Annotated in this window: 54 protein-coding genes, 1 tRNA gene and 1 riboswitch (2 of these 56 running past the window's edge); of the genes, 43 read left to right on the forward strand and 12 right to left on the reverse strand. The window is 70.6% G+C overall.

The window, feature by feature from the left end; all coding sequences use genetic code 11:
* The 13 genes from pyrF to LR393_RS03910 form a co-directional block, all read left to right on the forward strand.
* On the forward strand, positions 1-535 hold the 3' portion of the coding sequence (pyrF, locus tag LR393_RS03850) for an orotidine-5'-phosphate decarboxylase (protein WP_231481579.1). Its footprint begins 320 nt before the window's first position; the window shows 535 of its 855 coding nt (coding positions 321-855); the start codon falls outside the window, past its left edge; it ends in the stop codon at positions 533-535.
* Positions 536-1,058: 523 nt separating this feature from the next.
* Entirely contained in the window at positions 1,059-3,962 is a 2,904-nt protein-coding gene (locus LR393_RS03855) for a sensor histidine kinase (RefSeq protein WP_231481580.1), read from the forward strand.
* A gap of 81 nt (positions 3,963-4,043) precedes the next feature.
* Positions 4,044-4,469 (forward strand): roadblock/LC7 domain-containing protein, encoded by a 426-nt coding sequence (locus LR393_RS03860; RefSeq protein ID WP_231481581.1) that lies wholly within the window; start codon positions 4,044-4,046, stop codon positions 4,467-4,469.
* Positions 4,466-4,831: a DUF742 domain-containing protein gene (locus LR393_RS03865; RefSeq protein WP_231481582.1), complete on the forward strand. Its 366-nt coding sequence runs from the start codon at positions 4,466-4,468 to the stop codon at positions 4,829-4,831. Before LR393_RS03860 ends, LR393_RS03865 begins: the two co-directional genes overlap by 4 nt.
* A complete protein-coding gene (locus LR393_RS03870; protein WP_231481583.1) occupies positions 4,812-5,408 on the forward strand; it encodes a GTP-binding protein in 597 nt (198 codons plus the stop codon). Before LR393_RS03865 ends, LR393_RS03870 begins: the two co-directional genes overlap by 20 nt.
* Positions 5,409-6,373: 965 nt before the next feature.
* Complete coding sequence (locus tag LR393_RS03875) at positions 6,374-6,541, forward strand: hypothetical protein (protein WP_231481584.1); 168 nt, start codon at positions 6,374-6,376, stop codon at positions 6,539-6,541.
* Positions 6,542-7,027: 486 nt separating this feature from the next.
* On the forward strand, positions 7,028-7,342 hold the full coding sequence (gene mihF, locus LR393_RS03880) for an integration host factor, actinobacterial type (RefSeq protein WP_231481585.1): 315 nt from the start codon (positions 7,028-7,030) through the stop codon (positions 7,340-7,342).
* A gap of 7 nt (positions 7,343-7,349) precedes the next feature.
* Positions 7,350-7,988: a guanylate kinase gene (gene gmk, locus LR393_RS03885; RefSeq protein ID WP_331282901.1), complete on the forward strand. Its 639-nt coding sequence runs from the start codon at positions 7,350-7,352 to the stop codon at positions 7,986-7,988.
* Positions 7,989-8,056: 68 nt separating this feature from the next.
* Positions 8,057-8,317: a DNA-directed RNA polymerase subunit omega gene (gene rpoZ, locus LR393_RS03890; RefSeq protein ID WP_231481587.1), complete on the forward strand. Its 261-nt coding sequence runs from the start codon at positions 8,057-8,059 to the stop codon at positions 8,315-8,317.
* 13 nt (positions 8,318-8,330) lie between these two features.
* Positions 8,331-9,605 carry a bifunctional phosphopantothenoylcysteine decarboxylase/phosphopantothenate synthase gene (locus LR393_RS03895; protein WP_269326658.1) on the forward strand — a complete coding sequence of 425 codons (1,275 nt, stop codon included), beginning with the start codon at positions 8,331-8,333 and terminating at the stop codon, positions 9,603-9,605.
* A 129-nt stretch (positions 9,606-9,734) separates the two neighbouring features.
* Entirely contained in the window at positions 9,735-10,925 is a 1,191-nt protein-coding gene (gene metK, locus LR393_RS03900) for a methionine adenosyltransferase (protein WP_231481588.1), read from the forward strand.
* Positions 10,926-11,022: 97 nt separating this feature from the next.
* Positions 11,023-13,170: a primosomal protein N' gene (locus LR393_RS03905; RefSeq protein ID WP_231481589.1), complete on the forward strand. Its 2,148-nt coding sequence runs from the start codon at positions 11,023-11,025 to the stop codon at positions 13,168-13,170.
* Positions 13,171-13,246: 76 nt separating this feature from the next.
* Positions 13,247-13,747 carry a hypothetical protein gene (locus LR393_RS03910; protein WP_231481590.1) on the forward strand — a complete coding sequence of 167 codons (501 nt, stop codon included), beginning with the start codon at positions 13,247-13,249 and terminating at the stop codon, positions 13,745-13,747.
* Here LR393_RS03910 and LR393_RS03915 read toward each other — a convergent pair.
* Genes LR393_RS03915 through LR393_RS03930 form a run of 4 tightly spaced genes read right to left on the reverse strand, consistent with a single transcriptional unit; the run spans position 13,744 to position 17,163 of the window.
* Positions 13,744-14,517, reverse strand: coding sequence for an ABC transporter permease (locus LR393_RS03915; RefSeq protein WP_231481591.1), 774 nt, complete (start codon positions 14,515-14,517; stop codon positions 13,744-13,746). The genes LR393_RS03910 and LR393_RS03915 overlap by 4 nt on opposite strands.
* On the reverse strand, positions 14,514-15,281 hold the full coding sequence (locus tag LR393_RS03920; RefSeq protein WP_231481592.1) for an ABC transporter permease: 768 nt from the start codon (positions 15,279-15,281) through the stop codon (positions 14,514-14,516). The genes LR393_RS03915 and LR393_RS03920 overlap by 4 nt, the downstream gene beginning before the upstream one ends.
* A complete protein-coding gene (locus tag LR393_RS03925; protein WP_231481593.1) occupies positions 15,278-16,084 on the reverse strand; it encodes an ABC transporter ATP-binding protein in 807 nt (268 codons plus the stop codon). The genes LR393_RS03920 and LR393_RS03925 overlap by 4 nt, the downstream gene beginning before the upstream one ends.
* On the reverse strand, positions 16,081-17,163 hold the full coding sequence (locus tag LR393_RS03930; protein WP_231481594.1) for an ABC transporter substrate-binding protein: 1,083 nt from the start codon (positions 17,161-17,163) through the stop codon (positions 16,081-16,083). Before LR393_RS03930 ends, LR393_RS03925 begins: the two co-directional genes overlap by 4 nt.
* Before the next feature lie 141 nt (positions 17,164-17,304).
* Between LR393_RS03930 and def the strand changes: the two genes are divergently transcribed.
* From def to LR393_RS03945, 3 genes are all read left to right on the forward strand, one after another.
* The gene (gene def, locus LR393_RS03935; RefSeq protein WP_231481595.1) at positions 17,305-17,850 is read left to right on the forward strand and encodes a peptide deformylase; all 546 of its coding nucleotides are present in this window, start codon (positions 17,305-17,307) and stop codon (positions 17,848-17,850) included.
* 32 nt (positions 17,851-17,882) lie between these two features.
* On the forward strand, positions 17,883-18,881 hold the full coding sequence (fmt, locus tag LR393_RS03940; protein WP_231481596.1) for a methionyl-tRNA formyltransferase: 999 nt from the start codon (positions 17,883-17,885) through the stop codon (positions 18,879-18,881).
* Between the two features lie 145 nt (positions 18,882-19,026).
* Entirely contained in the window at positions 19,027-20,580 is a 1,554-nt protein-coding gene (locus tag LR393_RS03945; RefSeq protein ID WP_231481597.1) for an RsmB/NOP family class I SAM-dependent RNA methyltransferase, read from the forward strand.
* Positions 20,581-20,587: 7 nt separating this feature from the next.
* Here the strand turns inward: LR393_RS03945 and LR393_RS03950 are convergent, their stop codons facing one another.
* On the reverse strand, positions 20,588-20,998 hold the full coding sequence (locus tag LR393_RS03950) for a PPOX class F420-dependent oxidoreductase (protein WP_231481598.1): 411 nt from the start codon (positions 20,996-20,998) through the stop codon (positions 20,588-20,590).
* 95 nt (positions 20,999-21,093) lie between these two features.
* Between LR393_RS03950 and rpe the strand changes: the two genes are divergently transcribed.
* From rpe to LR393_RS36165, 6 genes are all read left to right on the forward strand, one after another.
* A complete protein-coding gene (gene rpe, locus LR393_RS03955; RefSeq protein WP_231481599.1) occupies positions 21,094-21,753 on the forward strand; it encodes a ribulose-phosphate 3-epimerase in 660 nt (219 codons plus the stop codon).
* 71 nt (positions 21,754-21,824) lie between these two features.
* Positions 21,825-21,961: riboswitch (FMN riboswitch) on the forward strand.
* Between the two features lie 139 nt (positions 21,962-22,100).
* Positions 22,101-22,727, forward strand: coding sequence for a riboflavin synthase (locus LR393_RS03960; protein ID WP_231481600.1), 627 nt, complete (start codon positions 22,101-22,103; stop codon positions 22,725-22,727).
* On the forward strand, positions 22,724-24,013 hold the full coding sequence (gene ribA, locus LR393_RS03965) for a GTP cyclohydrolase II (RefSeq protein WP_231481601.1): 1,290 nt from the start codon (positions 22,724-22,726) through the stop codon (positions 24,011-24,013). The genes LR393_RS03960 and ribA overlap by 4 nt, the downstream gene beginning before the upstream one ends.
* Before the next feature lie 46 nt (positions 24,014-24,059).
* Positions 24,060-24,545, forward strand: a complete 486-nt coding sequence (gene ribH, locus LR393_RS03970; protein ID WP_231481602.1) for a 6,7-dimethyl-8-ribityllumazine synthase — start codon at positions 24,060-24,062, stop codon at positions 24,543-24,545.
* Between the two features lie 19 nt (positions 24,546-24,564).
* Positions 24,565-24,828, forward strand: a complete 264-nt coding sequence (locus LR393_RS03975; RefSeq protein WP_231481603.1) for a phosphoribosyl-ATP diphosphatase — start codon at positions 24,565-24,567, stop codon at positions 24,826-24,828.
* The gene (locus LR393_RS36165) at positions 24,825-25,334 is read left to right on the forward strand and encodes a PH domain-containing protein (RefSeq protein ID WP_231481604.1); all 510 of its coding nucleotides are present in this window, start codon (positions 24,825-24,827) and stop codon (positions 25,332-25,334) included. Before LR393_RS03975 ends, LR393_RS36165 begins: the two co-directional genes overlap by 4 nt.
* An 82-nt stretch (positions 25,335-25,416) precedes the next feature.
* On the opposite strand, the gene LR393_RS03985 is transcribed toward LR393_RS36165, so the two are convergent.
* The 4 genes from LR393_RS03985 to LR393_RS04000 are packed head-to-tail and all read right to left on the reverse strand — an operon-like array spanning position 25,417 to position 27,710.
* Positions 25,417-25,701 (reverse strand): SelT/SelW/SelH family protein, encoded by a 285-nt coding sequence (locus LR393_RS03985; RefSeq protein ID WP_231481605.1) that lies wholly within the window; start codon positions 25,699-25,701, stop codon positions 25,417-25,419.
* 13 nt (positions 25,702-25,714) lie between these two features.
* Entirely contained in the window at positions 25,715-26,470 is a 756-nt protein-coding gene (locus LR393_RS03990) for a DsbA family protein (RefSeq protein WP_231481606.1), read from the reverse strand.
* A 29-nt stretch (positions 26,471-26,499) separates the two neighbouring features.
* Positions 26,500-26,985 (reverse strand): DoxX family protein, encoded by a 486-nt coding sequence (locus tag LR393_RS03995; RefSeq protein WP_231481607.1) that lies wholly within the window; start codon positions 26,983-26,985, stop codon positions 26,500-26,502.
* 38 nt (positions 26,986-27,023) lie between these two features.
* Positions 27,024-27,710, reverse strand: coding sequence for a nucleoside/nucleotide kinase family protein (locus tag LR393_RS04000; RefSeq protein WP_231481608.1), 687 nt, complete (start codon positions 27,708-27,710; stop codon positions 27,024-27,026).
* Between the two features lie 24 nt (positions 27,711-27,734).
* On the opposite strand from LR393_RS04000, the gene hisF reads away from it, so the two are divergent.
* A complete protein-coding gene (gene hisF, locus LR393_RS04005) occupies positions 27,735-28,505 on the forward strand; it encodes an imidazole glycerol phosphate synthase subunit HisF (protein ID WP_231481609.1) in 771 nt (256 codons plus the stop codon).
* 16 nt (positions 28,506-28,521) lie between these two features.
* Here hisF and LR393_RS04010 read toward each other — a convergent pair whose 3' ends face one another.
* Complete coding sequence (locus LR393_RS04010) at positions 28,522-29,163, reverse strand: TIGR03085 family metal-binding protein (protein WP_231481610.1); 642 nt, start codon at positions 29,161-29,163, stop codon at positions 28,522-28,524.
* Between the two features lie 201 nt (positions 29,164-29,364).
* Between LR393_RS04010 and LR393_RS04015 the strand changes: the two genes are divergently transcribed.
* Both LR393_RS04015 and LR393_RS04020 read left to right on the forward strand, forming a co-directional pair.
* Positions 29,365-31,284, forward strand: coding sequence for an ABC transporter ATP-binding protein (locus tag LR393_RS04015; RefSeq protein ID WP_231481611.1), 1,920 nt, complete (start codon positions 29,365-29,367; stop codon positions 31,282-31,284).
* Complete coding sequence (locus LR393_RS04020) at positions 31,281-33,134, forward strand: ABC transporter ATP-binding protein (RefSeq protein WP_345718879.1); 1,854 nt, start codon at positions 31,281-31,283, stop codon at positions 33,132-33,134. The genes LR393_RS04015 and LR393_RS04020 overlap by 4 nt, the downstream gene beginning before the upstream one ends.
* Before the next feature lie 63 nt (positions 33,135-33,197).
* Here the strand turns inward: LR393_RS04020 and LR393_RS04025 are convergent, their stop codons facing one another.
* Positions 33,198-34,556 (reverse strand): hypothetical protein, encoded by a 1,359-nt coding sequence (locus tag LR393_RS04025; protein ID WP_231481613.1) that lies wholly within the window; start codon positions 34,554-34,556, stop codon positions 33,198-33,200.
* Between the two features lie 175 nt (positions 34,557-34,731).
* Between LR393_RS04025 and hisI the strand changes: the two genes are divergently transcribed.
* From hisI to pyk, 13 genes are all read left to right on the forward strand, one after another.
* A complete protein-coding gene (hisI, locus tag LR393_RS04030; RefSeq protein ID WP_231481614.1) occupies positions 34,732-35,181 on the forward strand; it encodes a phosphoribosyl-AMP cyclohydrolase in 450 nt (149 codons plus the stop codon).
* Positions 35,178-36,773, forward strand: a complete 1,596-nt coding sequence (locus LR393_RS04035) for an anthranilate synthase component I (RefSeq protein ID WP_231481615.1) — start codon at positions 35,178-35,180, stop codon at positions 36,771-36,773. The genes hisI and LR393_RS04035 overlap by 4 nt, the downstream gene beginning before the upstream one ends.
* A complete protein-coding gene (locus tag LR393_RS04040) occupies positions 36,770-37,603 on the forward strand; it encodes a Trp biosynthesis-associated membrane protein (protein WP_231481616.1) in 834 nt (277 codons plus the stop codon). Before LR393_RS04035 ends, LR393_RS04040 begins: the two co-directional genes overlap by 4 nt.
* A gap of 30 nt (positions 37,604-37,633) precedes the next feature.
* Positions 37,634-37,900: an HGxxPAAW family protein gene (locus LR393_RS04045; protein WP_231481617.1), complete on the forward strand. Its 267-nt coding sequence runs from the start codon at positions 37,634-37,636 to the stop codon at positions 37,898-37,900.
* Between the two features lie 214 nt (positions 37,901-38,114).
* Complete coding sequence (locus LR393_RS34965) at positions 38,115-39,194, forward strand: RDD family protein (protein WP_269326606.1); 1,080 nt, start codon at positions 38,115-38,117, stop codon at positions 39,192-39,194.
* Positions 39,195-39,291: 97 nt separating this feature from the next.
* Positions 39,292-39,852, forward strand: coding sequence for a DUF2752 domain-containing protein (locus LR393_RS04060; RefSeq protein ID WP_231481618.1), 561 nt, complete (start codon positions 39,292-39,294; stop codon positions 39,850-39,852).
* 155 nt (positions 39,853-40,007) lie between these two features.
* Positions 40,008-40,820 (forward strand): indole-3-glycerol phosphate synthase TrpC, encoded by an 813-nt coding sequence (gene trpC / locus LR393_RS04065; protein WP_231481619.1) that lies wholly within the window; start codon positions 40,008-40,010, stop codon positions 40,818-40,820.
* Positions 40,821-40,859: 39 nt separating this feature from the next.
* Entirely contained in the window at positions 40,860-42,143 is a 1,284-nt protein-coding gene (gene trpB / locus LR393_RS04070; RefSeq protein WP_231481620.1) for a tryptophan synthase subunit beta, read from the forward strand.
* Positions 42,140-42,952: a tryptophan synthase subunit alpha gene (gene trpA / locus LR393_RS04075; protein WP_231481621.1), complete on the forward strand. Its 813-nt coding sequence runs from the start codon at positions 42,140-42,142 to the stop codon at positions 42,950-42,952. The genes trpB and trpA overlap by 4 nt, the downstream gene beginning before the upstream one ends.
* A gap of 44 nt (positions 42,953-42,996) precedes the next feature.
* On the forward strand, positions 42,997-44,034 hold the full coding sequence (gene lgt, locus LR393_RS04080) for a prolipoprotein diacylglyceryl transferase (RefSeq protein ID WP_231481622.1): 1,038 nt from the start codon (positions 42,997-42,999) through the stop codon (positions 44,032-44,034).
* A 333-nt stretch (positions 44,035-44,367) separates the two neighbouring features.
* The gene (gene gltB, locus LR393_RS04085) at positions 44,368-48,927 is read left to right on the forward strand and encodes a glutamate synthase large subunit (protein ID WP_231481623.1); all 4,560 of its coding nucleotides are present in this window, start codon (positions 44,368-44,370) and stop codon (positions 48,925-48,927) included.
* On the forward strand, positions 48,920-50,377 hold the full coding sequence (locus LR393_RS04090) for a glutamate synthase subunit beta (RefSeq protein ID WP_231481624.1): 1,458 nt from the start codon (positions 48,920-48,922) through the stop codon (positions 50,375-50,377). Before gltB ends, LR393_RS04090 begins: the two co-directional genes overlap by 8 nt.
* A 183-nt stretch (positions 50,378-50,560) precedes the next feature.
* On the forward strand, positions 50,561-52,012 hold the full coding sequence (pyk, locus tag LR393_RS04095; RefSeq protein ID WP_269326607.1) for a pyruvate kinase: 1,452 nt from the start codon (positions 50,561-50,563) through the stop codon (positions 52,010-52,012).
* Positions 52,013-52,094: 82 nt separating this feature from the next.
* On the opposite strand, the gene LR393_RS04100 is transcribed toward pyk, so the two are convergent.
* Positions 52,095-52,177 (reverse strand) — tRNA-Leu (locus LR393_RS04100).
* Positions 52,178-52,392: 215 nt separating this feature from the next.
* Here LR393_RS04100 and LR393_RS04105 point away from each other — a divergent pair.
* From LR393_RS04105 to LR393_RS04125, 5 genes are all read left to right on the forward strand, one after another.
* Positions 52,393-53,067, forward strand: coding sequence for an ANTAR domain-containing response regulator (locus LR393_RS04105; protein WP_231481626.1), 675 nt, complete (start codon positions 52,393-52,395; stop codon positions 53,065-53,067).
* A 474-nt stretch (positions 53,068-53,541) separates the two neighbouring features.
* Positions 53,542-54,804, forward strand: a complete 1,263-nt coding sequence (locus LR393_RS04110; protein ID WP_231481627.1) for a branched-chain amino acid ABC transporter substrate-binding protein — start codon at positions 53,542-53,544, stop codon at positions 54,802-54,804.
* Between the two features lie 113 nt (positions 54,805-54,917).
* A complete protein-coding gene (locus tag LR393_RS04115; protein WP_231481628.1) occupies positions 54,918-55,967 on the forward strand; it encodes a branched-chain amino acid ABC transporter permease in 1,050 nt (349 codons plus the stop codon).
* A gap of 3 nt (positions 55,968-55,970) precedes the next feature.
* The gene (locus tag LR393_RS04120; RefSeq protein ID WP_231481629.1) at positions 55,971-57,269 is read left to right on the forward strand and encodes a branched-chain amino acid ABC transporter permease; all 1,299 of its coding nucleotides are present in this window, start codon (positions 55,971-55,973) and stop codon (positions 57,267-57,269) included.
* Positions 57,266-57,671, forward strand: the 5' end (the start) of a protein-coding gene (locus tag LR393_RS04125; protein ID WP_231481630.1) for an ABC transporter ATP-binding protein. It continues 431 nt past the right edge of the window; only the first 406 of its 837 coding nucleotides appear in the window; it begins with the start codon at positions 57,266-57,268; its stop codon lies off the right edge, out of view. Before LR393_RS04120 ends, LR393_RS04125 begins: the two co-directional genes overlap by 4 nt.

Here is a 57,671-nt window from a genome sequence, read left to right on the forward strand (position 1 = left end):
GACCATGGCCGCCTACGCCGACGCGTTCGCGGGGCCGGGCTCGCCGCTGGCCGGTGACGCGGTGACGGTCTCGCCGTTCCTCGGATTCGGCTCGCTGCGGCCACTTCTCGACCTGGCCGCGGCCAGCGGCACGGGGGTGTTCGTGCTGGCCCTGACCTCCAACCCGGAGGGCGGGCAGGTGCAGCACGCCCGGCAGCCGGACGGGAAGACCGTGGCGCAGACCGTGATCGACGCGGTGGCCGCGGAGAACGCCGGGGCCTCGCCGACCGGTTCCGTCGGGGTCGTGGTCGGCGCGACGGTCACCGGAGTGGGCCGCGAGCACGACCTCTCGGCGATCAACGGCCCGATCCTGGCCCCCGGTATCGGGGCTCAGGGGGCCACGCCGGACGACCTGCGCGCAGTGTTCGGCGCGGCCCGGGACCAGGTGCTGCCCAACTCCTCGCGCGAGGTGCTGGGCGCGGGGCCGGGTGTGGCGGGGCTGCGGGAGGCCGCCGCCCGGTCGGTGGACGCCGTGGAGAAGGCCCTGCGGGCCTGACCCCCCGCTGACCCTGTACTGATCGACCGGAACGCCCGGTCGCCGGATCTTTCCGGCGGCCGGGCGTTTCTGTGTCCGGTTCGTGGCGGGAGGTCCGGGAACGGGACTTCTCTCAGCGTTTTACTGATGACGGAGAGCAAGAAACGACAGTTGACGGTTAGAAGACTGTCGAGTCCGTATGTATCCGCACACTCTGCGTAAACCGCACTTGACGCCCATAACTCAGCAGTGACAATGTTGCACCCCTCAGGGCCACATCCGTATCAAATCGGATGCGGCACAACGGGTGTGCCCACGGCGCCCGAGATCCCCCCTGTACTTGCTCACCATGCCGGAAACGTTCACACGGACCCGGACTCAGGAGATCGTCACTGCCCGACGGAATGCGAGCCTTCTTTTTGCGCGCTGGGTGATGGCTCCCAGCCTGCGGCAGCTCGTGGCCCGTCCCACCCCCTAGCTCCTGGAGGGTGGAGGGCGTGGCCCGTACCCTCGGTCCCGGGGTTCGGGAAGGAATGCCGTCTCGATGGCTCCGAAGGCCCGCGGTCCTCGAACGCGAATGGGTGGCCGGTCGATCCGGACGCGCATCCTGCTGCTCGGCTGGGTCCCCAGTCTCTCCCTCCTCGTCGTCGGTGTGATCCTCGCCGGCTATCTGGCCCTGTCGGCCCGCGACATCCGCGACGGCAACAGCGTCATGGAGACACAGCTGGGTTCGTCCCGCGCCTTCATCCCCGAGGCCGAGCGGGAGGGCCGCCTGAGCGTCGCCTACCTGGCCGACCCGAAGGCCGGCCGGACCGAGCTCGACGCCCAGCGCGCGCGGACCGACCAGGTGCTCTCCACGCTGAACGCGGACGCGGTCCTGTTGCAGGAGAACGCACCCGACTACCTGGCCCCGGTCTTCGCCGACCTGGGAGTGCTCGGCGGCGGCATGGCGAAGATGCGCCAGAGCGTGGACGATCGCACCCTTCCGGCGGCCGACGCCCAGCAGTACTGGAGCAACTTCGTCGACCTGACGTACCGCTCCATCTCGCTGATGGCCCGGACCACGCCCAACGGTGAGTCCGGCCAGCAGGAGCGCGAGGCGTCCGAGCTGATCCACCTGGTCAACCAGATGTCGCAGGGCAACGCGCTGGCCTATCTGGCCCTGTCGAACCAGGGGCTGACGCCCGATGAGTACCAGACCTTCGTCAAGACCGGTGGGGTCTACCGCGACCGTCTGGAGTTCCTCTCCAAGATGATCACGGATCCCGGGGTCCTGGCCAAGATCACCGCGCTGACCGAGAGCGACAGCTGGCGTCAGCAGGCCCGGGTCGAGCAGGCCGTACTCAACGCCGACGCGCTGACCGTGCGGGAACGCGCGAAACTGCTGGCCGGCACGCCCGTCGCCACCGTCACCGGGGCCCCGAACACCCTGCTGGACAGTGAGCCGACGCCCGCCCAGATCCGGAACGGCAACGTCAAGGCCGATCTGCCGATCCCGTCGTCGGCCTGGGAGACCGCCCACAACGACGTCACCGACCAGCTCGTCGACATCGCGATCAGCCAGCTCGCCTACTCCTCGAGCATGGCGGTCGACCTGGCCGAGAAGCGCTACTCGCAGTCCATCGCCGGTGGTATCGGCCTGGTCATCTTCGCCGCCATCGTGCTGTCGCTGACCGCCCGCGAGTCCAACCGCCTGGCCCGCCGCCTGCGCGGTCTGCGCGACCAGACGCTGGACCTGGCCGACAACCGGCTGCCCGCCCTGGTCGAGGGCCTGCGCACCGGTGAGGTCGACGACGAGACCCGGCAGATGCCCAAGCTGCACTACGGCCGGGACGAGATCGGCGAGGTCGCCAGCGCGTTCAACCACGCGCAGGAGGTCGCCGTCAACGCGGCCGTGCAGGAGGCCGAGACCCGCAACGGTCTGCGCGAGGTGTTCCTCAACATCGCCTACCGCAGCCAGGTCATCGTGCACCGGCAGCTGGGCGTGCTGGAGAAGGCCGAGCGGTTCGAGGAGGACCCGGAGCAGATCGAGCTGCTGTTCGAGCTCGACCATCTGGCCACCCGTGCCCGCCGCAACGCCGAGAACCTGGTCATCCTCGGTGGTGGCCAGCCCGGTCGCCGCTGGCGCAACTCGGTCGAGCTGCTCCAGGTCGTGCGCTCGTCGATCTCCGAGGCCCAGGACTACGCCCGGGTGTCGGTCGGTCGCCTGCCCCGCCTGTCCATCAACGGTGGCGCGGTCGCCGACGTCATCCACCTGCTCGCCGAGCTCGTCGACAACGCCACCTCGTTCTCGCCGCCGATGTCCAAGGTCGAGGTGCGGGGCAACCTGGTCGGGAAGGGCCTGGTGCTCGAGATCGAGGACCAGGGCCTGGGCATCCCGGCCGACAAACTCACCGAGCTGAACGAGATGCTCACCACGGCACCGGACTTCCACGCGCTGACCCTGCGCGAGGAACCCCGCCTGGGCATGTTCGTGGTGGCGCAGCTGGCCGCCGGCCAGAACATCCGCGTCACCCTCACCCCGTCGCCGGCCTACGGCGGTACCAAGGCCGTCGTCCTGATCCCGTCCGACCTGTTCGACGCCTCCGGCGGCGGTGTCACCGGTGGTACCGGCACGCTGGCCCTGGACGGCGCCGACGACAGCGCGGTGGCGCCCGGGGCGCGGTCCCTGCACGAGCGGATGGCCATCACCGGCGAGATGACCGGTGAGATCACGGTCGTCCCGGGCGACGGAGTCCCGGAGCGGCCCGGCCGTTCCTCCGCGCCGGCGCTGTCCGTGGCCCCGGCCGAGCCGCGCAACCCGACCGGTCCGTTGCAGCGCATCGGGCGTGGGCGCGAGCAGGCCGGCCAGAACGGTCAGGGTGGCTCGAACGGTCAGGGCACCCCGGGTGGTCAGATCCGCCCGATGCCCTCGTCCTCCCGCGCGCCGGAGCCGATGCGTCCCGCGCAGCCGGGCTACACGCCGTCCTCACGGATCGACCAGTCCGGTGGGGGGAGCGAGCCGATGGTGAACCCGCAGGCCCGCGCCGACTACCTGGCCTCGCGTTCGGCCGGTCCGTCGACCGGCAGCCTGCCGGTGCGCAGCAGCGGGATGTCGCAGACCCCGATGCCGCAGGGCCAGATGCCGACCCCGATGCCTGCGCCGATGCCGAGCCCGGCCGGTCTGGCCAAGGGGGCGCCCACCCCGCCCGCGGGAGTACGGGGCAGTGCGCCGGGAACCTCGGTGACCCGGGGCGCGACCCGCACCGGCCGTCCCGAACTGCCCCGCCGCGTCCGGCAGGCGAACCTGTCCGACCGGCTGAAGAGTTCCCCGGTGTCCAGCACCGGGGCGATGCCCCAGGGCTCCGAGACCACGGGCCCGTTGGACCCGGAGGCGGCCCGCAACCGGATGGCCGCGTTCCAGCGCGGTACCCAGCGCGGCCGCACGGAACGGCCCGATGGCGCCTGACCGCCACGGCCGGACACCAGCATCACCAATGAGAAGGAAGGCGAGAACACTGTTCCCGCGAACCACTGACTGGAAGGCGAGATGACGCAGAACAGCGCGATGGGTGGCCTGGACTGGCTGGTGGAGGATCTGCTCCGCCGGCTCCCGGGCGCGGACCGGGCGATCGTTCTCTCGTCCGACGGCCTGCTCATCGGCCGGTCCAGCAACCTCAACCGTGATGACGGCGAGCACCTGGCCGCGGTCGCCTCCGGCTTCCAGAGCCTGGCCCGCGGTACCGGTCGCCACTTCGGCGGCGGCGGGGTGCGGCAGACGGTCGTCGAGATGGACAACTATTTCCTGGTCGTCACGGCGGCCGGTCAGGGCGCGTGTCTTGCGCTCCTGGCCGACGTCAACGCGGACATGGGCATGGTCGCCTACGAGATGAACCTGCTGGTCAAGCAGGTCGGCACCTACCTCAGCTCGCAGCCTCGGGAGGATGCGTCGCCCGGGGCGGGACCGAGGCCGTGACCCCGTCGGATCAGCACTGGTTCGACGAGGAGGCCGGGCCGCTGGTCCGGCCGTACGCGCTGACCCGTGGGCGCACCACCAGCAAGCAGCGCGATCTCGCGATGATCACGCTGGTGGTGGCCCTGCAGCGGGTGACCCCCCAGCTGGCCGACAATCTGGAACCCGAAGGGCTCCAGATCGTCACCATGTGCCAGCACCCCAAGTCCATCGCCGAGGTTTCCGCCGACCTGGGCCTGCCGCTCAGCGTCGTGAAAATCCTCATCGGTGACCTCATCGACCGGCAGCTGCTGATGTTCCGGTCGGCCGTCACCCCCGACATCAACGTCCTTCAGGCGGTTATCAATGGCATACGCCGACTCTGACCCGAACCAGCGGCCCGGGGTGCGCGCGACGGCGGTGAAGCTGCTCATCGCGGGCGGCTTCGGGGTCGGGAAGACCACCATGGTCGGCACGATCAGCGAGATCCCGCCGCTGCGTACCGAGGAGCTCATCACCGAGCTCAGCCGCGGTGTCGACGACCTCTCCGGCGTCGAGCAGAAGAAGACCACTACGGTGGCCCTCGACTTCGGCCGCATCACGATCAGCCCCGAACTGGTGCTGTACCTCTTCGGCACGCCCGGCCAGGACCGATTCTGGTTCATGTGGGACGAGCTGGCCGAGGGCGCGATCGGCGCCGTCGTGCTGGCCGACACCCGCCGGCTGGAGAGCTGTTTCCCGGCCGTCGACTTCTTCGAGCGCCGGGGCATCCCCTTCGTCGTCGGCGTGAACTGCTTCGACGGGGACGAGCAGTACCAGCCCGACGAGGTACGCGTCGCCCTCGACCTCGACGACCGCGTGCCGATCGTCCTGGCCGACGTGCGTCAGCGTGCCTCGTGCAAGGAGTTGCTGGTCACCCTGGCCGAGCACGCCATCAGCATGGCCACCGCGGCCCCGGCCTGACCAGCGATTCACGACCCAGCACCGCAGCACGAGAACCGGGCACCTCCGGCGCCACCGGCGTCCGGGGGTGCCCGGACCCATGTCGGGACCCGGATGCGACCGGCGGACCCGGGTAGCCGGACGACGCGGGTGGTCGGTGGTCAGGGGTGGCGGGTGGACGCGGCAACTGGCTCACGGGGGACGGTCAGGTGACGCACGTGGTTGGCGGGTGGACGCGGTGAGCCGGCTTTGATGGGGTGGTCAGGGGACGCACGTGGTTGGTGGGTGGACGCGGTGAGCCGGCTTTCATGGGTGGTCAGGGGACGCGGGTGGTCGGCTGACGCGAGGAAGTGCCCTGAGGCGGGTGGCTGGTGGACGCGGTGAGCCGGCTGACGCGGGGTTACCGGGGTAAGGGCTGCCGGAGTGGGGGTTGCCGACGGACGGGGACGACCGGCGCACGTCGGCTGGTCCGGGAGTGCGGGGAGCTGGTGGACGGGCGGGTGACCGGGGTGCATCGAGAGAGCTCGGCCTGTCGGCAGACCCCGGTTGCCGGGGGAGGGCCGCGTCCGTCGGTGGCCGGCCGGGGGACCGTGGCGGTCGGGTGGCCCATGGCTCGGTGGCGTCCGGGCGGGGCTTCGCCGGTGGACGTCCCCCGCGTGACCGGCACGAGGATCGGATCGGCCCAGGCTGCTGAGGGCCTGTGCTGCCCGCTGCGCCCCGCTGTGACCTCCCGGTGACCTTCCACCCCTCAGGCCGGCCCGGCCGCGCTCCGGGAGCCCTCCCACGGTCTCTGGCACCGATCCGTGCCGCCGTGGGGGCGGGATTCGGCGATGGGGTGAGCCTCGAGCCGGTTCTGGGCGGGCTCCAGAGTGTCCCCAGTGGGCCCCGGGCTGGTTCGGAGCCCGGTTCCGGGTGGGTGGCAGGCCAATTTCGACTCGGTTCGGGGCGGGGTCAGGGTCAACTTGGGTCAGGCTCTGCTCGACTCGGTGCCGACTCAGGCCAACTCTGGGCCGGCTCTGCCCAACTCGGACTCCGGCGCCGACTCGGACTTCGGCGCCAACTCGGACTGGTTCGGCGCCGACTCGGACTGGTTCGGCGCCGACTCGGGGCTGATCCGGGCCGATTCAGGCCGGATCCAGTTGGCTCGGGGCTGACTCGGGTGTGCTCCGGAGAATTCTTTTCAGGGCCGAACCGGCGGTCAATGGATACCGCCGGTGGGGGCCCGACAACGCTCTGGCAGGATCCAGCCGGGCAATCCTGGAGAAAAAACCCGGTCAGGACCGCTGAACAATCGCCGGATGCCGGTTTCACGGCGCGTCCTGGCGGACATGAATACCAGTATGTCTGGATTAGCCGTTAGTGTCGGCTCCCATCGGTGCACCGATCATTCTCGATCGGTGCTCCGTGGCGACCGGAACACGGCTGGAAGCTGGCGGTACGGGCGAACGAAAGGCCCGCGGATCAGGGAAGTGGCGACACGGCCCCCCGCGTTGCCCTCCGGGATACCGACTCGCTAGGTTCGGACCAGATTTCGCGGTCTGCCTGCGCCGATCGGATAGGAATGATCGGCTGGACGGCCGGAATTACTCCGGTACGGCTCAACTACCTACTGAGTTCGACGAACAACTGAGGTGACTCAAGTGGCTCTGCCCCCCCTGACTCCCGAGCAGCGGGCCGCCGCCCTGGTGAAGGCGGCCGAGGCTCGGCGTGCTCGTGCCGAGATCAAGAACAGGCTCAAGTACTCGCAGGGCTCACTCGGGGAAGTGATCAAAGAGGGGCAGGAGAACGAGGTGATCGGCAAGATGAAGGTGTCGGCGCTTCTCGAGGCTCTGCCCGGCGTGGGCAAGGTGCGTGCCCGTCAGATCATGGAAGAGATCGGCATCTCCGAGTCCCGGCGTGTACGTGGTCTCGGCTCCAACCAGATCGCTGCGCTGATCAAGCGCTTCGGGAGCTGAACCACCGGTGACCGGGACGGAGCGGCAGAACCCGTCGGGGGGCGGGGAGGTTCGGCCAGGACGGCTGACAGTACTGGCAGGGCCCACGGCGGTGGGGAAGGGAACGGTCGCGGCCGACATCCGCCGCCGCTATGAGCAGATCTGGCTCTCTGTCTCGGTCACCACCCGGCCCCCGAGGCCGGGAGAGGTTGACGGCGTCCACTACTTCTTCGTGGACGACGCCAAGTTCGACGAGCTGATCGCGACCGATCAGCTCCTGGAGTGGGCGGTGGTGCACGGCCGGCACCGGTACGGCACCCCGCGCGCCGCGGTCGAGCAGGTTCTCTCGCAGGGCCGTCCGGCCCTGCTGGAGATCGATCTGCAGGGCGCCCGGCAGGTCCGCGAGAACATGGCCTCCGCGTTCTTCGTCTTCCTCAAGCCGCCCAGCCTGGACGAACTCGTCCGCCGGCTGGTCGGGCGGGGCACCGAGGACAGCGAGGAGCGCGCGCGTAGGCTGCGCACGGCGGAGGTCGAGATGGCCGCCGAGTCGGAGTTCGACATCAGCATCGTGAACGACGATGTCCTGCGCGCCACGAACGAGCTCGTATCATGGATGGGCCTGACCCCGACCGACAGCCCGGTCACCAGGGTCGACTCGCACCACTGAACTACCCTGGTCGCGACGCGGCCCGTTCGTGTCGAGCTCACACCGCACCATCGAAGCCTGGAGTTTGCGTGTCCGGAACTGTTGCCAGCCCCGAAGGCATCACCAACCCGCCGATCGACGACCTGCTGTCGACGGTGGACTCGAAGTATTCGCTGGTCATCTTCGCCGCCAAGCGCGCGCGTCAGATCAACGCCTACTACTCGCAGCTCGGCGAGGGCCTGCTGGAGTACGTCGGCCCGCTGGTCGAGACGCACGTGCAGGAGAAGCCCCTCTCCGTCGCCATGCGCGAGATCAACGAGGGTCTGCTGACCGCCGAGAAGCACGACTGACCAGGGTCATCCCCTGAAAATCGTTCTCGGCGTAGGTGGCGGCATCGCCGCCTACAAGGCCTGCCTCCTGCTGCGCCTGTTCAAGGAGGCCGGTCACGACGTCCGGGTGGTTCCCACCCAGGCGGCGCTGACCTTTGTCGGGGCTCCGACCTGGGCGGCCCTCTCCGGGCACCCGGTCTCGGCCTCGGTGTGGGACGACGTCTACGAGGTGCCGCACGTCCGGATCGGCCAGCAGGCCGACCTGGTCGTGGTGGCTCCCACCACTGCCGACCTCCTGGCCCGGGCCGCGCACGGTCTGGCCGACGACCTGCTCACGAACGTCCTGCTCACCGCGCGATGTCCGGTGCTGCTCGCACCGGCGATGCACACCGAGATGTGGACGCACCCGGCCACCGTCGCCAACGTCGCCACCCTGCGCGAGCGTGGCGTGACCGTGGTGGAACCCGCCAGTGGCCGGCTCACCGGCGCCGACAGCGGCCCGGGCCGGCTGCCCGAGCCGGAAGACCTGTTCGCCGCCGCCCTGGCCCTGCTGGACAGCCGGGGACCCGGCCGCGAAGGCGCCGCACCCGCACCGGTGCCCACCCGTGTCCTCCCTTCCGGTCCGGCCCTCGATGATCGTGCGCTGGCCGGACGCCACGTGGTGGTCTCCGCCGGCGGCACCCGCGAGCCTCTCGACCCGGTGCGCTTCCTCGGTAACCGCTCGTCCGGCCGCCAGGGCGTCGCCCTGGCGAAGGCCGCCCTCGAACGGGGCGCCCGGGTGACGCTGGTCGCCGGCCCGATCGAGGTGCCTCCCCCCGACGGCGCCGACGTGGTGCGGGTGGAGAGTGCGCTGCAGATGCGCGAGGCGATGACCGTCGCCGCGAAGGACGCCGACGTCGTCGTGATGGCCGCGGCCGTGGCCGACTTCCGCCCGGCGCAGGTGGCCGAGCACAAGATCAAGAAAAGTGCGGATGCAGACGACGCGCCGGTCGTGACTCTCGTCCGAAATCCCGACATCCTCGCCGGGCTCGTGGCCTCGCGCCGGGCCGGTCAGGTGGTGGTCGGATTCGCCGCCGAGACCGGTGACGAAACCGGCAGCGCGCTCCGGCACGCCACCGCCAAGCTCGCCCGGAAGGGCTGTGACCTGCTGGTACTGAACGATGTCGCGGCCGGGAAGGTGTTCGGCAAGGACGACACCGAGGTGACGTTACTGTCCGCGGACGGCACGGTGACTCCCGTGCCGGCGGGCACCAAGGAGACGGTGGCCGGAGCGATCTGGGAAGCCGTCGTCCCTCTGCTCGTCCCGTAGTTCGCCCAGGGCGTGCCGACCACCGGCCTTCCTTGTCGACCAGGATGGTTAGAGTAGTCGGCGCGGCCGAGGTATCGCCGCCCGTAACCGTTCACAACTCTGCTCGTCATCACACCCTTCGGGAGTGCCGTGTCCGATCGCCTGTTCACCTCTGAGTCCGTCACCGAGGGGCACCCCGACAAGATCTGTGACCAGATCAGTGACGCGATCCTCGATGCCCTGCTGGAGCAGGACCCGACCTCCCGCGTGGCGGTCGAGACGATGGTCACCACCGGCCTGGTGCACGTGGCCGGCGAGGTGACCACGAAGTCCTACGTCGACATCCCGTCGATCGTCCGTAAGACGATCCTGGACATCGGGTACGACTCCTCGACCAAGGGCTTCGACGGCAACTCGTGCGGGGTCGAGGTGAGCATCGGGGCGCAGTCCCCGGACATCGCGCAGGGTGTCGACACCGCCTACGAGGCGCGGGTCGAGGCCGGCGCGGACCCGCTGGACCTTCAGGGCGCGGGTGACCAGGGTCTGATGTTCGGGTATGCGAACGACGACACGCCTGAGCTGATGCCGTTGCCGATCTGGCTGGCGCACCGTCTGGCCGAGCGCCTGACCGAGGTGCGCAAGTCGGGTGAGGTGCCTTACCTGCGCCCCGACGGTAAGACCCAGGTCACCATCGCCTATGACGGTGACCGGGCCGTGCGCCTGGACACGGTCGTGGTGTCGAGCCAGCACGCGGCCGACGTCAGCCTGGAGAACCTGCTGCAGCCCGACGTGGTCGATCACGTGATCAAGCCCGTGCTGGACCGCGTCGACATCGACACCTCCGACTACCGGCTGCTGGTCAACCCCACGGGCCGGTTCGAGGTCGGTGGCCCGATGGGCGACGCCGGTCTGACCGGCCGGAAGATCATCGTGGACACCTACGGTGGTTTCGCCCGTCACGGTGGTGGCGCGTTCTCGGGCAAGGACCCGAGCAAGGTCGACCGTTCGGCCGCGTACGCGATGCGCTGGGTGGCCAAGAACGTGGTGGCCGCCGGCCTGGCCAAGCGGTGCGAGGTGCAGGTCGCGTACGCGATCGGCAAGGCGCAGCCGGTGGGTCTGTACGTGGAGACGTTCGGCACCGAGACCGCTCCGGTCGAACGGATCACCAAGGCCATCCGTGAGGTGTTCGACCTGCGCCCGGCCGCGATCATCCGTGACCTGGACCTGCTGAAGCCGAAGTACCACCAGACCGCTGCTTACGGTCATTTCGGCCGCGACCTCCCGGGCCTGACCTGGGAGCAGGCCACCCGCGTCGACGCGCTGCGCGCAGCGATCGGGTAGCCATCCAGTAGTCACCAGGTGGGCAAGACCCCTGAGTTGTCCACAGGCCGGCCGTCACCCGCGAGGGTGGCGGCCGTTCTGCTTTAGGTTGGGACCCATGAGCACGGGATCCGACGCCAGCAGCTCCGGCGACCAGCTGGAACTGCTCCGCGCCGCGACCCGGGGCCGCAAACCCAAGCCCCCCGCGGCCGCCGCGGCGCAGCTGCCCGTCGCCCGGGTCACCGTCGATGTGCCGTTGCCCCACCTCGACCGGGTCTTCGACTACCTGGTGCCCGAGCCGATGTCCGTCGCGGCGCAGCCCGGCGTGCGGGTGCGGGTGCGGTTCGGCGGGCAGGACATCGAGGGCTACCTGCTCGAGCGGGTGGACGAGTCGGGGCACCAGGGGCGGCTGGCACCGCTGCGCAAGGTGGTGTCGCCCGAGCCGGTTCTCACCCCGCCCGTGCTGCGCCTGTGCCGGGCGGTGGCCGAGCGCTACGCGGGCAACCTCACCGACGTGCTGCGTCTGGCCGTGCCGCCCCGTCACGCCCGCGTCGAGCAGGCCGGCCGGCCCGAGGCCCGGGAACCTCTCCCGCCGGAGACGGTCGCCGGCTGGGAGCGGTACCGCGCCGGTCCCGCCCTGCTGGCCCGTATCGCCGCCGGTGACGCTCCCCGTGCGGTGTGGCAGGCCTTGCCCGGCCCGGCCTGGTGCGACGACCTGGCCGCCGCGATCGAGACCGCGCTGCGGGCCGGCCGCGGATCGCTGGTGGTGCTGCCCGACAAGCGCGACGTCGATGCCCTCGACCAGACCCTGACCCGGCGGCTGGGTCCCGGGCGGCACGCCCGCCTGGAGGCCGACCTCGGCCCGACCACCCGGTACCGCAACTTCCTGGCGGTCTCCCGGGGCGACGTGAAGGTGGCGATCGGCACCCGCGCCACCGCCTTCGCACCCGTCCACGACCTGGGCCTGGTCGTGATCTGGGACGACGGCGACGAGATGCACGCCGAACCGCGCTCTCCCTACCCGCACGCCCGGGAGGTGCTGGCCCTGCGCGCCGAGCTGGAGGGCGCGGCCCTGATCGCGGGCTCCTGGTCGCAGTCGGTGGAGTGCGCGGCCTGGCTGCGCACCGGCTGGGCGCGGCCGGTCGCGGCCGACCGCGCCGTGGTGCGCGGCGCCTGGCCGCGGATCCAGGTCGCGGCCACCGCGTTCGGCGGCGGTGACGACCCCAGCGCTCACGGCCGCCTGCCGAGCCCGGCCTGGCGCGCGATCAACGACGGGCTGAAGCGCGGGCCGGTGCTGGTGCAGGTGCCGCGCGCCGGTTACCTGCCCGGCCTCGCCTGCCAGGACTGCCGGCACCCGGCCCGGTGCGAGCACTGCCACGGCCCGCTCGGGTTCCCGTCCGCGTCCCGGGGCGACCAGGCCGGCCTGCCCGAGTGCCGCTGGTGCGGCCGGGTCACGGCGGCGTGGCGCTGCACCACCTGCCAGAGCCGCCGGCTGCGGGCCACCACGGTCGGGGTCGGGCGCACGGCGGAGGAACTCGGCCAGGCGTTCCCGGGCGCCGCGGTGGTGGTGCCGCAGGCCGACGGGCCCACGCCGCACGTCCCGGCCAACGCGCTGGTCGTCTCCACGCCCGGCATCGAGCCGCCGGTCGAGGGCGGGTACGCCGCCGCCGTGCTGCTCGACGCCGGCCGGCTGCTGGAACGTCCCGACCTGCGGGCCAGCGAAGACGCACTGCGCCGCTGGCTCGGTGCGTCGGCACAGGTGCGTCCCTCGCAGGAGGGCGGCGCGGTCGTGATCACCGCCGACCCGCAGGCCCCGGCCGTGCAGGCGCTGGTCCGCATCGACCCGGGCAGCCAGGCCGAGAGGGAGCTCGACGAGCGCACCGAGCTCGGTTTCCCGCCGGCGGTCGTGCTCGCCGACGTGACCGGCACCGCGACCGCGGTGAACTCCCTGGTCCGCACCGCCCAGCTCCCGGAGGGCACCCAGACCCTAGGGCCGACCGAGGTGCTCACCTCGTCCGTCGCCGATGAACCGCGCGCCCAACCGCCGCGCCGGCACATCCCGAGGGCCGCCACCCTGGCCGGCCTCGAGGAGAAACGCGACGAGCCCGAGGAGATCGACGAGACCCAGGTGCGGGTGCTGCTGCGCGCACCGCGGGGAGAACTGGCGAACCTGGCCCGGGCTCTGCACGCGGCCGCGGCGATCCGCAGCTCACGCCGCGAACCCGGGGCCACCCGCATCCAGCTCGACCCGCTGAACCCCGGGTGAACCTGGCCGGTGGCGTGCCCGGATCCCTCGCCATCGTCCCTCCATCACCGTAGTGTCGGACGAAGAGGTGGTGGAGATGGCGGAGACGACGTTCCGGATCGCCTATACGCACAGCATGCGCCGGCTGCTGGGCGTGCTGGCGTGCGGTCCTTCGGTGAGCGGCATCGTCGTGACGGACGACGAGGTGCGCGTGTGGATGGGGTGGGCCTTCCAGGCCACGATCCCGCGTCACGCGATCGCCACCGTGGAGACCGACGACCGCGCCGTGATCAGTGTGGGTGTGCACGGCTGGCGGGGCACCTGGCTGGTGAACGGCAGCACGCAGCACCTGGTCCGGATCCAGCTCGGTATCGGCGTCCACGCCCGCGTGCTGGGCTGGAAGGTTCCCCTCACCACCCTCTTCGTGAGCGTGGAGGACCGGGACGAGTTCATGCGGCTGATCCGCCCGAAAGGACCGGGCGGGGGAGCCCGTAAGGCTGCCCGCGCCCGGCGTATCCGGCTGCCCTCCCCGGCGATCAATCCCGGCCTGAAGCCGGGACTGGCCCGCGACGGCTACGTGATGAACGAGAAGAGCTAGTCCGAGAACCGGGCCAGCACGACCTGCTCGATCAGCCCCAGCACCGTGTACAGCACCACCGACACGGCGGTGAGGACGATGATCGACGCCCACAGGTGGTCGTAGCCGAAGGCACCGATGTCCCGCAGGATCTCGCCGCCCACGCCCTTGCCGGTGGCCAGCCACTCGGCCACCAGAGCACCGATCAGGGCCCCGGGTACGGAGATGCGCATCGCCGCGAACAGCGAGGGCAGGGCACTGGGGAACGCGACCTTGCGCAGGGCCGTGAAGCTGCTCCCGCCGTAGGCCGCGACCAGGTCCTGGGCCAGCGGGTTCACCGAGCGCAGCCCGAACACGATCGTCACCAGCGCCGGGAAGAACACCACGATGCCCGCGATCACGCAGACCCCGGTCAGACCCCGGCCGAACACCAGGGTGACCAGCGGTGTCATCGCGACCAGAGGCACCGAGCGCAGCAGCATTGCCACCGGCAGGAAGGCCTGCTCGACGCTGCGGAACAGCACGAACGTCACGGCCACCAGCACCGCCGCGATCATGCCGCCGGCGAACCCGAGAGCGCCGTCCTTCAGCGTGACCAGCAGCGGATCGATCACGGACGTGCGGTTGGCGGCGGCCTCGGGGGCGGTGAACAGGTACTCCCAGACCGCGGCCGGGTCCTTCCCGATCAGCGGGTTCACATCGAAGGCGCGCAGGAACAGCTCCCACGCGACCACCGCGACCACGGCCGAGACGAGCAGCGGGGCCAGGGCCTTGCCCAGGGCGCGGCTCATGAGGTCCGCCACGGTGTCGCGAACCGGGCCAGCAGCGCGAAGAACGCGTAGCCGAGACCGGCCAGGGCCCCGGTGACCAGGGCCAGGGACCAGGTCCGGGGCACGATGTACTGCTGTTGCGCCACGGTCAGCGCCACCCCCAGGCCGTTGTCGATGCCGCCCAGGTACTCACCGAGGATCGCGCCGAGCATGGCGGCCGGTGCGGCGATCTTGAGCGCGTTGAACACGTGGGGCAGGGCCGCCACCACGCGGACCTTCCGCAGTTGCTGGAACCGGCCGCCGCCGTAGGCCGCAACCAGGTCGAGGCTGGTGCGGTCGGCCGCCTTGAGCCCCAGCAGCGACCCGATCAGCGTGGTGAAGAAGACCGAGAGCGCCGCCAGGAAGATCGAGGGGGCCCGCCCGCCGAAGATCACCAGCACGATCGGCCCGATCGCGGTCAGCGGCATGCAGTAGCTGATCACGGCGAGCTGCGTGGCCACGGTCTCCAGCGGAGGCACCAGCAGGGCGAGCACGGCCACGGTGAGGGCCGCGACGTTGCCCCAGAGAAAGCCGAGCGACGCGCTGCGCAGCGTGATGCCGGCGTTGGTGGCGTAGAAGTCCCATCCGTCGTCCGCCATCTGGGTCACCACCGACCAGGGGGTCGGCACCGACCCCGAGCCGGAGAACACGGTCAGCGCCAGCAGCCACCAGAGGGCCAGGAGCACCACGGTGCCGACCAGGCCACCCGACCAGGCGGGCAGGGAAACCCGGCGGGACGTACTCACTCGGCACCCATCGCGGCGCCGCCCTGGCCGAACAGCAGGTCGGACAGCCGGTCGTGGATCGCGTGGAACTCCGGCGTGCGCATCATCTCGGGCGTCCGGGGGCGGGGCAGATCCACAGGCACCAGCTCGAGGATGCGACCCGGCCGCGGGCTCATCACCGCCACCACGTCGGACAGGAACACCGCCTCGGCCACGCCGTGCGTGACCATCAGCGTGGTGGCCGGCTTCTGCGTCCAGATCCGCAGCAGCTCCAGGTTGAGCCGCTGACGGGTCATGTCGTCCAGTGCCCCGAACGGCTCGTCCAGCAGCAGCACCGACGGCTTCACCACCAGCGCCCGGGCGATCGACACGCGCTGGCGCATACCGCCGGACAGCTGCGCGGGCCGGGCCTTCTCGAACCCGGTGAGGCCGACCAGCTCGATCAGCTCGTCGATGTAGTCCGGATCCGCCTTCAGCCCGGAGATCTCCAGCGGCAGGCGGATGTTCGTGCGCACGCTGCGCCAGGGCAGCAGCGCGGAGTCCTGGAAGGCGATGCCGAGGTGATGACGCCCGCGCAGCTGCTGCGGGGTTTCGCCGTGCACCAGCGCCCGGCCGGTGGTCGGCGTCTCCAGCCCGGCCAGGATGCGCAGGATCGTCGACTTGCCGCAGCCCGAGGGGCCGAGCAGGGTCAGGAACGATCCCTGCTCGGTCTTCAGGTCGGCGTTGTCCAGGGCCGTCACGGTCTTACGGCCCATCCGGAAGGTCTTGCCCAGACCCTCCAGGGTGATGCCGGAGGTGACGTCGGGGGTGGTGCCCTCGCTCATGCGCTCTTCAGCTCGGGGTTCTCGGTGTAGACCTCTTCCAGCAGCGAGAGGTCGAACAGCTGCTCGGCCGTGATCGTGACGCCCGACAGCGCGAGCACCTCGATGTTCGCGTCGATCAGCTCCTGGGTCATGGTGAAGAGCCCGTTGGCCTTGGTGTCGTCGCTGACGATCAGGTCGTTCTGCGCCGTGGCCTCCTTGACCTGCTCCTCCAGCTTCAGGCCCTGGTCCTTGCCGAAGTTGGTGACGGCCAGGTCGGCGGAGTCCTCCGGGCTGGCCACGGCGTCGGTCCAGCCCTGGATCTCCGCCTTGAGGAACGCCTTGACCTTGTCGCGCTCCTTGTCGATCGACTCCTGCAGCACCGTGAACGTCTCCGCGACGAACGGCAGCTTGTGGTCGGCCATCAGGAACGTGGTGACCTCGAAACCGCGCGCGGCCAGCAGGATCGGCTCGTTGGTGATGTAGCTCATGAAGCCGTCGACCTCACCGGTGGTGACCACCGTCGGGTCGAACTGCACCGGCACGATCTCCACGTCGCCCTCGGCGATGCCGTTGGCCTTCAGCAGCGCGGCGAAGATGACCTGGTTGGCGCCGGTCTGCACACCGATCTTCTTGCCCACCAGGTCGGCGGGGGAGGCGATCGGCTTCTTGTCGATCGACAGGATGCAGAAGGGGTTCTTCTGGTAGGTCGTGCCGACGATCTTCAGCGGCGCGCCCTTGAGGATGGCCGGCGCGACCACGGTCGGGGTGGAGAGCCCGACGAAGGCCTTGCCGGTGGCCAGCGCCGACTCCGCGGTGGTGCCCGAGGCGCCGCCCGCGACCAGCTCGACCTTGGTGAAACCGGCCTTCTCGTAGTAGCCCTTCGTGGTCGCCATGTACTCACCGGCGAACTCGATGTTCTTGATCCACGACAGCTGCACGGCGATCTCGCCGAAGCTCGCGCCGCCCCCGTCGCCGGGGGTCGCGGCGGCGTCGCTGTCCGAACCGCAGGCCGCGAGCAGGGGCACGCCGGCCAGCACCAGGGCCCCGGCCTGGAAGAGACGACGGCGGCCGAGCAGGGCGGGTTCGGGACGACGCGACATGGTGCTCCGATCTAGGTACCAACTGTGATCGGCTGAGGCTAGGAGCGGTGCATTGCGGTGTTGTTTCGCCATGTTCCGGTCTTATGTCAGTTCCGGCGGGCTCCGGGCCGGGAATTTGCGCCCGGCCCGTAGACTCGTTCGGTGCCTATCCAGACCATCCGCCTGTTCGGCGACCCCGTGCTGCGCTCCCAGGCCGAGCCGGTCGTCGATTTCGACCGTGAGCTGCGCACCCTGGTCAAAGACCTCCAGGACACGATGATGGACGCGCCGGGCGCCGGCCTGGCCGCGCCGCAGATCGGGGTCGGGCTGCGGGTGTTCACCTACTACGTGGACGGCCGGCTCGGGCACCTCGTCAACCCCGACCTCGACCTGTCCGTCGAGGAGCAGGAGGGTGGCGAGGGCTGCCTGTCCCTGCCCGACCTGGTGTTCGAGACCCGGCGTTCGCTGCGGGTCGTGGCCAAGGGCTTCGACCAGTACGGCGAGCCCGTCGAGATCGAGGGCACCGAGCTCCTGGCCCGCTGCATCCAGCACGAGACCGACCACCTCGACGGCATCCTGTTCATCGACCGCCTCGACCGGGAGACCCGCAAGCTCGCGCTGAAGGCCATCCGCGAGGCCGAATGGGCCGGCGGCGCCCCGCCGCAGGTCAAGGTCAGCCCGCACGCCACCTTCGGGCGCGCCGTCTAGTTCGCCCGCTCCAACGTCAGCGAGACTCCACCGTGCGCATCATCGTCGCGGGCACCCCTGAGGTCGCCCTGCCGCCACTAGAGGCCGTCCACGCCTCGCCCCACGAGATCATCGCCGTGCTCACCCGGCCCGACACCGTGGCGGGGCGGGGCCGCAAGGTCTCCCGCTCGCCGGTGGCGCAGTGGGGTGACGAGCACGGCGTGCCGGTGCTCCAGCCGGCGAAACCCGGTGACCCGGAGTTCCTGGACCAGCTGACAGAGCTGGCCCCGGACTGTGTGGCCGTCATCGCCTACGGCGCCCTGGTGCCGCAGCGCGCGCTCGACGTGCCGCGGCACGGCTGGGTGAACCTGCATTTCTCGGTGCTGCCCGCCTGGCGTGGCGCGGCCCCCGTGCAGCGTGCGCTGATGGCCGGTGACCAGGTCACCGGGGCGTCGGTCTTCCAGCTGGAGAAGGGCCTGGACACCGGGCCCGTCTACGGCGTCATGACCCAGACCGTGCACCCGGGCGACACCGCCGGCGATCTGCTCGGCCGGCTCGCCGAGGGCGGTGCGGGCCTGCTGGTCGCGGTGCTGGACGGCCTGGAGACCGGCGAGATCGAGGCCCATCCGCAACCCGAGGAGGGCGTGTCGCTGGCACCCAAGATCTCGGTCGAGGAGGCCCGCGTCGACTGGGCGCAGCCGGCCGTGGCCGTCGACCGCCGGGTGCGGGGCTGCACGCCCGCGCCGGGGGCCTGGACCACCTTCCGGGGGGCCCGTCTGGGTCTGGGGCCGGTGTCCGTCCTGGTCGCGGACGACGACGCCGAACCGCTCGCCCCGGGTGAACTACGCGTGCTGAAGAAGGCCGTGCACGCCGGTACGGCCACCGGCCCCGTGGTACTGGGCGAGGTGCGCCCGGCGGGCAAGAAGGCGATGGCCGCCGTGGACTGGGCGCGCGGTGCGCGTCCGGCCGCCGACGAGCGTCTCGGGCTTCCCGGGCTGGAGGACGCGCACGAGGACGCCGCGGTCCCCGCGGCTTCCGGTGGTGTTGCGTGAGCGGCTCTGCCCGCTGCGCGTGTGATAACAGGCTTTCGCAGAGCCCTTCAACAGTCAGTGCCCCGGTCACCGATCGGGGTAGCAGGTACGTGCTTGAGGACGTTGTGGCGCCTGTGCGCCTGGCCTCGGCTTTCGAGAGGGCGTCATGAGCAAGCAGACTTCGGCCGGCCGGCCCTCCGGCCCGCCCCGCCGCGTGGGCGGCAAGCCCGGCCGGGCCGGTGGCCGGGACTCATCGCGTGCGGGCAGCCCCGAGAGCAGGCCGACGGGTGGCCGCCCGACCGCCGTCGACCCGGCCCGGGGTGTCGCCTACGAGACCCTGCGGGCCGTCACCGAGCGCGACGCCTACGCCAACCTGATCCTGCCCGGCCTGCTGCGCCGGGCCCGGCTGCGCGGCCGCGACGCCGGCCTGGCCACCGAGCTGGCCTATGGCGCCCTGCGCGGGCGGGGCAGCTACGACGCGATCATCGCGGCCGGTACCGACCGCCCGATCGCCGAGATCGACCCGGCCGTGCTCGACGCCCTGCGCCTGGGTGTCCACCAGCTGCTGCACATGCGGGTCCCGCCGCACGCCGCCGTCTCCACCACGGTCGACCTGGTGCGCTCGGTCGCCGGGCCGGGCGCGTCCCGGTTCGCGAACGCCGTGCTGCGCCGGGTCGGCGAGCGCGACGAGACCGAGTGGATGGAGCGGGTGGCGCCCGACGCGTCGAAGAACCCGGACGGCAACCTGTCGGTGCGGTACTCGCACCCGGAGTGGATCGTGCGCTCCCTGCGCGACGCGCTGCGGGGCAGCGGCCGCCCGGCCGACGAGCTGCCGGCGCTGCTGGCCTCGCACAACGCCCGCCCGTCGGTGGCCGCCGCGGCGCTGCCCGGGCTCTCCGACGTGGCCGAGCTGACCGACGGGGAGCACGCGCAGCCCGGGGTCCTGTCCCCGGTCGCGGCCATCCTGAAGGGTGCGCCCGATGACGTCCCGGCGGTTCGCCAGGGCCGGGCCCGCGTGCAGGACGAGGGCAGCCAGCTGGTCGCCCTGGGTGCGGCCGCCGCGTCGACCGTGGGTCCCGACCGGGGCCGGTGGCTCGACCTGTGTGCCGGGCCGGGCGGTAAGGCCGCGCTGCTCGCGGCGCTGCTGGCCGAGCGGCACGCGGCCGGGCTGGTCGGTGACGACGCCGAGCTGGTGGCGGTGGAGTCGGCCGAACACCGGGCCGGGCTGGTGCAGCAGTCGCTGGCCGCCGTGCAGTGTGCCTACGACGTGCGGGTGCGGGACGGCCGCACCGTCGGGGAGGCCGAGCCCGGCCGTTACGACCGGGTTCTCGTCGACGTGCCGTGCACCGGGCTGGGCGCGCTGCGCCGCCGTCCGGAGGCCCGCTGGCGCCGCACCCCGTCCGACCTCACCTCGCTGGCCCCGCTGCAGCGCGAGCTGCTGGAGTCGGCGCTGGCCGCGGTCCGGCCGGGCGGCGTCGTGGCCTACGCCACCTGTTCGCCGCACCCGGCCGAGACCCGGATGGTGGTCGACGACGTGCTGCGGGGTCGGGACGACGTGGAGCGCCTCGACACCCCGGCCGTGCTGCGTGACCTGATCGGCTCGCGGCGCCTGCCCGGCACCGAGGACCTGTACCTCGGCGACGGCCCGGCCGTGCAGCTGTGGACCCACCTGCACGGCACCGACTCGATGTACCTGTCCCTGCTGCGCCTGAAGGCCTGAGGAAACCTCAGCCGTGGGGCGGCGGCTCGCCGTCCAGACCGAAGCTGATGATGCGGCGCGGGTGGATGCGGATCATCTCGCCACTCGTGCCGCCCTCGGCCGGAAGGCCGCGCAGGGCCTGCGCCGTGCCGCGGATCTCCACCAGCCGCACCCGCCACGGGTCGACAGAGGGGATGTCGTCGATCACGAACGACACCGCCGGGTTCCTCTCGATGTTCCGGAACTTGCGGGAGTCACCGAGGTTCCAGCCGCGGATGTCGATGGTGCCCAGCTCGGCGTTGTGGGTGAATCCCACGGGGCTGTTCTGCGGGGCGTTCTTCGGGTCGACCGTGGCCAGCCGACCGAGCGTCTGCGTGGCGAGGTAGGCGATCACCGGCGGCGTGAGCTCGTCGTGAGCGGTCTCGGGGCGAGTAGTCATGCATCGATCCTCGAAGGTGAACCGCACGTGAGGTCAAGCGTCGGCGGGCCTGCCGCCTGCGACCGGTTCCCGACTCCGCACTAGGCTCTGGAGCCGTGGGCATCCAGATCTCTCCCAGCATCCTGAACTCCGACTTCTCCCGCCTCGACCGTGAGCTCCAGCGCATCGCGAGCGCCGACTGGGCGCACGTCGACGTGATGGACAACCACTTCGTCCCTAACCTCACGCTCGGTCTGCCGGTCGTCGAGTCGATCCTGAAGGTGTCGCCGGTCCCGGTCGACTGCCACCTGATGATCGAGGACCCGGACCGCTGGGCCCCGGCCTTCGCCGAGGCGGGCGCCCAGAGCGTGACGTTCCACGCCGAGGCTGCCGGCGCCCCGATCCGTCTGGCCCGTGAGCTGCGCAAGCAGGGGTCCCGGGCCGGTCTCGCGGTGAAGCCGACCACCGCGATCGAGCCGTACCTCGAGCTGCTGCCCGAGATCGACATGCTGCTGATCATGACGGTCGAGCCCGGTTTCGGCGGTCAGCCGTTCCTGGAGTCGATGCTGCCGAAGATCCGCCGCACCCGGGCGGCCGTGAAGGACTCCGGCCTGGACGTGTGGATCCAGGTCGACGGTGGCGTGTCGGTGTCGACGATCGAGCGCTGCGCCGATGCCGGGGCCGACGTGTTCGTGGCCGGTTCGGCCGTGTACGGCGCCGAGGATGCGGCGGCGAGCATCACCCAGTTGCGTGAACTGGCCGCCGCGGCCTGCTGATCCCACGGACCCGCCGTTTCCGGGAACAAGGTTCGGTGGCAGACTGTTGGGCAGTTCAGCAAGCGATAGCAGTGCGTGCTCCGGGGTCGGTGTAATTCCGAACCGGCGGTGACAGTCCGCGACCCGACCGTGTCCTCGTGACGTGGGCGGTTGACCTGGTGGAATTCCGGGACCGACGGTGAAAGTCCGGATGGGAGGCAGCACGCGGTGTCGTTGGTGTGCCCTCGGTGAGGGTCGCCGCGGTACCGGCGCGACGCGACGGCTTTTCCCGATGACGGGACGAGTCGGCGGCTCTTCCCGTCGTGATCCCCCGGAGCCCGCCCCACGGCGTGGTAGGAGGGTCACTGATGTTCACCGGGATCGTTGAAGAGCTGGGCCAGGTGGTCGAACTGGTGCCGGGGGCGGACTCCGCCCGGGTGACCGTGCGCGGGCCGCTCGTGACCTCCGACGCCGTGCCCGGCGCATCGATCGCGGTCAACGGTGTCTGTCTCACCGTGGTCGAGCTGGCCGGTGACACCTTTACGGCCGACGTGATGGCCGAGACGCTCAACCGCAGCTCCCTGCGTACCGCCGCACCCGGCGTGCCGGTGAACCTCGAGCGCCCGCTGGCGGCGAACGGCCGGTTCGGCGGTCACGTCGTGCAGGGCCACGTCGACGGCACCGGCACCGTCGTCGAGCGCGTGCCCGGCGACAACTGGGAGCTGGTGCGTGTCGAGATCCCGGTCGAGCTGGCCCGTTACGTGGTGGCCAAGGGCTCGATCACGATCGACGGCGTCTCCCTCACGATCGCGGAGCTCGCCGACGGCCCCACGGTCGTCACCGTCTCGCTGATCCCCGAGACTCTTTCCCGCACCACGCTCGGGCACCGCGCCGTCGGAGAGCCGGTGAACCTTGAGGTGGACGTGCTGGCGAAGTACGTGGAGCGGCTGAGCACCGCTCCCACATTCACGGAAGAGACGGTGGCTCCACGATGAGCGGCGACCTGCAGGTGCACGAGAACGAGGTCCGGTACGGCGACATCGCCCTGGACCCGGTGGAGAAGGCTCTGGAGGCACTGCGGGCCGGGCTGCCGGTGCTGGTGGTGGACGACGCCGACCGGGAGAACGAGGGCGACGTCATCCTGGCGGCGGTCAGCGCCTCGCCGGAGTGGGTGGGCTGGACCGTGCGGCACACCTCCGGCGTGCTCTGCGCCCCGATGCTCGACGACCGCGCCGACGCGCTGCGGCTGCCGCACATGGTGGAGCGCAACGAGGAGTCGCTGCGCACGGCCTACACGGTCAGTGTCGACGCCCGGTCGGGAATCTCGACCGGGATCAGCGCGGCCGACCGCTCGGTGACCCTGCGCCTGCTGGCTGACGGCCGCACCGTGCCCGAGGACCTGGTGCGTCCCGGTCACGTGTTCCCGCTGCGGGCCCGCCCGGGGGGTGTGCTGGAGCGTCGCGGCCACACCGAGGCGGCCGTGGATCTGTGCGTGCTGGCCGGTCTGCCGCCGGTCGGGGTACTGGCCGAGGTGGTGGAGGACGCCGGCCCGGTCACCCGCCTGCCCGGCCTGCGGGCCCTGGCCGACGAGTTCGGCCTGCCGCTGATCAGTATCGAAGACCTGGTGGCCTACCGCCGCGAGCACCCGGAAGCCGTTCCGGAGGCCCCGGTCGCAGCGCCGCCGCGAGTGCGCCGCGTGGCCGACAGCCTGCTGCCGACCAGCCACGGCGACTTCCGGGCCGTCGCCTACCGCGACATGCTGACCGGCCACGAGCACGTGGCGCTGGTCGCGGGCGAGCCCGCCGGGACCGGTGCGCTGGTGCGGGTGCACTCCGAATGCCTGACCGGTGACGCGTTCGGATCCAGCCGCTGCGACTGCGGCCCGCAGCTCGACGCGGCCCTGGAGCGCGTCGCCTCGGAGGGTGGCGTGGTGATCTACCTGCGCGGTCACGAGGGCCGGGGCATCGGCCTGCTGGCCAAGCTCACCGCCTACCAGTTGCAGGACTCCGGGCTGGACACGGTCGCCGCGAACACCGCGCAGGGCCTGCCCGCCGACGCCCGGGAGTACGGCGCGGCCGCGGCCGTGCTCGACGACCTGGGTCTGGACGCGATCCGGCTGCTGACCAACAATCCGGCCAAGCTCACCGGGCTGGCCGCGCACGGCATCACCGTGACGACGCGGATCGGCCTCCAGGTCGGCGTGAACCCGCACAACACCGCCTACCTGGCCAGCAAGCGCGACCTGATGGGCCACCAGCTGGACGACCTGAACGCCCGCTGACCGGCAGCAGCACACGACCAACAGGTAACGAACGAAGGAGAACGCGATGAGTGGCGAGGGTGCGCCCACGATCACGGTGGACGGCTCGCAGCTGCGGGTCGGTCTGGTCTGGGCCTCGTGGCACGAGGAGGTCATGAACGGGCTGATCGACGGCGCGCGACGCGGTCTGGCCGACGCCGGCGTGAAAGACGTCGTGGAGGTTCCGGTCCCGGGCAGCTTCGAGCTCCCGGTCGCCGCCTCCCGGCTGGCCGCGTCCGGTGTCGACGCCGTGATCGCGCTCGGCGTGGTCGTGCGGGGCGGCACCCCGCACTTCGACTACGTCTGCCAGGCCGCGACGAACGGCCTGACCGACGTCAGCGTTCGCTCCGGGGTCCCGGTCGGTTTCGGCCTGCTCACCTGCGACGACATGGCCCAGGCCCTGGATCGCGCGGGCCTGCCCGGCTCGCGGGAGGACAAGGGTCACGAGGCCGCCACCGCCGCGATCGCCGCGGCGCTGGTGCTGAAGGACCTGCCCTCGCCGGTCCCGGCCTGACCCCGGATACCCTCAAGCCGTGAAGACGTTCGAGACCCTGTTCGCCGAGTTGACCCACCGTGCGCAGACCCGGCCGGAGGGCTCCGGCACGGTCGCCGCCCTCGACGCCGGTGTGCACAGCATCGGCAAGAAGGTGGTCGAGGAGGCCGCCGAGGTGTGGATGGCCGCCGAGTACGAGTCGAACGAGGCCGCCGCCGAGGAGATCTCGCAGCTGCTCTACCACCTTCAGGTGATGATGATCGCCAAGGGCATCAGCCTCGACGACGTCTACAAGCACCTGTGACGGTCTCGGCCGGTCAGTCGGGCAGGGAGGGCAGGTCGGGCAGGGAGGGCCGGGAGGCGGCGATCGCCGACCTGCACCGGCCCTTCGTCTCCCGCCGGGGCCGCATCGTGGCCTGGGTGATGGGGGTCGGGCAGGCCCTGGCCTTCATCGCCTGCGCGTTGCTGCTGCCCTGGTCGGGTGTCGATCAGGTCGGCATCAACGACCGGATCGGCCTGCTGGTGATCGCCGTGTTCATCGGCTGGGGCATGAGCCGGTTCGGCGGGGTGCGGGCCACCCCCTCGAAAGAGGGCCTGGTGGTGCGCAACCTGCTGATCACCCGCACCCTGACCTGGCGCGAGGTCGAGGGGCTGAATTTCGGCGTCAGCGACCCCTGGGTCACGCTGAACACCGAGGACGGCGACCCGCTCGCGGTGATGGCGATCCAGCGGGCCGACGGTGAGCCGGCCCGGTCCGAGGCCGAGCGCCTGGCAACGCTGATCGAGTATCACCACACCACCGCCCAGTAGCCACACAACAAAAAATGAGGGTCCCCCAGCCCTAGCGGGCCGGGGGTGCCCCCAGCGGGTGCGCACCCGCGTCCCTCATTTTTCAGTGGGGTTTCCTGGCCCGGTCGGCATGCCCCAGAACGAACCCCGGAACCGCCAGATCCCGCACCCGGCGCTTGATCTCGACCACGTCCGCGGCACTGCCGTCGGCCGTGCGGTCCCAGACCAGGGTGTCGCCGACGTGGACCCGGAAAATGCCTCCCGTGCCCGGCACCAGTGCCACCTCGTCCAGTTCCGTGCCGAACGTCTGCAGCAGTTCCTGCGACACCCAGGCCGCTCGCAGCAGCCAGTTGCACTGCGTGCAGTAGGTGACGGAGACCCGGGCCATTACCTGACCGTCATCATTGGGCAGCTGCCAGTGCGGTGTCCACGGCCTTCTTCAGTGAGGCGGCGTCGAGGTTCTCCAGCGCGGTGCCGTTGACCTTCACCGTCGGGGTGCCGGAGATGCCGGCCTTGGACGAGGCCTCGGTGACGCGCTCGGTCCAGCCCTTGTAGGTCTGGTCGTCGACGGCCTTCTTGATGGTCGCCTCGTCGGCCCCGGCCTGCACCGCGTAGGCGACCAGCTGCTCGTCGCTCAGGCCCGCGCTGCCTTCCTCGGGCTGGTTCTCGAAGAGCAGGTTGTGGAACTCCAGGAACGCGTCCGGGCTCGAGTTCACCACTGCCGCCACCGCGTTCAGGGAACGGGTGGAGTAGTTGGTGGTGGAGGCGCGGTCCAGGAAGGCGATGGGCCGGTACTGCACCTGCACGTCACCGTCCTTGGCCATCTGCACCAGCTGCTCGCGGTTGGCGGCCTCGAACTGCGCGCAGTACGGGCACTGGAAGTCCTCGTAGATGACGACCTTGACGGGCGCGGTGTCCTTGCCCTGGACGATCGAGTTGTCCCCGCCCAGGTTGGCCGGGTCGGCGGCGCTGGAGGTCGAGCTGTCGCGGTTGGCCGCCTGCACGACGACGAACACGCCGACGATCGCCAGCACCACCACCAGCACCACGCTGCCGACGACGAGGGTGCGGCGCCTGGCCTCGGCCTTCGCCGCCGCCGCGCGCATCTGCACGGCCTTGGCCTGACGTGCATCCCGGGTCGAGCTGCCGCTCGCCATACCTGTGACTCCGATCGTGAGGTTCTCGTTTAGAGCGTGCCCGTCGCGGGGGAGAGGCCCAGCGTGCGGTCGAGGGAGAAGCGGCCGGCGCCGCGCAGGAACAGCCAGACGCAGCCGGCCATGATCGTGCCGTTCAGCACGAGCTCACGCACGTAGCCGGGCACCGGGTTGCTGGTGAAACCGCTGTTGCCGAAGCAGCCGCACTGGATCTGCAGACCCCGCGCCCAGGCGGCGGACACCCCGATGAAGAAGGCCAGGCTGACCAGCGCGGTGAAGAGCGCCACGTAGTGGGTCAGCACACCGGCGATCAACAGCACGCCGAGGATCAGCTCGACCACCGGTAGCGCCGTGCCCACGGTCGGCACGATCGCCTCGGGCAGCAACTGGTAGTTCCGCACCGAGCGGATGGTGTCGTCGATGTCCTGGATCTTGGCCCAGCCGGTGTACAGGAACACGCCGCCGGCCAGCACTCGGATCAGCGGACCGATCCACTGCTGCCATTCGGTGGTAGTCACGACACCTGGGGAACTCTCGCCACGCATGGACACGGCATTCAGCGTAGTGCGCGACCCTGGACGGATCCTGGAAGCAGGAGCAGGTCTGCCCGCTCGTGAGGGCGGTCCTGCGCGAAATAGGCCAGTTCCTGCGCCGCCCAGCGTTCCCAGTGGGGCCGGTAGCCCTCCCCGTCGCGGGCCATCGCGCGAGCATGTCTGACCTGTTCAGGGGCATCGAGGAAGACGAGGGCCGACACCATCGGCGCGGCGGCCAGGGCTCCGGCGCCCACTCCCTCGACGATGGTCACCTCTTTGGCGGGCACTTCGTCCTGAATCACCCCATAACGGTCGGCGGTCCAGTCCCAGCGGGCGTAGCGGGCGGTCTCGCCCCGGGTCAGCGCGGGCAGCACCTCGGTGGCGAGCCGGCCGGTGGCCGCCCGCAGCCCGTCCCAGCCGGGGTAGAGATCCTCCAGGCGCACCAGGGCAGCCGTCCCCGGCTCTCGCCGATGGAGGACGCGGATCAGCTCGTCGGCCAGCGTGGTCTTCCCGGACCCGCTGGGGCCGTCGATGGCGAGAACCGTGGTGGCCGAGGGGAGCGGGCGGGCGCGGGCCTGCTCGAGAAGGCCGATGAGCAGGTCGACCGTCTCAGGACCAGGCCGGGGATCAGGCCGGGGATCGAGCTGGGGATCGGGCCGGCGATCAGGCTGGGGATCGGGCTGGCGATCGGGCTGGGGGCCGGACGTCACCGGGCGGACACTACGCTGTGACCTGTGCCGGTTGCCGTGCGAGTCATCCCCTGTCTGGACGTCGACGCCGGGCGCGTCGTCAAGGGCGTCAACTTCGAGGGTCTGCGGGACGCCGGTGACCCGGTCGAGCTCGCCGCCCGGTACGACGCCGAGGGCGCCGACGAGCTGACGTTCCTCGACGTCACCGCCTCGTCCTCGGGTCGCGAGACGATGTACGACGTGGTCTCCCGCACCGCCGAGCAGATCTTCATCCCGCTCACGGTCGGGGGCGGCGTGCGCTCGGTCGACGACGTCGACAAGCTGTTGCGCGCGGGCGCCGACAAGGTCGGGGTGAACACGGCCGCGATCCAGCGGCCCGAGCTGATCGCCGAGGTCGCGCACCGGTTCGGGGCGCAGGTGCTGACCCTGTCGGTCGACGCCCGGCGCTGTCCGCCCGGCACGCACACCGCCTCCGGGTTCGAGGTGACCACGCACGGTGGCCGCCGCGGTACCGGCATCGACGCGGTCGACTGGGCCGCGCGCGGCGCCGAGCTGGGGGCCGGGGAGATCCTGCTGAACTCGATGGACGCCGACGGTACCAAGGCCGGCTTCGACCTGGAACTGCTGCGCCTGGTGCGCGAGGAGGTCGGCGTGCCGCTGATCGCCAGTGGCGGAGCCGGCGCCGTCGAGCACTTCCCGCCGGCCGTGGCCGCCGGGGCTGACGCCGTGCTCGCGGCCAGTGTCTTCCACTTCCAGCAGCTCACGATCGGCCAGGTCAAGGACGAGCTGCGGGCGGGCGGGGTACCCGTCCGCTGATCCGTGTCCTGACCAGTCAGGTCCGCATCGGCGTCTCGCGGAACCGCGCGACCGCCTGCGGGTCACCGACGAACTCGACCCGGGCGTGCTCCTTGCGCCCGAACAGGTACATCGCGATCTCGCCGGGCTCACCGACCAGGGTGACCGTGGTGCCCTCGCCCTTGGCCTTCAGGGCCACCGGTTCGCCGCCGGGCACCTGAACGCTCACCGGCATCGCGGCCTTGCGCACCATCAGCTTGCCGAACGGGCTGGTCACGTTCTTCCAGATGGCGGCCTGCCGGTCACCGGGCAGGGCCCGCGGCTCCCAGTCCGGGGCCGCGCGGCGCACGTCCTCGCAGTGCACGAAATGCTCCAGCAGGTTGGCGAGGGAGTCCGCACCGGGCAGGGCCATCGGTGACCTGCGGGGCGGGCCGTTGCGCACGGTCGTCACCAGGTCTTCGTAGGGACGGGCCGCGGTCTCCTGCTCCTGACGGGCCGCCCAGTTCTTGGCCGGTCCGATCGAGCCGGCCAGGCGCACGTGCGGGCGCCCTTCCCGCAGGACGAGGTGCACGGCCAGGTCGGTGGTCGTCCAGCCGGCACAGAGGGTGGGGGCGCCGGGGCCGGCCCCGGCCAGGGCGTCGGCGAGAGCCTGACGTTCTGCTGCGGAATGCGAGGGCATGCGCTCACCTTGACACAGGGGGAAGTTACTGACGAGGTGACGTTGCGCCCGTTCTGGCGGGTGACATCACCGTCCGATTCTGTCGGTGGTGCCGCCTAACGTTCCTGTGCGTGGGGACGCGGGTGGGCGGCCGGGTTCTCTCGTGGTCAGGGCACATCCCTGCCCACGATCGTTGCGTGAGCGTTGACAGGAGGTACCCGCGTGGTGAAGCGGGTCGCACGGGCCGATCGGGAGCCGAGCACGCTGTTGCGTGGTCTGCGCGTGATCGGCATCGGTATCCGGCAGGAGCCGGCCATCTTCTCGGTGGCGGTGGTGATGTCGGCGCTCTACGGCGCGGGCACGGCCGGTGGCGGCTGGGTGCTGGGCCGCCTCACCGACCACGTGCTGACGCCCGCCTTCGAGGCGGGCAGCATCAGCGGGCACGACCTGCTCACCACCGGCCTGGTGCTGGCCGGGGTGGCGGCGCTGACGGCCGTCGGGGTGGTCGGGCGCCGGGTCGCGGCCGGGCTCACCTCGTTCCGCCTGCAGGCGCGGTACCGGCGCCTGCTCACCCGGCAGTACCTGCGCCTGCCGCTGGAGTGGCACCACCGCCACCCGGCCGGGGTGCTGCTGTCCAACGCGAACGCCGACGTCGAGGCCACCTGGCAGGTGTTCGCCCCGCTGCCGATGGCCATCGGTGTCATCGTCATGCTGATCGTCGCGGCCGCCGCCATGCTCGTGGCCGACCCGGTGCTGGGCGCGGTCGGCCTGCTGGTGCTGCCCTGGGTGGTGCTGCTCAACACCGTCTACCAGCGCTACATGTCGCCGGCGGTGACGCGGGCCCAGGCCGAGCGCGGCGAGGTCTCCTCGGTCGCGCACGAGAGCCTCGAGGCCGCGGCCGTGGTGAAGAGCCTGGGCCGGGAGGCCTCCGAGACCGAGCGGTTCGCCGTCTACGCCGACCGGCTGCGGGTGGCGAACGTGCGGGCCGGGCGGCTGCGTGCGGCCTTCGACCCGCTGATGGAGGCCATTCCCACCCTCGGCACCCTGACCGTGCTCGCGGTCGGGGCCTGGCGGGTGCGCTCGGGGGCCATCGCGACCGGTGACGTGGTCCAGGTCGCGTACCTGCTCAGCCTGGTCGCGTTCCCGCTGCGCTCGATGGGCTGGGTGCTGGGCGAGATCCCGCGCACCGTGGTCGGCTGGGAGCGCACCAGCGCCGTGCTGGCCGAGACCGACACGATGCCCTACGGCGACGTCACCCCGGCCCCGGGCGGTGCGGTCGGCGTGGAGCTGTCCGAGGTCGCCTACGCCTACCTGGACAACGACGGCGAGCGCTACGAGGTGCTGCACGACGTCGACCTGAGCGTGCGCCCGGGCAGCACGCTGGCCCTGGTCGGGCCGACCGGCTCGGGCAAGTCCACGCTGGCCACCCTGCTGGTGCGGCTGGTCGACCCGGCCAAGGGCGAGATCCGCCTGGACGGCACCGACGTGCGTGAGCTGCGGGCCGGTGGGGTCGCCGAGCTGGCCGCGCTGGTGCCGCAGGGCACGTTCGTCTTCAACGACACCGTGCGCGACAACGTCACGCTGGGCGATACCCGCTTCGGCGACGACGACGTGTGGCGGGCGCTCGGGGTGGCCCGGGCCGAGGCCTTCGTGCGGCACCTGCCGCACGGTCTCGACACGGTCATCGGGGAGCGGGGCGCCGACCTGTCCGGAGGGCAGCGGCAGCGGCTCGCGCTCGCCCGGGCCCTGGTGCGCCGGCCCCGCCTGCTCGTGCTCGACGACGCCACCTCGGCCATCGACCCGCGGATCGAGGCGGAGATCCTGAGCGGTCTCGACAGCCTGTCCGACGCTCCGTCCTCGCCGGCCGGGCCCTCGGTCACGGTCGTGGTGATCGCCTACCGCCGCGCCACGATCGCCCTGGCCGACGAGGTGGCCTACCTGGAGAACGGCCGCATCGCCGACCGCGGCACGCATGCCGAGCTCCTGGTCCGCAGCGAGGGCTACCGGCGGCTCGTCACGGCCTACGACCACCAGGACGACGAGGAACCGGAACCCGGCCCGGCGACGGGTGACCGGCCGGACGACCCGGCTGAACGCCTCGACGAAGACCTGGACGACCTCACGGGGATGACACGGCGATGAGCGCGATGACAGACACGGACACCGGCACCACCGACGCTGCCACCGACGCGGCCCCGGCCCGCCGGCCCGGCCTGACCGGTAACCGCCTGGGCGCCTGGCAGGTGCTGCGGCGTGGTGCGGAGATCTCCCCGGAACTGGTGCGGGGTGTCTGGCTGACGCTGCTGCTGGCACTGGTTGCGACCTGCGGCCGGATCCTCGTGCCGATCGCCGTGCAGCAGACCATCGACTCCGGCATCTCGGGTGACGACGGCGTGCGGCTGGGCCTGGTGCTGCGGCTGGTGGGGGTGGTCGCCGGGGCCGTCCTGCTGACCGCGGTGGCCTCGTACGTGAGCAACGTGCGGCTCTTCCAGGCCACCGAGGCCGGGCTGGCGACGCTACGGGTGAAGGCGTTCCGGCACATCCACGACCTGTCGGTGCTGACCCAGAACACCGAGCGCCGAGGCGCCCTGGTCGCCCGCGTCACCAGTGACGTCGACACCATCTCGACGTTCGTGCAGTGGGGCGGCCTGCTGCTGGTGCTGTCGGCCGGTCAGCTGCTCATCGCCACGATCGTGATGGCCGTCTACTCCTGGCAGCTCACCCTGCTGGTCTGGGCCTGCTTCCTGCCGCTGTTCATCATCGTCCGGCCGATCCAGCGCCGGGTGTCCGTGGCCTACGGCACCGTGCGCGAGCGGGTCGGCGAGATGCTGGGCTCGATCTCGGAGGCCGTGGTCGGTGCCGACACGATCCGCGCCTACGCGGTGCAGACCCGCACGCAGCGGCGTATCGACACGGCGATCGAGGCCCACCGGCACTCGGCCGTGCGGGCGCAGATGCTGGTGGCGGTCTCGTTCACCGGTGGCGTACTGATGTCCGGCCTGGTGGTCGCGGCGGTCGTGGTGGCCGGTACGGCCCTCGGCGTGGACGGCGGCCTCACCCTGGGCGAGCTGCTGGCCGTGCTGTTCCTGGTGCAGCTGTTCACCACGCCGGTGCAGATGGGTACCGAGGTGCTGAACGAGCTGCAGAACGCCGCGGCCGGCTGGCGCCGCGTGATCGGCGTGCTCGACACCCCGGCCGACATCGTCGACCCGGGCGAGGAGGGCGTGAGCCTGCCGCGCGGCCCGATCGGCGTGGAGTTCGAGCACGTCACCTTCGCCTACCCGGACGGCGATCCGGTGCTGCGCGACGTCAGCCTGAGCATCCCGCCCCGGGCCCGCGTCGCGGTGGTCGGCGAGACCGGCTCGGGCAAGACCACCCTGGCGAAACTGCTCACCCGCCTGATGGACCCGGCCGGCGGGCGCGTGCTCCTGGACGGGGAGGACCTGCGCCGCATCGCCTTCGCCAACCTGCGCTCGCGGGTGGTGATGGTGCCGCAGGAGGGGTTCCTCTTCGACCTGAGCCTGGCCGACAACATCGCCTGGGGCAGCGAGGGTGCCACCCGGGAGCAGGTGGAGGGCGCGCTGCGGGAGCTCGGTCTGCTGGACTGGGCGCAGGGTCTGCCGCGGGGCCTGGACACCCCGGTCGGGCAGCGCGGCGAGTCGCTGTCGGCGGGGGAGCGGCAGCTGCTGGCCCTGGCCCGTGCCTACCTGGCCGATCCCGACCTGCTGGTGCTCGACGAGGCCACGTCCGCCGTCGACCCGGCCACCGAGGTGAAGCTGCAGGCCGCCCTCGACGGCGTCACCCGCGGCCGCACCTCCGTCACCATCGCCCACCGCCTCAGCACGGCCGAGGCCGCCGACCTGGTCGTGGTGGTCGACAAGGGTGAGGTCGCCGACGCCGGTCCCCACGCCGACCTGCTGAAACGCTGCGAGCCCTACCAGCGCATGTACGCGTCCTGGCGCAGCCAGACCTCTCGGCCGGCGAAGGGATGAAGCGGGCCACCGTCACGCGGAGGTGGCGGGTGCGCGGTGCGGTGCCGCCGCGCCCGCCAGGAATCATCCGAATTGATCGGTGCCGTGACCGGTCGTGGACCGGGTGGATGGATCTTCCTCCAGTGGCTCCAGCGCCTCGACCTTCTGCTGCGGTGTCAGCGTGCCCCGGGCGGCGATGCGCCGGATCCGGCGGCTCTGCGTGCGGTACTGCTTGCGCACGCCCTTGCGTAGCCGGGTGGCCAGGACCTCACTGATCTCGCGGGAGGACAGGTCCTCTATCCGGACGATCTCCTTCTCCGTGCGCTGCGAGCCGGGCAGGCCCTCCTGCTCGCCGAGGCCCTGGGCCACCTCGTCCGGGAAGAACGCGTTGCCGGTGCTGGAGCGGGACACGACGCCGAGGATGGCCTGCACGGCGGTGTCCATCGGGACCAGGTCGGGGGCGGGCCGTTCCTCGTCGGCGCCGGGGTAGGCCTCGGTCAGCAGGGCGGGGTCGCCGATCACCGTCATCCCGGCCTTCTCCAGCTCGCCGATGGTCTCCTGGTACCCGGTGGCCAGTTCGACGGCGCGGTCCACGGCCCAGTCCGGGGTGCGCACGGCGGGGCCGTCCCCGGAGGGCATCAGCTCGACCGTGCGCAGGACGGAGCCGTAACGGATCAGGTCGGCGTAGTCCTTCCACGGGAAGTCGCGTTCGCGCAGCTGCACGTTGAGCCGCCGGAACAGCTCGGTCTCGGCCGCGGACATCGACCGGTTCTGCCGTCCACCCGCGCCACCGGTCAGGGTGCCCACGGGCAGACCCAGCAGGCCGTCGAAGGTGCGCATCAGCAGACCGCGGTCGGCCGGGTCCAGGACCACCGCGGTGACGTTCCGCGGACCCACTGCGGCGGCCCACCGCCGCAGCACCGCGCCCTGGTCGTGGCGGCGCCAGAACGAGGGCGTCACGCCACGTTTCGGCGGGGACGAGAGCATCGCCCGGCACCACTTGGGGTAGGGGAGCTGGTGACCGCTCTTCAGGTACTGCTGCCACGCCGAGGGCATGATCCGGGTCAGCGGGCGCAGCGTGAGCACCACGCGCACCCCGTCGCCCCCACTGTGCTCGCGCAGGTCGTCCACGATCCGCTGCGCCGACTCCTCCGACGCCTCGCACAGGTACTCGCTGGACACGAACCGTAGTCCCGGCGCCGCCTCGACCTGCACCAGCAGCCGCTGCCAGTGGCGGTCCTTCACCGGATTGTCACTGGCCTGCCAGCCCGTGCCCTGACCGAGCGCGGCGAGTGCCCCCTTGGCCTGCTCGAACGGGGTGCCGGGCATGCTCAGCCCGTACGTCTCCAGTCCACCCTCGGTGCGGTGCTTGAGATCCTCCAGGGATGCCTGAATGGCGGTCGTCCCCGTTTTCGGGGCACCGATGTGCAGCAAGGTGGGCATCCCGACATCATTCAGTGAACGGATGCCTCCACGCACGTCAACGGGATGTGAAAAGACTGTGCACCGGTGGTTCCGCGACCAAATCGCAACCTCCCGGTCGGTCTTCCGGGCCCGGTCAGGGCACCTCGGGTGGGGCGGCACAGGCTGCCCCGGGAGCGGTGCCAGTATTGGCCGGGTGAGTGCGACCCCTGAGAAACCGGCTGAGAACTCGCCGCTGGACCCCGGCCTCGCCGCCCGCCTGACCCGCAACCCCGACGGCCTGGTCTGCGCCGTCGTGCAGCAGTGGGACACCCGCGAGCTGCTCATGGTCGGCTGGATGGACGACGAGGCCCTGCACCGCACCCTGACCAGCGGCCGGGTGACGTTCTGGAGCCGCAGCCGCCAGGAGTACTGGCGCAAGGGCGACACCTCCGGGCACGTGCAGTGGGTCAAGGCGGTGGCACTGGACTGCGACGGTGACGCGCTGCTCGTCACGGTCGACCAGGTCGGTGCCGCCTGCCACACCGGTGACCGCACCTGCTTCGACGCCGACCGGCTCGAGGTCGTCACCGGACCGGTCCTCACCCCGAACACCTCCCAGAACTCCGCCCCGCATTCTTCCCAGAACGAGGAGTCACCCGCGTGACCGCCACGAGCGAGCGCCCCACCGACGTCCCCACCGATCTGGGTTTCGGTGGCACCTGGCCGGACCTGGACGGGTTCCGGCGCCTGGCCGCCGACCGCCGGGTGATCCCGGTGGTGCGGCGGTTCCTGGCCGACGGCGAGACCCCGATCGGCGTGTACCGCAAGCTGGCCGGCGACCGTTCCGGCACCTTCCTGCTGGAGTCGGCCGAGCACGGCGGTGTCTGGTCGCGCTACAGCATCGTCGGCGCGGCCAGCCGGGCGACGCTGACGTCGAGGGACGGCGTGGCGCACTGGATCGGTGACCCGCCGGCCGGGGTCCCGACCGGCGGCGACCCGCTGGTCGCGCTGCGCGACACGGTCGAGGCGCTGCGGGCCCCGCGCCTGCCCGGGCTGCCGCCGCTGACCGGCGGCATGGTCGGCTACGTGGGCTGGGAGGCCGTGCGCCGCTGGGAGAAGCTGCCCAACGCGCCGAAGGACGAGCTCGAGGTGCCGGAGCTGGCCATGAGCCTGGCCACCGACCTGGCCGTTCTCGATCACACCGACGGCACGCTGATGCTCATCGCCAACGCGGTGAACTACGACGGCACCGACGAGCGGGTGGACGAGGCCCACGCCGACGCCGTCGCGCGCCTGGACCGGATGACCCGCCAGCTCGCCGAGCCCGCCCCCAGCACCGTGGCGGTGCACCAGCCGGCGCCGAAGAAGGTCCAGCCCCGTGAGCGCACCCGCCGCGAGGACTACCTGGACGCCGTGGCGGCGGGCCAGCGCGCCATCGTCGACGGCGAGGTGTTCCAGGTGGTCATCTCGCAGCGCTTCGACCTGGACTGCCCGGCCGACGCGATCGACGTCTACCGGGTGCTGCGCGCGTCCAACCCCAGCCCGTACATGTACCTCTACCGGACCGAGGACTCCGCGGGCCGGGAGCTGGCCGTGGTCGGCTCCAGCCCCGAGGCCCTGGTGAAGGTCACCGGCGGGCGCGCGATCACCCACCCGATCGCCGGTACCCGCCCGCGCGGGGCCACCGCGAGCGAGGACAACGACCTGGCCGTGGAGCTGCTCGCCGACACCAAGGAGCGCGCCGAGCACCTGATGCTCGTCGACCTGGCCCGCAACGACCTGGGCAAGGTCTGCGCCGCGGGCACCGTCGAGGTGGTCGACTTCATGGAGGTCGAGCGCTACAGCCACGTCATGCACCTGGTCTCCACGGTCGAGGGCGAGCTCGCGCCGGGCCGCACCGCGTTCGACGTGCTGCGTGCCACCTTCCCCGCCGGCACGCTCTCCGGGGCCCCGAAACCCCGCGCCATGCAGCTGATCGACGAGCTGGAACCGGTCACCCGCGGCATCTACGGCGGGGTGGTGGGCTACCTCGACGTGGCCGGCGACATGGACTTCGCGATCGCCATCCGCACCGCCCTGCTGCGCGAGGGCGTGGCCCACGTGCAGGCCGGCGCGGGCATCGTGGCCGACTCGGTGGCGCAGAAGGAGGACGAGGAGTGCCGCAACAAGGCGGCCGCCGTCCTGCGCGCCGTCCACGTGGCCGCCACGGTCCGGCCGGTCGGAACCACGATTGAGGACGACGGGACGCCCGCATGAGTTCGGTCCAGCTTCCGGAGGTCCCCGGATCGGTCACCCCGAAGGGCCCGGGCGGGCCCCGGGCCCTGACCGGCCGGCGCACGGTCGTGCTGCTCGGACTGCTCGGTGCCGGTCTGGTGCTGCTGGGGGGATCGCGTCCCTGGGGCACCGTGAACGTCACCGCGCTGGCCACCTTCGGGGACATCGACATCACCGGTGGCCAGGCCGCCCCCGCCGGGACGGCCGTCGCGGTCGCGGTCGCGGCCGCCTCCCTGGTCCTGACCATCGCCGGGCGCCTGGCGCGGTTCGTGATCCCGGTCGGCGTGCTGGTCTGCGGGGTCGCGCTGGCGGTCAGCGGGGTGCGCACGATGGGCGACCCGCAGGGCGCGGCCTCCGCCGCGCTGCGCGACACCCTCAGCCTCGGTGGCGACCTGGCCGAGAGCTTCGACCTGAACGTCAGCCTGAACGGCTGGGGCTGGATCCACGTGGCCGGTGCGGTCGTGATCGCGCTGGCCGGTCTGCTCGGGGTCGTGGGCAGCCGGTCGTGGCCGGTCGGCGGACGCCGGTTCGAGCGTCAGGGCGCGAGGACCACCACGCCGCCGGCCGCCGCCGGTGCCCCGGCCGCCGGTGGCTGGTCCAGCTCGGCGGATGTCTGGGACGCCCAGAACCGCGGCGAGGACCTCACCTCGGACCTCACCTCGGACCTCACCTCGGACGGCACCTCCGACGGCACCTCCGACGGCCAGGGCGACCAGCCGGCCGAAGGTCGCGGCTCGCCCGAACGGGGTGCGCCGCGACTCGGTGGAGGCGAACCGATATCGTCCCTACCGGCCCGAGCTGAAGAGAGCTGACAGAATGTGGGCCGTCTGAAAGGGGACGTCATGGCGGGCACCAAGGAACAACACCCGAAGCCTGCGGAGCAGGACTTCCACGACCCGTACGGCCACGGTCACTCGGTTGCGGCCTGGGTCGCGGTCGTGGTCGTGCTGATCGGTTCGCTGCTGGCGACCATCGCGGTCGGCTTCGGCATCAACGAGTACCTGTGGCTGTTCATCGTCGGCATGGTCATCGCCGTCGTGGTCGGTCCCGTGGCCGGCAAGGTTCTCGGGGCGATGGGGTTCGGCGCACAGCCTCACTCCGGCCACTGAGACGCCGGGCCGGATCGGGCCCGGTGGGCACCTCCGGCCGACCGCTGACGTTGGCCGGGGAGAAGACCTGGCGACAGAGCAGTGACGGGCAGGCGGTCCGGGCCCTCCTCCTCGGAGGAGGGCGGTCACCCGCCGGTGGACGACCCGGGCCGACCCGCCGGTAACCTGCGTGTCGACCGGGGCCAGGTAGGCCCGCACCGACGATGAGGTGACGATGTCCGAGTACGGCTCGAATCCGCCGCGCGACCCGAACAACGGCGAATCCGGCAACCCGGAACAGCAAGGCCAGCCGGGGCAGTACGGCCAGCAGGGCCAGCCGGGGCAGCACGGCCAGCCGGAGCAGCACGGGGGGCAGCCCGCCGGGCAGCAGCCGGGGTACGGCCAGCCGCCGCAGTACGGGCAGAACCAGCCGGGCCCCGAACAGCCGGGCCAGTACCAGCCCGGCCAGAACCAGCCCGGCCAGAACGGTCAGCCCCAGTACGGGCAGAACTCGCCCGGCCCGGGCCAGTACGGTCAGAACCAGTCCGGGCAGAGTGAGCCCGGGCAGTACGGCCAGCCCGCGTACGGGCAGGACCAGTACGGGCAGGACCAGTACGGCCAGTCCCAGCAGCCGGGTCAGCCCGAATACGGTGCGCCCGGGCACCAGCCCCCGTACGGCCAGCAGCCCGGCCAGTACGGCCAGCAGCAGCCGGGTCAGTACGGGCAGCCGGGTCAGTACGGCCAGCAGCCGGGCGCCTACGGCTCCAACCCGTACGGCCAGCCGCCCGTCTACGGGCAGTACGGCAACCCGATGCAGAACAACGCGAGCAACATCCCGGCGAACATCGAGTTCGCCACGATGGGCCGTCGCCTCGCCGCGCAGCTCATCGACGGGCTGCTGCTGTCCGTGGTCTTCGCCATCCTGTTCGTGCTCATGGGCCTCGCACTCTGGTCGGGTGACGACAGCGTGGGCTCTGGTTCGGCCTCGGGCGCCACCAGTGCGGGCGAGACGGTCGTGGTCCTGCTGGCCTACGCCATCGCCTTCCTGATCCCGCTCGTCTACCAGGTGACCATGATCGCCACCCGGGGTGCCACGGTCGGCAAAATGGTGCTCGGCGTGCGGGTCGTGAAGATCGAGGACGGTCAGGTACCCGGCTGGGTCCCGGCCCTCCTGCGCTGGCTGATCCCCTTCGCGGGCAGCCTTTTCTGCGGGATCGGCCAGATCGTCGTGTACCTCTCGCCGTTCTTCGACTCCAGCGGCCGCCGGCAGGGCTGGCACGACATGGCCGCCAAGACCGTCGTGATCCGGGTCTGAGTCGATCCGTGTCGAGCAGTGCTGAACCGCGGCGGGTCGAGCGGTGCCAAGAGACGGTTCCGAGGCGAGCGGTGCCCGTGACCCGACCGTGAACGCCGTGCGACGGCCCGTGAGCGCACCGGAGCGGCCCCTGCGGCCCTCCCGGCCCCTGATGCGCCCGCTGGCCGTCGCCGCCGTTCTGGGCGCCGCCACCGGCTACCTGGCGGCCGTCGACCCGAACCGTCCCGGTCACTACCCCGGCTGCCCGTTCCGCGCGCTGTTCGGCGTGTACTGCCCCGGCTGCGGCGGCCTGCGGGCGGTGCACGACCTGACCCATGGCGATGTTCCGGCCGCCCTGTCCTCGAACCTGCTGGTGACCCTCGCGATCCCGGTCGTCGTCGTGCTCTGGGTGCGCTGGTTCCGGCGTCGTGCCCGGCCGGGCACCGACCGCCGGGTCACCCACCCCACCGGCACCCGTCTCGCCGGCACCCACTTCACCGGCACCGGCCCGACCGCGCCGGGAACCTCGTCCTCAAGCACGAAAACCCTGCTCACAGGTGACGCGAAAGGGCGCTTACGTGCGGGTGTCCGGCCCTGGGGGCCGGTCGCGGTCGTTCTCGGCCTTATCCTCTTCGGGGTGCTGCGGAACATTCCCGGATGGGAGTTCCTCGCTCCGTGACCGGTCCGGCGACGGATCGGTCGCTGAAGGGCCTGGGCGAAACGGTCCATACCAGACGGGACCTGCGGGTCCTGGCGGACGGTAGGGGCCGGAGCACCCTCCGGGAATAGGTACCATCGACGGGTTGACACCGCCGCGTGACGAGGGAGCCTTGTGTGACTGTGCTCGATCAGATCCTCGTCGGGGTTAAAGCTGACCTGGAAGAACGCCAGGCCACCACACCCCTGGAGAAGCTCCAGGAACGGGCCGCGCAACTGCCCTCGGCCAAACCGGCGGAGTCGGTCCTGCGCCACGGCGACACCGTCAAGGTGATCGCCGAGGTGAAACGGTCGAGTCCGAGCAAGGGTTCCCTGGCCGAGATCGGTGACCCGGCCGGCCTGGCCACCGAGTACGAGTCCGGTGGCGCCTCCGTCATCAGCGTGCTCACCGAGAAGCATCGCTTCGGCGGCAGCCTCGAAGACCTGGCCAGCGTGCGCGCCGCGGTCGACGTGCCGGTGCTGCGCAAGGACTTCGTGTTCACCAGCTACCAGGTGTGGGAGGCCCGGGCCACCGGTGCCGACGCGATCCTGCTGATCGTCGCCGCGCTCGAGCAGGAGGCCCTGGTCTCGCTGGTCGAGCGGGTGCACTCGGTCGGCATGACCGCCCTGGTCGAGGTGCACGACGAGGAAGAGGTGCAGCGTGCGGTCGACGCCGGCGCCCGGGTGATGGGCGTCAACGCCCGCAACCTGAAGACCCTCGAGGTGGACCGCAACACGTTCGCCAAGCTCGCGCCGAAGATCCCCAGCGGCATCGTCCGGGTCGCCGAGTCCGGGGTGCGGGGTCCGCACGACGTGCTCGACTACGCCCGCTCCGGCGCCCACGCGGTGCTGGTCGGCGAGAGCCTCGTGGTCGGCAACAACCCCCGGGGTGCCGTCGCCGACCTGGTCGCCGCCGGATCCCACCCCGCCCTGCGGGCCGGGCGCTCCTGACCCCCTGCCCGGTCACCCCTTCGAACAGAACTGAAAGCGATGACGGACTCTCAGCCCACCTCCGCCCGGCTGCGTGACGCCGTCGGCCCGTACTTCGGCCGTTTCGGTGGCCGGTTCGTGCCGGAGGCCCTCGTGGCCGCCCTGGACGAACTCGACGCGGCGTTCGGTGCCGCGGTGGTCGACCCGGCGTTCATCGCCGAGCTCGACCACCTGCACCGCACCTACTCCGGCCGGCCGAGCATCCTCACCGAGGCTCCCCGCTTCGCGAAGCACGCGGGCGGCGCCCGGATCCTGCTGAAGCGGGAAGACCTGAACCACACCGGTTCACACAAGATCAACAATGTGCTCGGGCAGGCCCTGCTGACCAGGCGCATGGGCAAGACCCGGGTGATCGCCGAGACCGGGGCCGGTCAGCACGGCGTGGCCACGGCCACCGCCGCCGCGCTGATGGACCTCGAGTGCGTGATCTACATGGGCGAGGAGGACACCCGGCGACAGGCACTCAACGTCGCCCGGATGCGCCTGCTCGGCGCCGAGGTGGTCCCGGTCACCGCCGGCTCGCGCACCCTGAAGGATGCGATCAACGAGGCGATGCGCGACTGGGTGACGAACGTCGACACCACCCACTACCTGCTCGGCACGGTCGCCGGCCCGCACCCGTTCCCCACCATGGTCCGTGAGTTCCACCGGATCATCGGCGAGGAGGCCCGGGAGCAGGTGCTCGAGCTGACCGGCCGGCTGCCCGACGTGGTCACGGCCTGCGTCGGTGGCGGCTCCAACGCGATCGGCATCTTCCACGCCTTCCTCGACGACCCCGAGGTGGAACTGCTCGGGCTCGAGGCGGGCGGCGACGGGGTCGAGACCGGGCGTCACGCCAGCTCGATCACCGGGGGCGTGGCCGGCGTGCTGCACGGCAACCGGACCTTCATCCTGCAGAACGAGGACGGCCAGACGATCGAGAGTCACTCGATCTCGGCCGGTCTGGACTACCCGGGCGTCGGCCCGGAGCACGCCTGGCTGGCCGAGTCCGGCCGGGCCCGGTACGAACCGGTCACCGACACCCAGGCGATGGAGGCGTTCCAGCTCCTGTGCCGCACCGAGGGCATCATCCCGGCGATCGAGAGCTCCCACGCCCTGGCCGGCGCCCTGCGTGAGGGCAAGCGGCTCGGCGAGGGCGGCATCGTGCTGGTCAACCTCTCCGGCCGGGGCGACAAGGACGTGGACACCGCGGCCCGCTGGTTCGGGCTGGTCTCGGCGCCCGACCTGGTCGCCTCCGAGGCCGAGCGCGTGGTGGCCACCGATGAGCTGAAGGAAGAACTGTGAGCAGCGTTTCGTCGGTCCTCGCCGCCGCGCGGGCCGAGGGCCGGGCGGCCCTGATCGGTTACCTGCCCGTGGGTTTCCCCGACCACGAGACCTCGGTAGCGGCGATGGTGGCCATGGTCGGGGCCGGTGTCGACATCGTCGAGATCGGCGTGCCGTACAGCGACCCGCTGATGGACGGCCCGGTCATCCAGCACGCCGTCGAGGCCTCCCTGGCCGCCGGCGCGCGGCCGAAGGACGCGATCGTCGCCGCCGAGGCAGTGGCCCAGGCCGGCGCTCCCGCGCTGCTGATGTCCTACTGGAACCTCGTCGACCGCTACGGCGTCGCGCGGATGGCCACCGACCTGGCGAACGCCGGGGGAGCGGGCCTGATCACCCCCGACCTGATCCCCGAAGAGGCCGGTGAGTGGATCGAGGCCTCCGACGAGCACGGTCTGGACCGGATCTTCCTGGTCGCGCCCAGCTCCACCGACGGCCGCCTGGCGATGACCGCCGCCGCCTGCCGGGGCTTCGTCTACGTCGCCTCCACCATGGGTGTCACCGGCGTCCGCTCCAGCGTGAACGACGCCGCCGAGGTCCTGGTGCACCGCACGCGCGCCGCCACCGACCTGCCGCTGTGCGTCGGCCTGGGTGTCTCCACCGCCGAACAGGCCACCCAGGTTTCCGGTTTCGCCGACGGAGTGATTGTCGGGTCGGCCTTCGTGCGGGCCCTGGCATCGGCCTCCAGCCCGGCCGAGGGCGTCCGTGCGGTCGCCACCGTGGCCGCCTCGCTGGCCGAGGGCGTGCGCGCCGGCCAGCCCACCCGCAGCTGAACCACACCCCCTAGCTGAATCATCCAAGACATGGAGGCCGTCGGATGAACGCCGCTGTGCTGGCGTCGATCCCGAGCCCGGACCAGGGCGTCTGGCACCTGGGCCCACTGCCGCTGAGGGGCTATGCGCTCTGCATCCTCATCGGTATCGGCCTGGCGATCTGGACCGCCCAGGTGCGCTGGAAGGCGCGCGGGGGAGACCCCACGGTGGTGCTCGACATCGCCACCTGGGCCGTGCCTTTCGGGGTCGTCGGCGGTCGCCTCTACCACGTGATCACCTCGCCGCAGCAGTACTTCGGCGAGAACGGTGACCCGGTCAAGGCCCTGTTCATCTGGGAAGGCGGCCTGGGTATCTGGGGCGCCATCGCGCTGGGCGGTGTCGGCGCGTGGATCGGCTGCCGCCGCAGGGGAATCCGGCTGCCGGTGTTCGCCGACGCGCTGGCCCCCGGGCTGCTGTTCGCCCAGGCCTTCGGCCGCTGGGGCAACTGGTTCAACAACGAGCTCTACGGCAAGCCGCTGACCCAGGACAACCCGTTCGCCCTGAAGATCTACGAGTGGGACACCGGGGCCGGCCGCGCCATCCGCAACGCCGCCGGAGACCCGGTGGTGAAGGGCTACTACGAGCCGACCTTCCTGTACGAGTGCGGCTGGAACATCCTCGCCGCGCTGTTCATCCTCTGGGTGGACCGCCGCTGGAAGCTGGGCCACGGAAGGGTCTTCGCGCTCTACGTGATGACCTACTGCATCGGGCGCGGATACATCGAGACCTTGCGCATCGACGAGGCGAACCACATCCTAGGTCTGAGACTGAACGTGTGGACATCGATCCTTCTGTTCACCGGCAGCCTCGTCTACCTGATCATCTCGTCCCGGCTCCGGCCCGGTCGCGACACCACCCTGTACCGGAACCCGGCTCCCGAGGGCGGGCCCGTCGACGGGGATGCGACCACAAGCACGCCGGACGAGACCGTCACCGTGGGCGCGGACGCCGGTGAGAGCAAGAAGACCGAGGACCGGGCCAGGACCGACGGCAAGGACGCCGGCGACGAGGCCAGGGCCGCGGTACCGGAATCCGGCGCGTAAACCGGATTGTTTGCGTGAGGGAACGGGTCTGCACCGTACGTCTTACGGCGAAACAGCCGTGAAACGAAGCTGATCGTCAGGTGACCGCCCGGCCCGGCATCGCCCCAGGTGAAGGGGGCATGATGGGACGGGAAAATCGGCGAAGTCGCAGGTTTCACAAAGGTTTCGAAATGCCGTACCGACCCGTTACAGTGTCGACAACCCGAGGGCCATAGGCGTCCCCCTGCGCGGATCATCTTTGCGGCTCGCTTGACCCTCATCGCGGTGATCATCGACATGGCACACGGGTCGTTACCCCGCTTCTGAGCCCCAAGCGACCACGAGGTGCAGATCATGGTCTCCCCCTACCGGCGGTACTCCGCCCGGCCCGAACCCGTGGGCCTTTACGACGGTCAGCACGAGCACGACGCCTGTGGCGTCGCCTTCGTCGCGACCATGCGTGGAGAGCCCGGTCACGACATCGTCGAGGCCGCCCTCACGGCGCTTCGTAACCTGGACCACCGCGGCGCCGTCGGCGCCGAGGTCGACACCGGCGACGGCGCCGGCATCACCACCCAGGTACCCGACGCGTTCTTCCGCGAGGTCCTGAAAGAGCAGTTCGGGGTTCAGCTCCCGCCTCAGGGCAGTTATGCCGTGGGTACGGCCTTCCTCCCGCAGGACGACGCGGAGCGGGCCACCGCCACCGCGCAGATCGAGCGGATCGCGGCCGAAGAGGGCCTGGCCGTGCTGAGCTGGCGCGACGTCCCGATCACCCCGGGCCTGGTCGGCGCCACCGCGGCGGCCTGCCAGCCGGTGTTCCGGCAGATCTTCGTGGCCTCCACCCCCGGTCGCGTGGTCGGGATGGCCCTGGAGCGCCGCGCGTTCCGGCTCCGCAAGCGGGCCGAGATCCAGGCCGGCGTCTACTTCCCGTCGCTGTCCTGTCGCACCATCGTCTACAAGGGCATGCTGACCACCGGTCAGCTCGAGCCCTTCTTCCCCGACCTGTCCGACCGGCGGTACGCCTCCGAGCTGGCCATCGTGCACTCGCGGTTCTCCACGAACACCTTCCCGTCGTGGCCGCTGGCGCACCCGTTCCGGATGATGGCGCACAACGGCGAGATCAACACGGTCAAGGGCAACCGCAACTGGATGCGGGCGCGCGAGAGCACGCTCAAGAGCGACGTCATCCCCGGCGACCTCGACCAGCTGTTCCCGATCTGCGACCCCGAGGGCAGCGACACCGCCTCCTTCGACGAGGTGCTGGAACTGATCCATCTGGGTGGCCGTTCGCTGCCCCACGCGGTGCTGATGATGATCCCCGAGGCGTGGGAGAACCATGCCGAGATGGACCCGGCCCGCCGCGCGTTCTACGAGTTCCACTCCATGTTCATGGAGCCGTGGGACGGCCCCGCCAACGTCTGCTTCACCGACGGCACCCTGATCGGCGCCGTCCTCGACCGCAACGGCCTGCGCCCGGGGCGCTACTGGGTCACCGACGACGGCCTGGTCGTTCTCGCGTCCGAGGCCGGCGTGCTCGACCTCGACCCCGCCACCGTGGTCAAGAAGGGCCGCGTCCAGCCCGGCAAGATGTTCCTCGTCGACACCGAGCACGGCCGCATCGTCGACGACGAGGAGATCAAGACCGCCCTCGCCGGTCAGTACCCCTACGACGAGTGGCTGCACGCGGGCCGCATCCGCCTGCAGGACCTGCCCGAGCGCGAGCACATCGTGCACACGCACAAGTCGGTCACCCGCCGCCAGCAGACCTTCGGCTTCACCGAGGAAGAGCTCAAGCTCATCGTCGCGCCGATGGCCAAGACCGGTGCCGAGCCGCTCGGCTCGATGGGTACCGACACCCCCGTGGCCGTGCTCTCGAAGCGCCCGCGGCTGCTGTTCGACTACTTCACCCAGCTGTTCGCCCAGGTCACCAACCCGCCGCTGGACGCGATCCGCGAAGAGCTGGTCACCGCCATGACCACCACGATCGGCCCGGAGCGCAACCTGCTCTCGGCCAGCCCGGCGCACTGCCGCAAGCTGGTGCTGCCGTCGCCGGTGATCGACAACGACGCGCTCGCCAAGATCGTGCACGTCAACGACGACGGTGACCTGCCGGGCTACGCCACCGGCCGGATCCACGGCCTGTACCGGGCCGACGGCGGCGGCGAGGCACTGGCCGAGCGGCTGGCGGAGATCTGCGCCGAGGCCTCGGCCATGGTCGCCGCGGGCGCACGCTTCATCGTGCTGTCCGACCGCGACAGCACCGCCGACCTGGCGCCGATCCCGTCGCTGCTCCTGACCAGCGCCGTTCACCACCACATGATCCGTGAGAAGACCCGCACCCAGGTCGGCCTCGTCGTCGAGGCCGGCGACGTGCGCGAGGTGCACCACGTGGCGCTGCTGATCGGTTTCGGCGCCGCCCTGGTGAACCCGTACCTGGCCATGGAGAGCGCGGAAGACCTGGTCCGCCACGGCGTCATCGACGGCATCACGCCGGAGAAGGCCGTGCAGAACGTGATCAAGGGCCTGGGCAAGGGGGTGCTGAAGGTGATGTCCAAGATGGGTATCTCCACGGTCGCCTCCTACCGCGGCGCCCAGGTGTTCGAGGCGATCGGCCTCTCCCAGGAGCTCGTCGACCAGTACTTCACCGGCGTCACCTCGCAGCTGGGCGGCATCGGGCTCGACGTGGTCGCGCAGGAGAACGCCGCCCGCCACGCCATGGCCTACCCGGCCGACGGCCAGCGCGGCCTGCACAAGCGCCTGCCCACCGGGGGCGAGTACCAGTGGCGCCGCGACGGCGAGGAGCACCTGTTCAACCCGGACACGGTCTTCCGCCTGCAGCACGCCACGCGCAACCGGCGCTTCGACATCTTCAAGGAGTACACCTCCCGCATCGACCAGCAGGCCGAGCGCCTGATGACGCTGCGCGGGCTGTTCACGTTCAAGGACGGGCGCACGCCGGTCCCGCTGGACGAGGTCGAGTCGGCCGCCGAGATCATCAAGCGGTTCTCCACCGGCGCCATGTCCTACGGGTCGATCTCGCAGGAGGCGCACCAGACCCTGGCGATCGCGATGAACCGGATCGGTGGCAAGTCGAACACCGGTGAGGGCGGCGAGGACGTCGAGCGTCTGCTCGACCCCGAGCGCCGCAGCTCGATCAAGCAGGTCGCCTCGGGCCGGTTCGGCGTCACCAGCATGTACCTGACGCACGCCGACGACATCCAGATCAAGATGGCGCAGGGGGCGAAACCCGGTGAGGGCGGCCAGCTCCCGGGTCAGAAGGTGTACCCCTGGGTGGCCCGCACCCGGCACTCCACGCCGGGCGTCGGCCTGATCTCCCCGCCGCCGCACCACGACATCTACTCGATCGAGGATCTCGCCCAGCTGATCCACGACCTGAAGAACTCCAACCCGGAAGCCCGCGTGCACGTGAAGCTCGTGGCCGAGGTCGGGGTCGGGACGGTCGCGGCCGGTGTGAGCAAGGCCCACGCCGACGTGGTACTGATCTCCGGTCACGACGGCGGTACCGGTGCGGCCCCGCTCACCAGCCTCAAGCACGCCGGCGCGCCCTGGGAGCTCGGCCTCGCCGAGACCCAGCAGACGCTGGTGCTGAACGGGCTGCGTGACCGGATCGTGGTGCAGGCCGACGGCCAGATGAAGACCGGGCGTGACGTGATCATCGCCGCGCTGCTCGGGGCCGAGGAGTTCGGTTTCGCCACCGCCCCGCTGGTGGTCTCGGGCTGCATCCTGATGCGGGTCTGCCACCTCGACACCTGCCCGGTCGGCATCGCCACCCAGAACCCGGAGCTGCGCGAGCGGTTCAGCGGCAAGCCGGAGTTCGTCGAGACATTCTTCGAGTACATCGCCGAGGAGGTCCGCGAGCACCTGGCGGCCCTGGGCTACCGCTCGCTGGAAGAGGCGATCGGTGAGGTCGAGACCCTCGACACCACCGCCGCGGTCGAGCACTGGAAGGCGTCCGGCCTGGACATCAGCCCGCTGCTCGCGTCCCCGACGGCGATGTACGGCCCGTCCCGCAAGCGCACCACGGTGCAGGACCACGGCCTGGAGAAGGCCCTCGACCACTCGCTGATCTCGCTGGCGGCCGACGCCCTCGAGCGCAGCGAGCCGGTGAAGTTCGAGGTGCCGGTGCGCAACGTCAACCGCACAGTCGGCACCATGCTCGGCCACGAGGTGACCAAGCGTTTCGGTGAGAAGGGCCTGCCCGACGACACGATCGACATCACCCTGACCGGTTCCGGCGGGCAGTCGTTCGGCGCCTTCCTGCCGCGGGGTGTCACCCTGCGGCTGCTGGGCGACGGCAACGACTACGTCGGCAAGGGCCTGTCCGGCGGCCGGGTGGTCGTACGGCCCGACGCGGCGGCCAGCTACTCGGCCGAGCAGAACATCGTGGCCGGCAACGTCATCGGCTTCGGCGCGACCAGCGGCGAGATGTTCCTGCGCGGCCAGGTCGGCGAGCGCTTCTGCGTGCGTAACTCCGGCGCCACCGTGGTCGCCGAGGGTGTGGGCGACCACGGCTGCGAGTACATGACCGGTGGCGTGGTGGTCGTTCTCGGCCGCACCGGCCGGAACTTCGCGGCCGGCATGTCCGGCGGCGAGGCGTTCGTGCTCGACCTGCGGGCGGGCCGGGTCAACCCGGACATGGTCGACCTGGTGCCGGTCGAGGGTGCCGACTCCGAGCGGCTCCGCCTGCTGGTGAGCAAGCACCGCGACGAGACCGAGTCGGCGGTGGCCTGGCGCCTGCTGCAGGACTGGGACACCGCGCTGACGCGATTCACCAAGGTCCTGCCGCGTGACTTCGCGCGGGTCATGTCCGTTCGTACACAAGCAGAATCAGAAGGACTCGACCTCGACTCCGACGAGGTGTGGTCGCGAATCATGGAGGCTTCCCGTGGCTGACCCGAGGGGGTTCCTCAACACCCGCCAGCGTGAGTTGCCGGTCCGCCGGCCCGTGCCGATCCGGCTGATGGACTGGAAAGAGGTCTACGAGTCCACCGACCAGGGGCAGTTGCAGCGCCAGGCCGGCCGGTGCATGGACTGCGGTATCCCGTTCTGTCACAACGGTTGTCCGCTCGGGAACCTGATTCCCGAGTGGAACGACCTGGTCTGGCGCGACGACTGGCGCGAGGCGATCGAGCGGCTGCACTCCACGAACAACTTCCCGGAGTTCACCGGCAAGCTCTGCCCGGCGCCCTGTGAGTCGTCCTGCGTGCTGGGCATCAACCAGCCCGCGGTGACGATCAAGCAGGTCGAGGTCACCACCATCGCCAGGGCCTTCGACAACGGCTGGGTGCAGCCGATGCCGCCCGAGCGCCTGACCGGGAAGACCGTGGCCGTGATCGGTTCCGGTCCGTCCGGACTGGCCGCCGCCCAGCAGCTCACCCGGGCCGGTCACACCGTGGCCGTGTACGAGCGGGCCGACCGGATCGGTGGGCTCCTGCGCTACGGGATCCCCGAGTTCAAGATGGAGAAGGCCGTCATCGACCGCCGTCTGGCGCAGATGGAGGCCGAGGGCACCCGGTTCCGCCCGGGTGTCAACGTCGGCACCGAGCTGACCGGCCAGCAGCTGCGCGACCGGTACGACGCGGTCGTCCTGGCGGTCGGTTCCACCACGGCGCGCGACCTTCCCACCCCCGGGCGGGAACTCGGAGGTATCCACCAGGCCATGGAGTACCTGCCCCAGGCCAACCGGGTGGCGCTCGGCGAGGAGATCGAGGGCCAGATCCGCGCCGACGGCCTCGACGTCGTCATCATCGGTGGCGGTGACACCGGCGCCGACTGCCTGGGCACCGCCCTGCGGCAGGGCGCGAACTCGGTCACGCAGCTGGAGATCATGCCGCGCCCGACGCAGGAGCGTCCGACCGGTCAGCCGTGGCCGACCTACCCGATGCTCTTCCGTGTCGCCTCGGCGCACGAGGAGGGTGGCGAGCGGGTCTACGCGACCAGCACGCAGGAGTTCCTGAGCGACGAGAACGGTCGCGTGCGGGCGCTCAAGCTGGTCGAGGTGGAGTTCAAGGAGGGCCGGTTCACGCCGGTCGAGGGCTCCGAGCGGGAGATCCCGGCTCAGCTGGTGCTGCTCGCGATGGGCTTCACCGGCCCGGAGAAGCCCGGTCTGGTCGAGCAGCTGGGTGTCGATCTGGACCCGCGGGGCAACATCTCACGTGACAACGACTACATGTCGAGCGTGCCCGGGGTGTTCGTGGCCGGTGACGCCGGCCGGGGTCAGTCGCTCATCGTCTGGGCGATCGCCGAGGGTCGCTCCTGCGCGGCCGGGGTGGACACCTGGCTGTCCGGATCCACCACGCTCCCCACGGCCATCCCACCGACCGCCAGGCCGCTGACGGTCTGACGGCCTGGCTGACGCGTACCCCGGCACCCCTGGTGGGTGGCCGGGGTACGCGTGTTCGTCCCCGGCGGTGCGTCTGCCGCCCGTCTACTGCCGGATGACCAGTGGATGAAGGTCTTTGCGACATCGGCAAGAGGCCGACCGGGGCATGAATCTCCCGCCGGGCTCCCGGCTAAGCTCTGTGACATGCGCCGCGCCAAAATGGTTTGCACTATGGGCCCGTCTACGCAAGGTCGTTTGGCAGAGTTCGTCGATGCCGGGATGGATATCGCCCGGCTCAACCTCAGCCACGGCTCGTATGCGGACCACGAGAAGATGTACTCAGAGATCAGGGCTGCCGCCGAGGCCTCAGGCCGAGCGGTCGGGGTCATGGTCGATCTCCAGGGACCCAAGATCCGCCTCGGCAGGTTCGCCGACGGTCCGGTCACCCTGGTCAACGGGGCCGAGTTCACGATCACCACGGACGACATCCTGGGTGACGTGAACCGGTGCTCCACCACGTACAAAGGCCTCCCCGGCGATGTGAAGGCCGGGGACGTCGTCCTGATCGACGACGGCAAGCTCAGCCTCCGGGTCAAGGAGGTCAAGGACAACGACGTCGTCCTGACGGTCGAGGTCGGTGGTAAGGCCTCGAACAACAAGGGCATCAACCTGCCCGGCACGCTGGTCAGCGTCCCGGCCCTGTCCGAGAAGGACAAGGAAGACCTGCGCTGGGGCCTGAAGCTCCGCGCCGACATGATCGCCCTGTCGTTCGTCCAGCGGGCCGCGGACATCGAGGACGTCCGCGTGATCATGGCGGAGGAAGGCGTCCGCCTCCCGATCATCGCCAAGATCGAGAAGCCGCAGGCGATCGAGAACCTGGACGAGATCGTCCGGGCCTCCGACGCGATCATGGTCGCCCGGGGCGACCTGGGCGTCGAGCTGCCCCTGGAAGACGTGCCGATCGTCCAGAAGCAGGCCGTCTCCCTGGCCCGTCGCCTGGCCAAGCCGGTCATCGTCGCCACCCAGGTGCTCGAGTCGATGATCGACATGCCGCGCCCGACCCGGGCCGAGGTGTCCGACTGCGCCAACGCTGTCCTCGACGGTGCCGACGCGGTGATGCTGTCCGGTGAGACCAGCGTGGGCAACTATGCGCTGGAGGCGGTCCAGACGATGGGCCGCATCATCACCAGCACCGAGGACCACGGCCTGGAGCGGATCCCTCCGCTGGGCACGCAGCCGTCCACCACCGGTGGGGCCGTGACCCTGGCCGCCGCCACGGCCGGTCGCCTGCTGGGTGTGAAGTACCTGGTCACGTTTACCCAGTCGGGTGACAGCGCCCGCCGGATGGCCCGGCTGCGTTCGGCGATCCCGCTGCTGGCCTTCACGCCCGACCCGGCCGTGCGCGCCCAGCTCACCCTGGTCTGGGGCGTGGAGACCTACCTCACCGACGTCGTCGAGCACACCGACGAGATGGTGCTCCAGGTCGACCAGGAACTGATGAAGTCGGGTAAGTGCTCCGAGGGCGACCTGGTCGTCATCGTGGCCGGTGCTCCTCCGGGCATCCCGGGCTCGCTCAACGCGATGCGCGTGCACCGGATCGGTGACGCCGTCAGCGGTGTCGCCCCGGCCTACCGTCGCGCGTCGTCGAAGGCCTGAACCACGGTGGCCTGATCCACGGTCCGACCACGACTGGACATGCATGAGGCCCGCTCCCCACGAGGGGAGCGGGCCTCAGCTGTGCCGAGTGCGGGATTCGAACCCGCACGCCCTTTCGGACGGAGCATTTTGAGTGCTCTGTGTCTGCCATTCCACCAACCCGGCAGGGGGCAGGGCGGGACGAAAGACCGCTCCGTTCCGCCGCGAGGGTGAGTTTAACGGAAGCCGGGCCGGGCGATGGGCCGGGCCGCCCGCGGCCCGAACGGCTGACGTGACGGCTGACGTGACGGCTGACGTGACGGCTGACGTGACACTGACCATGCCCGACAGCTGCCGACCTGCTTGCTCCTGACGCCCTGTGGATAGCTACCCTGAGCTTTATGACTGCTGGCGACTCATCCACTGAAACCACCCCGGACGGGTCCGGCCTGCTGGTGCCCGAGCCCAGCGCGGCCGACGTCCCCGCGCCGGCTGCTTCCAAGGAACGTACGGTTCTCGTCGCCGAGGACGAGGCCCTGATCCGGCTGGACATCGTCGAGATGCTCCGCGAGAACGGCTTCAACGTCGTGGCCGAGGCCGGCAACGGCGAGGAGGCCGTGCAGCTCGCCACGGAGCACAAGCCCGATCTGGTCGTGATGGACATCAAGATGCCCGTCCTCGATGGCATCTCCGCGGCCGAGCGCATCGTCAGCGCCCGGATCGCGCCGGTGGTGCTGCTGACGGCCTTCTCCCAGCGCGAGCTGGTCGAGCGGGCCCGGGACGCGGGCGCCATGGCCTACGTGGTCAAGCCCTTCACGGCCGCCGACCTGGTGCCCGCCCTGGAGATCGCGGCGAGCCGTCACGGCGAGCTGGCGGCGCTCGAGGCCGAGGTCGCCGACCTGGCCGAGCGTTTCGAGACCCGCAAGCTCGTCGACCGGGCCAAGGGCCTGCTCCAGACCAAGTACGGCCTGAGCGAGCCCGAGGCGTTCCGCTGGATCCAGAAGACCTCGATGGACAAGCGGCTCACCATGAAGGACGTGGCCTCTGCGGTCATCGCGTCCGGCACCGACGGCTGAGGTCGGCCGACGGCAGGCGGGACACGCCCGGGCGTGCAGATCGCCCCGGTGACAATCCGTTTCCACCAGGTTCAAATCACGCGAGCGCCGACCACTCGGCGCAGAATTGGTCCCCGGGATCTTCCGATCCCGGGGACGTTCTGCTTTGCCCGCCCGTTAGGACACTTGAATTGATGGGATGAATAGGCTGTCCCCTGGGTGGTTGCCCGAACGGACTTTCAACCCGTCCTAAAAACCTTTGTTTCGGGCAGCTCAAAGAATTGCTCAAGCCGGAAACTCCCCGGAAACATGGGGACCCCCCTAAAGGTGTTCTGACCGAACACCATCCGCCAAAAGTGTCAAAGCGCCGGGAATCGTTGCCGAGCCTTGACCTTTGGCAAGAACAACCACCCTTCCGGCGTCACATCGCAGTGGTAATTTCCCCACCCATCAGCGTCAGAGCGATCGGCTCAGGCCGTGGGGAAGAGGTAGGACATGGGGAAACCGGTTCGCGCATTGGCCATCGTCGCGGTTGCCACGCTGGGCATTGCTGCATGTGGTGGCGGCTCGTCCGACGGGGCTGAGTCAGGTGGAGGCAAGACCCTGACCATCGCGACCGACCTCCCGCTGCAGGGAGCTTCGGCGGACGCCTCGACCGACACCAACAACATGATCGAGCTGTACCTGGAGTCGATCGGCAACAAGGTCGGCGACTACACCATCAAGCTCGAGAAGTACGACAACTCCACGGCCACGGCCGGCCAGTGGGACGCCGCCACCTGTACGGCGAACGCCCAGAAGCACGTGGCCTCGGACACCGAGGTCGCGGTCATGGGTGAGTTCAACTCCGGCTGCTCGAAGCTCGAGGCCCCGGTGCTGAACCAGGACCCGAACGGCCCGATGCTGCAGGTCTCGCACGCGGCCACCAACCCCGGCCTGACGAAGACCTGGGACCCGGGCGAGCCGGAGCTCTACGCGCCGAGCGGCAAGAAGAGCTTCGCCCGCGTGGTCACCACCGACGACTACCAGGGCACCGCGGCGGCCGACTTCGCCAAGGAAGACCTCAAGGTCACCAGCTGCTACATCCTGAACGACAACCAGACCTACGGTCAGGGCATCGCGAAGGCCTTCCAGACGCAGGCCGAGAAGAACGGCATCAAGATCCTCGGTAACGAGGCGTACGACGAGAAGGCCCCGAACTACACGGCCCTGTTCCAGAAGATCAAGGGCATGAACCCCGACTGCATCTACGTCGGCGGCATCTACGACCTCAACGGTGGTCAGCTGCTGAAGGACAAGGTCTCGGTCCTCGGGGACAACGAGAAGGTCAAGTTCATGGTGCCGGACGGCTGGACCGGTTACCCGGCCCTGGACAAGCAGCCGCAGGCCGTCGGCCTCTACGCGACCTTCGCGGGCCTGGCCACCGAGCAGCTCCAGAAGCAGGGTGGCGCGGCCGCCGACCTGCTGAAGAAGTACGAGGCCAAGTACGGCCAGGGACCGCGCACCAGCTACGCGCTCTACGGCGTGGCCGGCGTCCAGGTCATCCTGGAGGCCATCAAGAACTCGGACGGCACCAAGAAGGGCGTCCGGGACGCCGTGTTCGAGGGTGCGGGCGTGACCATCCCGGCGGCCGACTCGGCCACCGGTAAGGACATCAAGATCGACCCGGCCACCGGTGACACCACGGCCAAGGACATCTCCGTGCTGCAGGAGAAGGACGGCGAGCAGAAGTTCCTCAAGGCTCAGCCGGTCGAGTAGTGACCTGACGTGCCATCCGGGTGGGGGGTCTCCAGGACGGAGGCTCCCCACCCGGTCCGCGTCAGGCTCCCAGTCCGCCCCGCACCCCTCGCCATCCGCGAAAAGAGCCATCCATGACCCAAACCGCGATAGCCGCGTCCGAGGTGAAGCCACGACGGCTTCCTCGGGAGACCGCCGTATCGGCCCTGGGACTGCTGCTGGTCGCAGCCGTCGTCGTCTGGGTGCTGTATGAGGCGATCAAGAGTCCCCAGGAGTTCGCGTCCCTGATCGTCGCCGGAGCCGGCAACGGCGCGCTGTACGCGCTGATCGCCCTCGGCTACACGATGGTCTACGGCATCATCGAGCTGATCAACTTCTCCCACGGCGACCTCTTCATGCTCGCCACGGTGCTCTCCGGCATCATCTGCGTGAGCCTGTTCAACGTCGACTCGTTCGGCTTCGGCGCGGTCGGTGCGGTGGCGCTGGCCCTGTTGATCTCGATGGCGGCGGCAGCCCTGGTGAACGTGGCCGCCGAGCGCGTGGCCTACCGCCGCTTGCGGCGGGCCCCCAAGCTGGCGCCCCTCATCACCGCGGTCGGCCTGAGCTTCATGTACCAGTGGTTCGGCCAGCGTCAGTTCATGACCGGCTCGGCACCGAAGCAGTGGTCGACGATGTTCGGCGACGACGGCTTCAACATCGGTGACGTCCGGGTGCCCTACACGACCGTCACCGTCATCGCCATCACCATCCCGCTGCTGCTCCTGATGGTCTACATCGTCCAGCGCACCCGGGCCGGCAAGGCGATGCGCGCCGTGGCCCAGGACCAGGACGCCGCCCGCCTGATGGGCATCGACGTCGACCGCACGATCACCTTCGTCTTCGCGCTCGGTGGCGGCCTGGCCGGCGCCGCCGGTCTGCTGTACCTGCAGTCCGTCGGCACGAGCAACTACAACCTGGGCTTCCGGCTCGGGCTGATCGCCTTCACCGCAGCGGTTCTCGGCGGCATCGGCAACCTTCAGGGCGCGGTGCTCGGGGGATTCCTGCTCGGCATCCTGTCCAGCCTGAACGACGGCATGCTCCTCGGCCAGCAGTGGTCGATGACCGTCGTGTTCACCGTCCTGATCCTGCTGATGGTGTTCAAGCCCGAGGGCATCCTGGGCTCGCCGACGACCGAGAAGGTGTAGCCGATGTCGACCACAACTCCCGCCGCCCCGCCGGTGGTGAAACCCCCCGCTCCCAAGACCTCGTTCGCGTCCCGTTTCGGCTGGCCGCTCGGCTTCCTGATCCTCGCGATCGTGGTCTTCTCGTTCAACCAGTGGATCCTGCCGGAGACCAACGGCGACTTCCGCACCGGTTACAACAACTGGCTCCCGATGACGGCCGTCAACGAGGCAGTCATCTGGGCGATCTTCGCGCTCGGCCTGAACATCGTGGTCGGTTACTCGGGTCTGCTCGACCTGGGTTACGTGGCTTTCTGGGGTATCGGCGGCTACGTCGCCGGCTGGCTGATGGCACCGTTCGCCAACCAGGTCACCCCGGCCTGGGCCAACCTCAGCGTCAACATCTTCGGTCACCCGCTGCCCGGCCAGGACCGCGGTATCCACATCAACTTCTGGCTCGTGCTGATCATCGCGGCCCTGGTCTGCGCCCTGGCCGGCGTGATCATCGGGGCCCCGACCCTGCGGCTGAAGAGCGACTACCTGGCGCTCGTCACCCTGGGCTTCGGCGAGATCCTGCCGGAGGTCTTCCGCAACGGTGAGCACGTCGGCCCGGACGGCAAGTGGAACATCACCAACGGAACCAAGGGCATCACCGGTATCGACCAGATTCCGACCGGCCCGTTCCAGCTGATCCCGGGCGTGCCCGCGACCATCGGCACGTTCGACCTGACGTTCAAGTTCATCGTGTTCGCGTTCCTGCTCGCGGTGGCCATGTTCGTCTCGCTGCGCATCCGTGAGGGCCGGCTCGGCCGGGCCTGGCTGGCCATCCGTGAGGACGAGCTGGCCGCCAGCATGATGGGCGTGCCGCTGATGCGGATCAAGCTGTCCGCCTACGCGGTCGGCGCGGCCTTCGGCGGTATCGGTGGCGTCTGCTACGCCACGCACGTGGGTGGCGTGCTGGCCGACCGGTTCAACTTCTCGGTCTCCATCACGCTGCTCGCCATGGTCGTGCTCGGCGGCATGGGCAACGTCTGGGGCGTCACGGTCGGCGCCCTGGTGCTGGCCTGGATCAACTCCACCGGCCTGGCCCAGCTGGGCAACGTCTGGAACGACGCCACCGGCTCGAACGTGAACTTCGCGTCGCACAACTTCCTGATCTTCGGTGCGGTGCTGGTGCTGTTCATGCTGTTCCGGCGCGAGGGCCTGATCCCGGAGACCCGCACCAAGCAGGTGCTGCAGGAGCCCGAACGCGGCGAGATCGAGTCGCTGGGCGCCGAGATGGAAGGCACAGCCGAGAACACCGCGGCGGAGGGAACGAAGAAATGACCACCACCGCGTCCGAGCCGACCACCCCGGTGGCGGCGGCTGCGCCTGCCCTGCAGGCCGACCACATCACGGTGCAGTTCGGCGGTCTGACGGCCGTCAACGACGTCTCGTTCACCGTGCCCGAGAAATCGGTCGTCAGCCTGATCGGCCCCAACGGCGCCGGGAAGACGACGTTCTTCAACGTGCTCACCGGTCTGTACCGGCCGACCACGGGCAACGTCACCCTGGACGGCAAGACCGTGACCGGCCTGCCGGTGCACAAGATCGCCTCCCAGGGCCTGGCCCGCACGTTCCAGAACATCCGGCTGTTCAACCTGATGACGGCCGAGGAGAACGTGATGGTGGCGATGCACAGCCACCTGAAGTCGGGCATCTTCGGCACGGTGCTGCGCACCCCGCGCC

This window comes from Kineosporia mesophila (assembly GCF_021129235.1).
GTDB lineage: Bacteria > Actinomycetota > Actinomycetes > Actinomycetales > Kineosporiaceae > Kineosporia > Kineosporia mesophila.

Excerpts from the sequence above, each read along its gene's own strand:
- LR393_RS03945 (WP_231481597.1), top strand. The coding sequence starts at position 19,027 with ATGAGCAAGCAGACTTCGGCCGGCCGGCCCTCCGGCCCGCCCCGCCGC.
- gltB (WP_231481623.1), top strand. The coding sequence starts at position 44,368 with ATGGTCTCCCCCTACCGGCGGTACTCCGCCCGGCCCGAACCCGTGGGC.
- trpB (WP_231481620.1), top strand. The coding sequence starts at position 40,860 with ATGACGGACTCTCAGCCCACCTCCGCCCGGCTGCGTGACGCCGTCGGC.
- LR393_RS04115 (WP_231481628.1), top strand. The coding sequence starts at position 54,918 with ATGACCCAAACCGCGATAGCCGCGTCCGAGGTGAAGCCACGACGGCTT.
- LR393_RS03950 (WP_231481598.1), bottom strand. The coding sequence starts at position 20,998 with ATGACTACTCGCCCCGAGACCGCTCACGACGAGCTCACGCCGCCGGTG.
- LR393_RS03860 (WP_231481581.1), top strand. The coding sequence starts at position 4,044 with ATGACGCAGAACAGCGCGATGGGTGGCCTGGACTGGCTGGTGGAGGAT.
- ribH (WP_231481602.1), top strand. The coding sequence starts at position 24,060 with ATGAGTGGCGAGGGTGCGCCCACGATCACGGTGGACGGCTCGCAGCTG.
- LR393_RS03960 (WP_231481600.1), top strand. The coding sequence starts at position 22,101 with ATGTTCACCGGGATCGTTGAAGAGCTGGGCCAGGTGGTCGAACTGGTG.
- LR393_RS03915 (WP_231481591.1), bottom strand. The coding sequence starts at position 14,517 with ATGAGCCGCGCCCTGGGCAAGGCCCTGGCCCCGCTGCTCGTCTCGGCC.
- LR393_RS03985 (WP_231481605.1), bottom strand. The coding sequence starts at position 25,701 with ATGGCCCGGGTCTCCGTCACCTACTGCACGCAGTGCAACTGGCTGCTG.
- ribA (WP_231481601.1), top strand. The coding sequence starts at position 22,724 with ATGAGCGGCGACCTGCAGGTGCACGAGAACGAGGTCCGGTACGGCGAC.
- LR393_RS04045 (WP_231481617.1), top strand. The coding sequence starts at position 37,634 with ATGGCGGGCACCAAGGAACAACACCCGAAGCCTGCGGAGCAGGACTTC.
- LR393_RS04020 (WP_345718879.1), top strand. The coding sequence starts at position 31,281 with ATGAGCGCGATGACAGACACGGACACCGGCACCACCGACGCTGCCACC.
- pyk (WP_269326607.1), top strand. The coding sequence starts at position 50,561 with ATGCGCCGCGCCAAAATGGTTTGCACTATGGGCCCGTCTACGCAAGGT.
- LR393_RS34965 (WP_269326606.1), top strand. The coding sequence starts at position 38,115 with ATGTCCGAGTACGGCTCGAATCCGCCGCGCGACCCGAACAACGGCGAA.
- LR393_RS03925 (WP_231481593.1), bottom strand. The coding sequence starts at position 16,084 with ATGAGCGAGGGCACCACCCCCGACGTCACCTCCGGCATCACCCTGGAG.
- LR393_RS04025 (WP_231481613.1), bottom strand. The coding sequence starts at position 34,556 with ATGCCCACCTTGCTGCACATCGGTGCCCCGAAAACGGGGACGACCGCC.
- LR393_RS04110 (WP_231481627.1), top strand. The coding sequence starts at position 53,542 with ATGGGGAAACCGGTTCGCGCATTGGCCATCGTCGCGGTTGCCACGCTG.
- LR393_RS04040 (WP_231481616.1), top strand. The coding sequence starts at position 36,770 with ATGAGTTCGGTCCAGCTTCCGGAGGTCCCCGGATCGGTCACCCCGAAG.
- LR393_RS04010 (WP_231481610.1), bottom strand. The coding sequence starts at position 29,163 with ATGCCCTCGCATTCCGCAGCAGAACGTCAGGCTCTCGCCGACGCCCTG.
- LR393_RS04120 (WP_231481629.1), top strand. The coding sequence starts at position 55,971 with ATGTCGACCACAACTCCCGCCGCCCCGCCGGTGGTGAAACCCCCCGCT.
- LR393_RS03855 (WP_231481580.1), top strand. The coding sequence starts at position 1,059 with ATGGCTCCGAAGGCCCGCGGTCCTCGAACGCGAATGGGTGGCCGGTCG.
- LR393_RS03905 (WP_231481589.1), top strand. The coding sequence starts at position 11,023 with ATGAGCACGGGATCCGACGCCAGCAGCTCCGGCGACCAGCTGGAACTG.
- LR393_RS03990 (WP_231481606.1), bottom strand. The coding sequence starts at position 26,470 with ATGGCGAGCGGCAGCTCGACCCGGGATGCACGTCAGGCCAAGGCCGTG.
- LR393_RS03930 (WP_231481594.1), bottom strand. The coding sequence starts at position 17,163 with ATGTCGCGTCGTCCCGAACCCGCCCTGCTCGGCCGCCGTCGTCTCTTC.
- LR393_RS03910 (WP_231481590.1), top strand. The coding sequence starts at position 13,247 with ATGGCGGAGACGACGTTCCGGATCGCCTATACGCACAGCATGCGCCGG.
- LR393_RS04105 (WP_231481626.1), top strand. The coding sequence starts at position 52,393 with ATGACTGCTGGCGACTCATCCACTGAAACCACCCCGGACGGGTCCGGC.
- lgt (WP_231481622.1), top strand. The coding sequence starts at position 42,997 with ATGAACGCCGCTGTGCTGGCGTCGATCCCGAGCCCGGACCAGGGCGTC.
- LR393_RS03870 (WP_231481583.1), top strand. The coding sequence starts at position 4,812 with ATGGCATACGCCGACTCTGACCCGAACCAGCGGCCCGGGGTGCGCGCG.